Here is a 55,724-nt window from a genome sequence, read left to right as displayed (position 1 = left end):
CTGCTCGAAAAGCACGAAATTCTGGCCGGTCATGGGTTTTTTCTCCTGTTGTCGTGGGGGGCGTGGCACTCGAAAGACCGCCTCCGAAGCCCACTAAGCCCTTGGTTCCCTTGCGGAAAGCGGCAGCGCGGGCGCTTTTCCCTTGCACTCGATCATTACCCTGATATTATGGCGCGCTCTTCGCCTGGCCATTCGGCGGCACGGGCGAAACTCAACCAAAAACAGGAAAAATACATGCCGATTTACCGCCTCGGAGACCACAGCCCGCAACTGCATGAGGGTGTCTGGATTGCAGACAATGCCACGGTGATTGGCGATGTCCATCTCGGACGCAACGTCAATGTGTGGTTCGGGGCCATCCTGCGGGGCGACAACGACCCGATCACCATCGGCGAAAACACCAATGTCCAGGACGCCGCGGTGCTGCACACCGACGACGGCGTGCCCCTCGACATCGGCCGTGACGTCACCATCGGCCACAAGGCCATGCTGCATGGCTGCACGGTGGGTGAAGGCTCGCTGATCGGCATCAATGCCGTGGTGCTCAACCGCGCGGTGATCGGCAAGCACTGCCTGATCGGCGCCAATTCCTTGATTCCCGAAGGGAAGGTCATTCCCGACCGTTCGCTGGTGTGCGGTTCGCCAGGCCGCATCATCCGCGAGCTGACCGACCACGAAATCGCCAAGCTCAAGGCCAGCGCCACCAATTACGTGCACAACGCCCGGCGCTACGAGGACAAGCTGGTCCAGCTCTGATTGCCCCAGGGCCGGCCTTCACCCAGCCCGCTCACCGTCGGGGATCAAGAAAGCCTTGGGGCGACCCTGTGTTGTCCCGGTGGCGTGCCGGGGCATGCCTCGCCGGCCGCTTTCAGCCGATGGTGAGGATGATGGGCTGGTGATCGGAGGCGGCGGTGTTCTGGTCGACGGCCACCGCCTCGACGCGGTCGACGAGGTCGGCGCTCACGAAGAAGTAATCACAGCAGTAGGCTCGATCCGGCCACTCCGCACCGTTCAGACCAACCGTGCACAGGTGTGCGATGTCGCCGTAGCAGGCTCGCCAGGCGTCCTCCCAGCCCGACACATCGGCGCTGATGGGAGCCGTCATGCGGTAGTACTCCGGGCTGCCCGGTTCGCAATTGAAGTCACCGCAGATCACCGCCGAGGCCGGCCTCGGCAGCGTCGCGAAGGGTGAGCCGGCCTTGGCGTCTTCACCCTCGGCAGCGGGGTGCATGGCGGCCAGACGGACCGCGTCGCATTGCAGCGTATGCAGCGCAGCGATCTGGGTCATGCGCTGGATGCGCGAGTAGTACTCCAGGTGGGTGTTCATCACCCGCAGGGGGCCTTGCGGGCCCTCGACGATCACCTCGAGGCACACCCGCGGCATGCTCGGCACGCCCTCTTCGGGCGGGCGCGGCAGGCTGTGCCGGAACACCTGCCCCACCGGCACGCGCGACAGCGTGAGGTTGCCGAACAGGCTGCGCCCACCCTGGCCGTCGGGCATGTCGACGGCCTCGGCGAAATGGGCGCTGTAGCCGGGAAAGGCCGCCGCCAGCACGGCAACCCCATCCACGGGCGAGCCGCCCTGCAGGCCGGCGAATCCGACGGCCACCTCCTGAAGGCAGATCACATCAAAATCGCCCAGCGTACGGATGGCGGACACCGTTCGCCGCAGCGTGGTCTCACCGTCAGCGCCCCGTCCCCACTGGATGTTCCAGCTCAGTAGTTTCATCAAGGACTCTTTTCTCCAGGTTTCACGAGGCCCCTCGGCAAGCCGTCAGGGGATCGTCGCAAAGGAGCATAGCAAGGCCAGCCGGCTTCCTCTTTGGTAAATCGTCAAGTGGCCGTGTCCGATTGCCGAAACCGGCACAGGACTTGCTGAGAACGAGGATTTATGTCACGACGGCTGCCGCCCCGGCCAAGGCTCGCGGCGCCGCCCTAAAGCACTCTGCCCACCTGCCGTAAATGGCCTTGTCGCCCGCTGATTATAGCCATCATGTCCACACCCCAAGAACTCGTTGCCTGTGTCGAAAAACTTGCCAGCCTGCCGGCCGTCTATCACCGAATCCGCGATCTGCTCGACGACCCCGACAGCTCGGTGCTCGAGCTCGCTGAGGCCGTCTCCGGCGATGCGGCGATCACCGCCCGCGTGCTGCGGGTGGTGAACAGTGTGCTGTATGGTTTTCCGGGCAAGGTCGAGACCGTCTCCCGGGCGGTCAACCTGATGGGCATGCAGCAGATCCACGATCTGGTGCTGAGCACCCTGGTGGTGGCAGCCTTCAACGGCATCCGGCCGGCCCGCATGCACATGGGGCGCTTCTGGAGCGATTCGGTGTTCCGCGGCCTCGTCGCGCGGGCCGCGGCGCGCCGGCTGGGCATGGGCGACCCGGAGCGGATGTTCGTCGAGGGGCTGCTGGCCGATATCGGCCATCTGGTGATGTTCCAGGTGGCGCCCGAGCCCAGCGCCGCGGCCCTCGAGAGCGCAGCCCGCGACAAGGAGCCCATCCAGGACGCCGAGGCCCGCATCGTGGGTTGCAACTTTGCCGAGGTGGGTGCGGCGCTGGCGTCGGCCTGGCGGCTGCCGGGGGGCTTTGCGAAGGCGATCGGCGCCCAGCTGATGCCGGCCCTCGCCGGCCCCCACGTCAACGAGGCGGCCTTGCTCCACCTGGCCAACCAGGTCCTCGCCACCCGGGAACACGACACCCCCGACGAGGCAGCCCTGGCCCTGCTCGACCCGCTGAGTGTCGCGATGCTGGAGCTCGAGCCTGCCCAGATCGCCGACATCCGGGCGGAGGCCGAAGAAGGGCTCGGCGCGGTGATCGCGCTGTTCTTTCCCGCCCAGGGCGGCAACTGAAGCCCGCTGCGCTGCGCCCTTTCAGGGAAACGCAGGGCCAACCCAGGTTTGCTTTGCCCCCGGGGGCGGAGCCCTACCCTGGGGGCACTCAGACGCGCTTGATCCGCGTCTCCAGTTCTTCCCCCGGTTCGATGCGGCCGCGCCACGTCACGGTGGTGCTGGGCACGATGCGGTCGTAGCCCCGGGATACCCAGCCAGCCAGGGGCGAGTCGCTGCCGCGGAGCAGGCTGACCTCGCCGTTCGGCGGCAGAACGATCTCGAGGTTCACCGGCCCGTTGGCCACCAGCAGGCCGTCGGGGGTGCAGGTGACGCTGCACTCCTCGCTGAAGTGCCAGTTGAGCGCCACCAGCTGGGCCCGGGAGCCGCTGATCTCGTCCCGCACCACCAGCACGTCGCCCAGCTTGTCGAGCTCCCAGCTGCGCCGGTGGGCCGGCTTGCCCGGCAGGCGCTTGTAGCCGTCGTGTTCGGCGACCAGCTTGTCGAGCACCCGGTTGCCGCCGCGCTCGATCACCGTGCTGCGGTACTTGCGCACCCACATGAACTTGCCGCCGGAGACCGCCTGGTCGTGGCCGTCGATGCACAGCGTGTTGTGCATCGCGGTGCCGCGGAAACCGTCGCGCCAGGCCCGGGGGCCGTGATAGGTGCCGGTGCCCGGATCGACCAGAAACTCCCGCCCCGCCACCGACAGCGTGAACGACAAGGCGTCCGCGTGCCCATGGGCGGCGATGCCGCCAAGGCCCAGGGGGCCGGCGTCGGCCACCACGCGGAACTCGTCGGGGGTGTCGAGGTTGGCGCCCAGCACGAACATCCCGCCTTCCGGGAAGTCCTTGCGTACCGTGGCCGGCGCCGCCCGCAGCAGCAGGTTGTCGAACTGGGCGCAGGCCTCGCCGCCCAGCAGCCAGCGGGTGCGCAGGTCGACCACGCCCGCCTTGCGGGCCAGGGACGGATTGGCGAAGAGCAGCGCCGCGGTGGCGAGCTGGCTCTGGAAGGGACAGCCGCCGGCCCCAAGGGACAGTCCCGAGACCAGCCCGTCGTCGGCATCGCCGAACATGGGCACGTTGCCGCCGCTATCCATGATCGCCGCCACGTATTCGGCCATCGCCTCGAGGCGCTGCCGGTAGCGCTCGGAGAAGGGCTTGCCGGTGGCCCGGGCGGCCAGTTCGGCCATCAGCAGGAAATCCCACACGAACTGCTGGTAGGCGCTGGACTGCTCCAGGTTGACGCCGTCCTCGCTGTTCTGGGTGGCGATCTCGTGCTCGAGGCCGTCCCGGGCGCTGCGCCGCCACAGCTTGGCCTCCTCCCAGAAGGGCCAGGTGGCGCCCGCCACGAACAGCCCGGCCAGTTCGCCGATCAGGTGGTTGTTGGCCGACGAGTGCCCCGAGCGGTGGCCGCGGATGAACTCGGCGTGGCGCCACACCGAATTGAGCCAGTCGGTACGCAGCACCTTGCCCAGCGGGTTGGCGAACAGCGGCGACTGCAGGCCGCCGATCAGCTGCCACACGGTCGCCCAGTTGATCAGGCGGATGCCCGCCTCCAGCGCGCTCGACCAGTTGGCGCCGAGGGGATAGGGGCACTGGACGAACCAGCTGTCGAGGGCCGTGCCGATCGCCTCGAGGTAGCGCGAATCGCCGGTGACCTGCCAGGCCTGGGCCAGGCACACCAGCTCCAGGTGGCGGTTGGGCTCCCACAGGTACTTGATGTCACCGGTCTCGGCGGGGTCGCGGAAGGACATCGCCTTGCCGAAGTGCATGGGCAGAAGCGCGCCCTTGTCGGGGTTGCGGTTCCACTCGGGCGGGAAACCCAGCGGCAGCGCCCCGCGGGCGAAGATCCGCCAGTGGCCCGACAACACCTCGTTGGCGCGGGCGACTGCCTGCCCGGCGCTCTCCGGGATCTCCCGCGGCAGCCAGCGTGCGCCGGCCCGCTCGAAGCGCGGCTGGGGCACGCTCACCGGCCCGCGCCGCCGCGCCATGGCGTGGCTCGCCTGCTTGCCGGCGCGGCCCATGATCTCGGAGACGGACATGCAGCGCAGGCGGTTCCAGTACCACTCCACCTGGTTGAAGGACGGCATTGTTTTCATTGTTCACCACTCAGTCGGCTGACGATCTGCCGGAACTTGCCATTGCGCGTGCGCTCGATCTGCGCGACGCGCTCGATTCGAATCCTTACCCGCGGCCCCAGCCGCTCGAGCGCCCGGGCCAGCAGGGCCTGCTCGTCGGCGAAGCCGAACTCGCTGCCGGCGACGATGCGGATGCGCACCTCGTCCAGCCTCTCCTGCACCACCTGGGCCTCCATCAGCCCGAACAGCCCGGCGAAGATCCAGTCCAGCATCACCACGTGGCGGCCGTCGGGGGTGCGGATCACGTCGTCCACCCGCCCCAGCACCCGCTCCACGACCCGGAAGCTGCGCCCGCAGGGGCAGCGGTAGCCCGGGTCGGCGGGCACCACCACGTCGTCGGCCCGGTAGCGGATGAGCGGCATGCTGCGGTTGCCGAAGCCGGTGCCGATGAGGTTGGCGGTGCCGTCGCCGTTGGGCTCGAACTCCACGCAGCCGTAGTCCTCCAGCACGTGGTAGTTGCCGTGTTCGCAGGTGCCGATGGCGGCCACCCGCTCGAAGGCGCCATACCAGTCGAACACCCGGCAGCCGAAGCGCTCGGTGATCACCTGCCGGTCGGCCGGGCTGAGGGTTTCCGACGAGGTCACGATGCCCCGCAGCGACGGGCCCCGATAGACCCGGTCGTGCTCTTCCAGCCAGCGGGCCAGATAGCTGATCGACGAGGGGTAGGCCTGCAGCAGCACCGGGTCGAAGCGTTCGAGGGCCTCGATGTAGGCGGCGCCGTTGCCGGGCGACAGGTGGTAGGAGGACAGCATCAGCATGTTCTCCGCCCGGTTCAGGCGCCACAGGGGGCCTTCCGACTGGTGCGCCGGCACCACCGGGTCGCCCCGCAGCCAGGCCCGGCGCTCGCCCGGGCGATAGCCCGCCCACGCCGCCTGGCGCTCGACGAAGGCCTGCTCGACGGCGATCGAGGCCCGGTCGCGCCAGCCCAGCATGGCCCGGCCCGTGGTGCCGCTGGTCGAGCCCTTGAAGCGCAGCCACGGGCCGCCCTCGGCCAGCAGGCTGGCGCCCGCCTCGATCACGTCGTCCCTGGACAGCTCCGGCAAGGCGTGCAGGTCATCGAGGCTGCGCCAGGCCAGCGGGTCGACGCCCAGCCGCCCGAACAGCTCGCGGTAATAGGGCACCCGCCGGGCCGCATGCAGGGCCAGGCTGCGCGCCTCCTCCAGCTGCAGGGCCTGCCAGCCCTCGGGCGGCAGCCACTGGCTCTGCTCGAGGGCCCGGCGGGCCCGGCGCAGGCTGGCCTGTTCGGTGAGAAGGGCGCGCAGATGGCTCTGCGCCGCCAGCAGGCGCTCCTGCAGCGCGGGGGCGACGCTTCGGTAGAGGGCAGAATGACTCGAAAACATTTGTCCGGACGCTCGTAAGTTATTTCGTCGCGAGCCGGGCCCAGGCGGCGTCCAGCACCGCGCGCACCCGCGCGACCCCGTAGCCGGCCAGCACCTGCTCACGCCCCCGGGCGCCCATCCGGGCCGCCTCGGCGGGGTTGTCGAGGAGCGGGGCCAGCGCCACCACCAGTGAGGCCACGTTGTCGGGCTCGGCCAGGCGGCCGTTGTCCTCGCGCACCACCTGCGGAATGCCGCCGACCCGCGTTGCCACCACCGGCAGCCCGGCGGCCTGGGCTTCCAGCAGGGCCATCGGCAGGCCCTCGAAGCGTGACGGCAGCACGAAGATGCCGGCCCGGGCCAGCAGGCGGGCCTTGGCCTCGCCGTCGACCCAGCCGGGCAGCTCGACGCGCCCTGCCACACCGGCGTCGACGGCGGCCTTCCGCACGCCGTCCACGTCACCCTCGCCGGCCAGCACGGCGCGCAGCTGCGGGTGGGCGGGCGCCAGCCGCGCTAGGGCCTCGACCAGCACGAAGACGCCCTTCTCGGGCTCCAGCCGGCCCAGGAACAGCAGGGTCTGCGCCTCGCGGGGCACGTCCGTCGGCAGCACCGCCGGCAGCACCGGGTTGGGCAGCACGCGCACGTCCGGGTGGCCGATGGCCTGCCGCAGCCAGTCGGCCCAGCTCTCCGACAGCACGAGGACCACCCTCGCGCCCTGGATGCTGCGCCGCACCCAGGCCCGCTCCAGGCTTGAGAGGCCGGCGTGGTAACGGTCGAAGGCGCCGCCATGCAGGTGGAACACATAGGGCTTGCCGGCGAGCCGGGCCAGCGCCAGGAACAGGCTCTTGCGGCGGAAGCTGGCGTTGGAGGCCGAGTGGGCATGCACCGCCGCCACCCGCCCGGTGAGCAGCAGCCCGCCAAAGCGCAGCAGCGCCAGCGCCAGCGCCGCCAGCTTGGCCAGCGCGCCGCCGTCCACGTAGGTGGCCAGGTGCAGCACCGGCCGCCCGGCGGTGAGGCCGGCCTCCTGCCAGACCCGCAGCACCGAGGCGATGCCGCCCCGGGCCCGCAGGTCGGGGCCGAGCATCACCAGCGCCGGGGCGGCGTCACGCGGCACGCGCGCCCTCCTCGGCCTTGATGTGCTGGATCATCAGCCGGCGCTTGCCCCGGGCGGTGCGCTCGATCTGCGGCACCACGCGGAGCTCCGGCTCCACGCAGCCGAGTAGCTTGGTGCGGAAGTAGCGGTCGAGCACCGCCAGCGCCTCGGGTGACAGCGGTACCGCCGATTGCAGGCGGACGATCAGCTGCCCCGGCTCGAACTGCTCGTACTGGCTCGCCTCCACCTGCAGGAACTCGGGCGGACGTAGCCCGCCGAGGGACGCCACCGGAATCCGCCGCCCGTCGTGGCCGACGAAATAGTCGTTGTTGCGCCCGTCGATGCGCTCCAGCACCGGGTAGCCGGGCAGCGCCGGGTGGGCCGGGCCGGCCGACCACATGGCCAGGTCGCCGGTGCGGTAGCGGATGAAGGGCATCACCTTGTTGTCGAAGGCGGTGGCCACCACCTCGCCCTGCACGCCGGGTTCGGTGATCGGCCGGCCGGCTTCGTCGATCAGCTCCACGTGGCCGTACAGCGGCCACACGAAGTAGCGGTGATCGTCGGGCATCGAGCCGGCCATCACGGCGCGTTCGGAGTGGCCGTAGTGCACCAGCACCGGGCAGCCGAAGACGCGCTCGATGAGCGCCACCATGCCCTCGTCGGCGCTCTCGGAGAACAGCTGCACGCCGCGCACCGCCTCGGTGAAACCCGGCGCCGGGTGGAATTCCAGCCAGCAGGCCAGCTCATATACCGCCGACGAATAGCCCTGGATGAAGCTTACCCGGTGGGTGACGGCGGCCTCCACGTGGAGCGGCATGTAGGCCGCGTCCAGGTGGTTGGGGCTGATCCACAACATCCGCTTGATCGGCTCGTAGCTGTGCAGCGAGCCGCCTTCCGCGCTGGCGCCACGGATGTTGCGGCCGCGCAGGGACAGCACCACGTCTTGGCGCGTCAGGCCGATGCGCTGGCCGAAGGCCTCGATGTAGGCGCTCTCCTTGGCCCGCGAGACGCCCTTGTGCAGAAAGAAGCGGAAGGGCTCGGCCACCGAGCCGCTGGTCTGCATGGGCAGGCGCTCGGCCTCGCTGCAGGCCGTCGACATGTAGCGCTCCGGGTCGCGCTTGTAGTCCAGCTTGGTCATCAGCGGGAACAGCGCCAGCAGCTCTTCGGCCGGTATCTCGAGGGCGAACTGGGCCGCCATTGCGGCGTAGGCCGGTACCGTGGCCACCGCCCACTGCAGCGTCTCGCGCAGGCGGCTGTCGGCCAGCCGGGCGATGTCGTCGGCCGACTGCAGGCCAGCCTCCGCCCGGTAGCGCGGAAAGTCGCGGCCGTGGCGCAGGCGGTCGGGCAGCAGGCTGTAGAGCCGCCCGAGGGGGGCCTTCACCCACTGGGGGGCGTCCATGTAGCGCTTGAGCCAGCGGTAGCCCCAGTCTTCGATGCCCATGCGGTGTCTCCCGTCGGCTAGCGGCGGACCCATTCGCGCGCAAACAGCGCGACGAAGGCCATGTCTTCGATGAAATAGCGGCGGAACATCCGCCGCGGCTCCTGCAGGAAACGGTAGAACCACTCCAGCCCGGCCTTCTGCATCCACACCGGCGCACGCTTCACGTGGCCCACCGCCACGTCGAAGGTGCCGCCGACGCCCATCGCGAAGGGCACCTTCATGGCCGCCTGGTAGCGGGCCAGAAAGGCCTCCTTGGTGGGCGAGCTGATCGCCACGAAGAGGATGTCCGGCCGCGCCGCGCTGATCTGGGCGACCACTTCTTCCTCTTCGGCCTTGCTCCAGTAGCCGTTGCGGTAGCCGGCGATGGTGAGGCCCGGGTAGCGCGCCGGGTACAGCCGCGCCACGCCGCTCACCACCTCCTCGCGGGCGCCGAGCAGGAACACCCGCCAGCCCTTCTGGGCGGCCCGCGCCATAAGTGCCTCGAACAGGTCGACGCCGGTGACGCGCTCCTTGAGCGGCTTGCCGAGCAGGCGTGAGGCCCACACCACCGGCATCCCGTCGGCGTTGATCAGGTCGCAGTCGTTGATGATCCGGCGCAGGCCCGGGTCGCGGCTGGCCTTGACGATCTTGTCCACGTTCACCACCACGTGCTGGTGCGGCCGCCCGGAGCGGATGAAGCCCTCGACCACCGCGAGGCTCTCCTCCATGTCGAGGTTGTCCACGGCGCAACCCATCATCTGGATTCTCATGCTGGCGTGCCCTCGTCGTTGCCGGCCGCGGTGAGCGGCGCGGACTGGGGGAGACGCCAGGGCGCAAAGCGCGGCCGGCGAACCAGGAAATCAAAGGCCGTCAGGCCCGGCTGGTGGCTGAGGGTGTGCACGCAGTCGATACCGGGCCGCCAGCCAGGGGCGATGTGGCCCTCGGTGTGCTCGGCGTATTCGCTGGGCGTCAAGCGATCGATGCACTGCAGGCTCAATGCGTGGCCGTATTCGGGCACGCACACCTGGGCCGGGCGTAGCAACCGGCCCTCGTGCATGAACACCGGCCCCGCCGGCCGGGCAAAGCGCGCGTCGGCCACCACCGGGTTGGCCGCGTGGGGCAGCCATGGGCCCAGCGGCGTTTCGGCGTGGAAGGCGTGCAGCTCGTCGTGCTTGTCGGCGCCGGGCTCGCTCACGTTGCCGAGCAGCCACCAGCGCCCGTCATGGGCAAACAGGGTGGCGTCCACCAGGTCGATGCCGGTGAAGATGTCCTGCACCTTCTCCCAGCGGTCGGGCAGGCCGACGCAGCGGTACAGCTCCACCGTGCGGTTGGCGCCGCTCTCGGGCACCATCCACAGCTCGCCGTTCCATTCAAAGACGAAGGGGTAGGACAAGTGCCACGGCCGCCGCATCACCGGCACCGGCGGCTCCCAGTCACCGTTGGGGTGCACCCGGATGGCCTGCAGCGTGCCCTTGCCTTCGCGGTAGATCACCTCCTCGATGAACACCCACCAGCCCCCGCCTTCGGCCGGCCACACCATCGGGTCGGCCCAGAAGCGGTCGGCGGGCGGGTAGATCAGGCGCGCCCGGGCCGGGTCGAGGCAGATGGCCTCGCCGAGGGCCAGCGCGATGCCCCACTGATCGCGGTGCAGCGCCTTCAGCGCCGAGCGGGACACCCCCCGCTGCAGCAGCGTCGTGAAGCGCGCGGCGGCGGCGGGCGCCTCGGCCGGCACCCAGGCGGCGGCCGGCGTGCCGGCATCCGTGCCCTCGCCGGCGCTGCCCCGGGCCAGGCGCAGCAGCGCCCGGCGCACCATGCCCATGCCCTTGGCGATCGCCCGGCGGCGGTTGCGGCGGATCGAAAAGCTGCACGAGGCGCCCAGCGAGGCGTCCACAGGCGCGCCGTCGGCCACCGCCTCGAGGCGGATCTCGGTGCTGTCCTCGCCGTCCACCACCGGCGCGGCGCCGGCCAGCGGGTCCACCGCCGGCCGGCCGGCCAGCATCAGCGTCCAGTGGTGGGCCGGGCCGGGGGCCAGCGCGAAGGGCGACAGGCGCAGGTCGACCAGCACATCGCAGCCCTGCCCGGCCAGCCAGCCGGCCGCCACGTTGGCGTCGGCGCCGGACCATTCGGCCGCGCCGGCCGGTGCCTCAAGCGGCACCAGGCGCAGGGGCGAGCTGCCCCGGTCGAACACCAGCCCGTCGAGCCGGTCGGCCCAGTCGGCCTCGGGCAGCGCCACACCGTCACGCAGCAGCGCCACCAGCTCGATGTCCGGTAGCCCGGTGCAGTCGCCCACCAGCCGCGCGACCCAGGCTGGCACCGGCCCGCCGGGCACGAAGATGGCGAGCCGAAGGGCGGACGACGGCGTACGGGAAAGAGTGAGGGGGCTCATGCAAAAACCTCCGGGGCACGGCGCAGCACGGCACGGCGCAACAGCAGGTTGCGCGTCAGCGTGGCACCAAGAAGAACGGAAAAAAGGCCGATCACCGCGTCGGCGCCGGGGGGCACGATGGCCATCACGCCCCCGCAGGCCAGCACGAACAGGATCAGCGACAGGACATTCACCCGCAGCGGCAGGCGCGTCTCTTCGACGGTCTGCAGGTAATTGGCTTCGGGCAGCACCAGCTGGCCCACATAAAAACTCGCCAGCTGCAGCAGGAAGATCGCGCTCGCACCGGCCAGCGCAAAGTTGGCCCGCTGCCCCTGCCACACCAGCACGCCCCAGGCTGCTACGGCGAGCAGGCTGAGGCCGCTGTTCACCCGCAGCAGGTTGCGGCGCAGGCTGCCCAGCACGCTGCGCACCTCGTCCACGCCCTGGTGATGCACCACCCGCGCCAGGGCCGGCAGCGCGTTGAAGCTGAGCGCCCGCGGAAACAGCAGCAGCACGCTGGTGAGGCTGCCGATCAGGGCCACCAGGCCGCCATAGGCCGCACCGGCCACCTGCACCGTGCACGGCACCAGCACCATCGACATGCCGCCGCTGACGAAATTGAGGGCCGCCTGTTCGCCAGCGGTGCGCAGGCTGCCCGCCGGCAGGCGTGCGTCGCCGCCCTTGGCACGCAGGGCCAGCAGCGCCAGAGCCACTGCTCCGAAGAGCGCCGTCGGCACTGCCAGGGCCGCGTAGGCCAGCCACGGCCGGCCGTCGCCAAAGAGCCCCAGCCCCGCCACGAGCAGCACGACGAGCAGCGTTTCGAGCGCCAGCAGCCAGCGGTAAGAGCCGAGCGCCAGGCCGTAGTGACGGGCCAGCGTGTAGGCCGTCCAGCCGGCCAGCAGCAGCGCGGTCCAGGCGGGCTCGAAGATCCAGTCGCCCCACGCCAGCAGCGGCAGGCTCAGGCAGGCCAGCAGCGTGAACAGCCCGGCGCCGCGGGCCAGACCCAGCATCACCGGCGCGCTGCGGGCCGCCACCGGTACGCGGGCCAGCACCAGGGCCGACCAGCCTACTGCCGAGAAGAGGCCCAGCATCATCGCGATGGAGAGGTCGTTGGCAAAGCGGCCCAGCGCCTCGGTGCCGCACACCGCCTGCACCAGCGCAAAGTGGAGCAGCCGCTGGCCGCCCGGCGCGGCGGTGACGGCCAGCACCTCGACGCGCTGCAGCAGCTGGGCACGGCGGCTCATTGGCTGGCCCCTCGCGCCGTGCGGTGCTGCCACGCGGCGGTGGCGGCCACCAGCGCCAGGGGCATCACCAGGCTGGCCTGGGGCCGGAACATGATGCCGTTGCTGAAGGCCGTGGACGCAGCCAGCGCGGCCAGCAGCGGCGCCGCCACGCCCGGCGGAAACACGCCGGCCCACGTCACCAGCATCGCCAGCACCAGCCCGAGCCCCACCAGGCCCTGCTGGTTGAGCAGGCGGATGAAGTCGTTGTGCGAATCCTTGGCGCTCCACCACCACACCTCGGAGACGATCCAGTCGGAGCCCTCGCCGTGGCCGAACAGCCATTCGGCCAGGCTGCTGTCGGCCAGGATGGCGGCCTTCTGCAGCCACATCGACACACGCCCGGACGACATCTCCACCATCTCGTCCCAGGTGGGCAGATGGATGATGCCGAAGAGCAGCGGCACCAGCGCCGCCGCCAGCCCGAAGGCCACCACCAGCAGCACCGCCAGCGGCAGCACGCGGCTGCGCTGGCCGAGGTACACCAGCCCGAAGGCCAGCGCCGCCACCATCGAGGTGCGCACGCCCCAGCCGTAGAAGACCAGCACGCACGAAAAGGCCACCAGCCCGATCAGCAGGCGGCGCCCCAGCTGGCCAGCCTCGAAGAGATAGAGCGACAAGGCCGCGCAGACCACCATCAGGTAGGACGCGGTGTGGAGCGACGCAAAATAGACCGGCCAGAATTTCTCGCCGCCCCGGTTGAGGGACGCGGGCAGGAACACCAGCGCGAAGCACGCCAGGCACCACACCAGGGTCAGCGTGATGCGGCACAGCTGCAGCACCAGCGCCGCATCGCGCGCATAAAGGCGCATCAGCACCAGCGACAGCAGCGCCGGGGTGACGATCTTGAGGTACTCGAAGATCGCCGTCTGCAGCCTGAGCCCGGTGAGGGCTTCGGTGATCAGGAAGGACGCCAGCCCCAGGATCACCACCACCACCAGCCGCGGCGAGTGGCGCAGGATGTCGTCGGCGTAGGCCAGCAGCGCGGCAAACAGCCCGCCCAGCAGCAGCAGGTCGGCCGCCCGGTTGTAGACCGAGTCGACCTCGGCATCCAGCGTCGGCTGGCTCAGCAGCACGGCCACCAGCAGCTTGGCCCACAGCCCGCCGAACAGCGCCCAGGCGAAAGCCCGCGTCACGCGCGCTTCGAAGCGCGCCGCGGTGGGCTTGGCCGGGTGCCGGGAGGCGGAGGGCATGGCGATCATCAGAAATCCAGCAGCACGCCGCCGATCACGGTGACGCCGGCGTCGCGCAGGCTCGCGCCCAGCCGGGCCAGGCGCGGGTGGGCGCTGGCGTGGCGCCGCGCCACCACGATGGCGCTGCCGCAGGTGGCCGCCACCAGCTGGGCGTCGGCGCCCACCTCGGCGGCCGGGGTATCGATCAGGGTCATGTCGAAGGTGTCGCGGGCCACCGCCACCTGCGCCCCGAAGGCCCGGCGGGCCAGCAGCTCCTGCGGGTTGGGCGGCACGATGCCGGCCTGCAGCACCGACAGCTGCGCGAAGCGCGGGTGGGGCAGGATCGCGCCCTTCTCGCCGCGCTCGGCCAGGCGCGAGGCCAGCCCGCCGGCCGGCGCCAGTCGGAACAGGCTCTGCTGGCGCGGGAAACGCAGGTCGCAGTCGATCAGCAGGGTCCGCTCGCCCAGTTGGGAGAACAGCACGGCCAGGTTGGCGGCCAGCCAGCTGCGGCCCTCGCCCCGCCCCGCGCCGACCACCGCGACGGTGTTGAGCTGCGGGTTGGCCGCCCGCCGCAGCACCAGCTGGCTACGCAGCTGGCGCAGGGCTTCGACGCGCCCGGAGTTGGGTTCGAAGGCCGCCACCAGCTCGGGCGAGACGCCCTGGTCGCCCACCGGCAGCACCGGGTAGTCGAACTGGTGGGCCAGGGCCACCTGCACGTCGGCCTGGCTCACCAGGCCGAGGTCCACCGCGGCCTCGCCGAAGGGCACGCCGAGCTCGCGCTGGCGCGCCATCACCCGGCCGACCGCCTCGGCCGGCAGCACGCCGCCCGAAACCAGGAGCTCGCCCAGGTGCGGAAAGGCCATCCGCCCTGCCGCGTGACTCGCAGCGGCACCGTGGCCGTGAAAATGTTTCATGTCCATCCCCCTCATCTCGTCAGGCCCGACGCAGGGCGGCCGGCAAGAGGCCGCCGAGCAGCCCCGGTGATGCATCAGCCCCGCTGCCGATCTCGGCCAGCACCGGCGCGCCGAGCGCCTCGGCCAGGTCGTCGGCCCCACGGATGCGCCGGTCGAAGAGCTCCCGCACGATGGCCACCGCCACCCCGAGCAGGCCGCCGATGACGAGGGCCAGCCCCAGGTTGAGGAGCGGCCGCGGGCTGGCCGCCTCGGTGGGCGCCACCGCCGACGACAGCAGGGCCACGTTGCCCTGGCGCGACTTGCTCTCCAGGCTGGTCTGGGTGAGGCGGGCCAGCACCAGGTCATAGGCTTTCTGGGCGCTGTCGACCTCGCGCAGCAGCACGCCCATCTCGTCGCGCTGGCGCTTGAGCTCGAGCACGCGCTGCTTCTGGGCGTCGAGCCGGGCGCGGATGTCGCCCTCGCGGGCCTGGTTGATGCGGCTGTTGGTGCCCACCACCGCCGCCACCTGGCCGGATTCGGCCCGCAGTCGGGCGCGCAGGGAGTCCACCTCGCCCTTCACGCGCTGGTACTGGGGGTGGTTTTCGCCGAGGTAGCCGGCGAGTTCGATGAGCTTGGCCTCCTGGCGGGCGAGGTCCACCTTGAGGGCCTGGATCAGCGGGCTGGCGGTCACGTCGTTCATGCCGCCGCCCTGGCGCTGGCGCGAGCTGGCTTCGCTGGTCTGGGCCTGGGCGGCGGTGAGCTGGGTCGACAGCTCGGCGAGGCGGGCGCTCTCGAGGTCGAGCTTGTCGTCGCCCACCAGGCCGTTGGCGCGCTGGAACTCGGCCAGCCGGGCCTGGGCGCCTTCGAGTTCGCCGCGCAGCTGGCGGGTGTGCTCGTCGAACCACACGGCCGACTGGCGGGCCGGCTCGACGCGCAGTTCGAGGTCGGTCTCGAGGTAGGCGCGGGCCAGCGCGTTGGCGTAATCGGCGGCAAAGCGCGGGTCGTCGGCGGTCACGGTGAGGGTCAGCACGTTGCTCTCATGGGACGGGCTGACCTTGACGTTCTTCTTGAGGCGCCCGGCGATCCAGCGGTTCGCATCGCCCTGCCCGCCCGAGGCCTTCTGCCAGCGCCCGGCCCAGCGGGGATCGGCGGCCAGCTTGAGGGCGGCCACCGCGCGGGCGCCCACCCGCTCGCTGGCGATGATGTCGGCCTGGGTGGCCAGAAAGCCCGGCGTGGTGCCGCTGCTGCCCGGCTGGCTGGCCAGCTGGTCGCCGCCGCGGGGCTCCACCACCACTTCGGCGGAGGCCAGGTACTGGCGCGGCAGCACCAGGCTGACCACGAGCGCCAGCACCACCACGCCGCCCCAGACGGCAAACAGCGCCCGGCGGCGGGACTTGAGGACGGCGAGAACTTGCGTGAATCCCATGGGGGTGTCCGGGTCAGAACAGCGCCTCGCGGACGACGATCACGTCGTCCGGCTGCACCGGGTCGTTGAGTTGCGGGTTGGTCACGCGCACGGCGCCGTCCTCGCCGCGGCGATGGATGCGGATGCCGCGCTCGGTGCCGCGGGGGCTGAGGCCGCCGCCCAGGGCGAGGGCCTGCAGCACCGTCATCTGGCGCTCGACCCGGTAGGCGCCGGCGCGCTGGACTTCGCCGTACACATAGAACTGGGGCGCGCGGTGCACATAGAGGGTGTCGCCGGCCATCACCGCCACGTCCTTCTCGGGCGTCCAGGCGACGAAGAGGTCGGCCACGTCGATCTCGGCCCTTACCCGGCGGCCATTGCGCACGCCGGTCAGGATCACCCGGTCGGCCCCCTGGGGCGCGGTGCCGCCGGCCAGCGCCAGCACGTCGGTGACCTTCATCGCGGTGCTCTCGAGCGGGTAGCGCCCGGGCCGGGCCACCTGGCCGAGCACCGCCACCTGGGCGCCGCGCACCTGCTGGATCACCAGCGTCACCTGGGGCTGCAGCACGAAGCCGCCCTTTTTCAGGCCGTCGGCGATCGCCCGCTCGGCGGCCGCCACGGTGAGCCCGCCGATCTGCACGCTGCCGACCAGCGGATAGCTGATCGCCCCGGTGTCGGAAACCCGGGTCTCGAGGCCGAGGTCGGGGTTCTGGAAGACGCTGATCTTCACCCCGTCGCCGGGCCCGAGGCGGTATTCCAGGGCCGGGCCCTCGTCGGCCCGGGCCGCCGGAACCAGCGCGACGAGCGTCAGGCCGAAGAGCACCAGGCCGGCCCAGAAACGTGTGCGCAAGCGCGCCGTCAAAACACCCACTGCAGACTCCCGCTCAATGTCCAATAGTCAAAATCCAGCCCCGCTGCGCTGGAGCCCCGGTGCTCGCGCATCAGCGTGGCGACGCCGCGCGTGCGCGGCCCGATCTGCCAGTTGCCGGCCAGTGCGGCCAGCACGCCCTTGTCTTCGCGCCGGGCCGCTGCCCGTGCCCCGAAGCCCGGGTCGCCCCGGTATTCCGCGTCGCGCCATTCCAGGCGGCCCTCGACGCGCAGCTTCGGCGAGTACTCCCACAGGCTGCCCAGCCGCAGCCCGCGCACCGCCACGTAGCTGGATACAAAGTCCTGGGCCGGCTCGGTGTCGTAGCGCAGCGCTGCGCTCACCCGCGTCCGCGGGGTGAGCTGCCAGTCCAGCCCGGCCAGCCCGTTGCGGCCCGAAAAATCGCTCTGGGCGTAGCGCCCGTAGCTGCGGCTTACGTTGCCGAGCCGCAGCTGCAGGCGGGTGCCGCTCTTCAGCGGCAGCGTCGCCTCGGCGAACAGTTCGTCCTGGTCGAAGCTCGTCTCGGCCAGCGCACCGCTGCCGGTGGGCACGTTCGGGTAACTGCCGCTGGCCCGCCGACGGGTCACCGCCACCACCGCGCCGGACTCGGGCGCGTAGCGCAGCACCGTGTCCAGCCCGGCAAAATCGATTTCGTTGCCCGGCCGCGCGCCGTCCGGGTAGCGCCGGCTCCCCTGCCCCGCCTGCACGCCCAGATGCCAGCCGGCGCCCAGGTGGTAGAAGGCGCTTCCCGTTGCCTGCTGGGTCAGTGCGACGCTGCGCCGCTGGTTGCGGTAGTAGGCGAAGTCGTCCAGCGCCTCCCGGCGCTCGGCCGACAGCTCGCCCTTCCAGTCCGGCCCCGCCGTCCAGCGCCAGCGGCCGATGGCCGTCTGCGTGGTGTGGTCGAGAAACCCGAAGCTGCCGAAGCGGTGCACCCCCAGCTCGTAGTCGAGCACCCACTGCTGCCCGGCCCGGGACTTCTCCAGCCCCAGCCCGAGCCGGGTCTGGCTCGCCCAGCTGCCCATCCCCGCGAGGCCCGCGGCCCGCGCCGCCGCAGGGCCGCTCAGGCGAAACAGGTTGCTGTCGTAGGCCAGGGTCTCGCTGGCGCTGATCCGCGTGCCGATCCCCTTGCCCAGCGGCACGTCGCTCGCCTCGCTGCCCTGCTCCACGGCCGCCATCTGCTGCATTTGCTGCGACGCTTCGCCGAGGCTGCGGCTCATGCCCAGTTCGGGCGGATCGAGCTCATCGCTTTCGAACAAGGTCACCGGACGCCGGGCTTCGCCCAGCAGGGTGCTCACCCGCAAGGGCGGCACATCGCTCGCCAGGGCCGGCAAGCCCGTCCCGAGCAACAGCAATAAACCTCCGACACGAACGTCAAAATCACCCAAATCCGCCAACCAAAATTGCGAGTTTGTGCATCTTGAGGGACGCACACCCGAAATCAAGCGAAATTTTACGCAATCTGCAAAAGAGGCTTCCCGGAAGACACACTTTTGCAAATATTTTCACGACGATGAGAAATTTGACGTTTTTGTTGTCTAGAGTGCAGTAAATTCCTCGACACTCCGGCGGAACTCTAAATAAAGAAAAAATCACCATGCAGGTCGCCATCGACAGGCAGGCGTCGGGCCTGAAGCCCCACCTGTCCCTCGTCTCCCTCTTCGAGGCCCTCCTCGACCCGATCGCCTTCAGCGGCAGCCTGCTCGCCGTTGCGGCCTTGCACGGGGTGGCCGGCGATCCGGCCTATGTGGTGCTGGCGGTGACGGTGTTCCTGCTCGCCCAGCCGTCTCCGATGCGCATCGACAGCGGCCTGCGGGCGCTTTACCGGGGGAGCTGGGTGAAGGCGCTGATGGTGTTTTCGGGCCTCGCCCTGGCCGGCCTCGCGACGGGCTACGGCAAGGCCTACGACTCGCGGGTGCTGCTCGGCTGGTTCATCCTGGGGCCGCTGGCCTCGGCGCTGCTGCGCCACGCGGCCCACGCCCTGACCCCGCTGGTGATGGCGCGGGCAGGCTATTTCCGCCATGCGGTGATCGTCGGGGCGAGCCCGGCGGGCCTGGCGGTGGCCGACCGGATCGAGCGTTCCCGCAGCACCGGCAAGCGCCTGCTGGGGTTCTTCGACGACCGCCAGCCCGAGCGCCACGCCCGCGGCGGCATCGAATGCCTGGGGCGGATCCGCGAGCTGGCCGACTACGTCCACAGCCACGCGGTGGATGTGATCTACATCGCGCTGCCGATGAGCAACCAGCCGCGCATCCTGCAGCTCCTGGATGAGCTGCGGGACACGACGGTGTCGATCTATTTCGTGCCGGATCTGTTCATGACCGACCTGATCCAGGCGCGCATGGACGATCTGGGCGGCGTGCCGGTGGTGGCGGTGTGCGAGACGCCCTTCACGGGCCTCAATGCGGTGGTGAAGCAGGCCTTCGACTTCGTGGCGGCGGCCATGATCCTGGTGCTGATCTCGCCGCTGATGGTGGCCATCGCGATCGCCGTGAAGGCCACCTCAGCGGGGCCGGTGCTGTTTCGCCAGCACCGCTACGGCCTCGATGGGGAGCGCATCCTGGTTTATAAATTCCGCTCGATGACGGTGTGCGAGAACGGCGACCGGATCACCCAGGCCCAGGCCAACGATCGCCGGGTGACGCCGCTCGGGGCTTTCCTGCGGCGCAGCTCGCTGGACGAGCTGCCCCAGTTCATCAACGTGCTGCAGGGGCGCATGAGCATCGTCGGGCCGCGGCCCCACGCGGTGGCCCACAACGAGACCTACCGCAAGCTCATCAAGGGCTACATGGTGCGCCACAAGGTCCGCCCGGGCATCACCGGCTGGGCCCAGGTTAATGGCTGCCGGGGCGAGACCGAGACGCTCGACAAGATGAAGCGGCGCATCGACTACGACCTCGAATACCTGCGCCACTGGTCCTTCGGGCTGGACCTGCGGATCATCCTGCGCACCGTGGGCTTGATGCACAAGGACCCGAACGCCTACTGAGCGCCCCCAGGGCCGGGCCTGCAGTGGGGGGCGAGAGAGACGTGGGGCGAGAGACGTGGGGCGAGCCCCACGCATCATCAAAGAAAGGGCGGCGAAGGGGCCGCCCTCAATCCATCTGCTTCGTCGTGACCAGCTTCGAGACATCGAAGCCCAGCCCCTCGAGGCGAGCCAGCAGCGCGGTGTAGCGGGCCGCGTCCACCTGGGGCGTGCGGGAGAGCACCCACAGGTATTCACGCTTCGGCTCGCTCACCGCGACGAGGCTGTACTCTGGGTCGAGATCGACCACCCAGTAATCGCCCCACACCGCCGGGATGAACGACAGCCACGCCGGGGCGAAGCTCACCTTCAGCCGGGCAGAGTCTGCGCCGCCCACCTGCCGCCCGACGGCGCTCGCCACGTTGGTCTCGCCGTTCTCGAGCCGGCAGCGGTTCACCACCTGCACCTCTCCGTTGTCCTTCAGCGCGTATTCGGCCCGGGACGCGCCCTGGCATTTCTTCTGGAACCAGTTGGGGTAATGGGAGATTTCATACCACTTGCCCATGTAACGCTGCACGTCGAGGGACGCGACGCTGGCGAGGGGCGGCGGGGTTGATGGCGTTTCGGCCAGGGCCTGGGTGGCGCCGAGGCACAGGAGAACCGAAACGGCGGCTTTACGCAAAGGGTGCATGGCTGGATTCACAGTGATCAACGTGAAAAGGTGAAGGGATGGGCGCGGCTGCGCTGTGCCGTGCCGTGCGTCAGGCCCGCGCGGGAAGATGGGCGCTGCGCCATTCGGCCAGGGCTTGCCGGGTGTCGTCCAGGTCGGCGACCACTCGCACGCCGGGCAGGCGTTTCTGTTTGCCGCGCACCGCGGCGCCGCCAGCCCACAGGGCTATCTGCGGCGGCAGCATGGCGCGCAGCTCGAGCAGCCGGTCGATGGCCTGGCGGGCCGGGAAGGCTCCGCTGAAGGACACTCCGACCACGTCGATGGCGTTCTCCACCGCGGCGCGGCCCAGGTCGGCCATCGGCGTGCGCGCGCCCAGCGACAGGCAGGCGGTGCCCTCGGACACCAGGGTCGCCTCCACCATCAGCAGGCCGAGCACGTGGTCCTCGCCGGGCAAGGTGCTCAGCAGCACCCGCGGCCGCTCCCCGGCCGGGCCGAAGCTGCCGATGGCGCCCCGCAGCACGTTCTGCATCTGCTCAGTGTAGGCGTGCTCGTCGGAGATCTGGATCTCGCCGCGCATCCACGCCGCGCCGACCTCCTCGCTGAGCGGCGCCACGGTCTCGGCCACAAAGCGCTGCAGCCCCTGCCGCAGCAAGGCCTTGCGCAGGCTCACCGCCAGCTCGACGGTGCGCCCCAGCCGCACGTACTGCAGCAGATCGCTTCCGCCGACGGGCGCGTCGGCGGCCCTGGGCTCGTCCGGCACCTCCAGCATGGCGCGCAGCTCTTCGGTCGAGGCTCCCACCACCTTTGACGGGCGCTGCCCCCGGTCGAGCAGGCAGCGGATGATGTGCAGCTTCTCAACCTGGTCGGCCGGGTAAAGGCGTTCGCCCTTGGCGTCACGGTCGGGCTTGGGAAAGCCGTAGCGACGCTCCCAGACCCGCAGCGTGTCCTTGCCGAGGCCGGTATCACGCTCCACTGCCGCAATACACAGGGCGGCCGCGTTGTTCAGTGCGTTGTTCATTGTTGTCCTGGACAAATAATCTGCATTGGCTTGACATCGGAACGACACGGCTCTATGGTAGAACTGCAATCACGCATTGTCCAGGACAAAGACGATGAAATCAAAAGCCATCCGCAACCACGCAAAGCCCGCCGCCACCGCCGGACTGGTCTTGCTCGCCCTCGTTTCCAGCGTCGTGATCGCCCGCTCTGCCGAGACGCAGGGGCTCAGCGCACGCCCTCACCCGGACAACGCCGTTGTCCAGGACACTTATGTCGACGAGAGCCTCGATTACAAACTCTTCCTGCATCGCCAGGCCAGCCTCGCCCCTCCGCCTGAAGGAGCCGCCCGATGAAACGCCTGAGCCTCGTCATCGGCGCATTGATTGCGGCCGTGGTGATGCTGAAGACGGCGCTGGCGCCCGCCGCCGCGACGCCCTCGGCCGAGGGCTCCGCGGCCTGCCCCGCCCTCCTCAATCACACCTTCCCCGGGCTGCAGGACGAAAAGCCCCGCTCCATGTGCCAGTACGTCGGTAAGGTGGTGCTAGTTGTGAACACCGCCAGCTTCTGCGGCTACACCGGCCAGTACGAGGGCCTCGAGCACCTCTACGACAAATACAAGGCGCGCGGGCTGATGGTGGTGGGCTTCCCGTCCAACGACTTCGGCAACCAGGAGCCCGGCTCCAACAAGGAGATCGCCGATTTCTGCCGGCTCACCTATGGCGTGCGCTTTCCGATGTTTGCGCGCTCCACCGTTGTGGGGCGCAGCGCCAACCCGCTGTATCGCCAGCTGGGCGACCTGACGGGCGAGCGCCCGCGCTGGAACTTCCACAAATATCTCATCGACCGCAGCGGCAACACGGTGAAGAGCTTCCCCAGCGAGGTGTCCCCCGACAACGCGCTGCTGGTGACCACCATCGAGCGTCTGCTCGTCGCAAAACCCTGACACGGCCGGAGCCACAGACATGAACATGAGTGAATTCGACCGGGCAGGCGTTGTGCCCAAACGCATCGCAGTGATCGGTGGCGGCATCGCAGGCCTCGCTTCGGCCTGGCTGCTGTCGCGGCGGCACCGGGTGACGCTGTTCGAGGCGGGCGACTACGTGGGTGGCCACACCAACACCATCGACATCGCGGTGGAGGGCCACCGCCACCCGATCGACACCGGCTTTCTGGTCTTCAACGACCGCACCTACCCCAACCTGTGCGCGCTGTTTGCGTGCCTCGGCGTGGCCTCGGTGGAGAGCGAGATGAGCTTTGGCGTGAGCCTCGCCGAGCCAGAGATCGAATGGGCCGGCTCCGACCTGGGCACCGTGTTCGCCCAACGCAGCAACCTGTTGCGGCCGGCGTTTCTGGGCATGTTGTCCGACATCCTGCGCTTCAACCGGGAGACCACCCGGATGGCCGCCGAAGGCGACGCGCCGCCGGTGAGCCTGGGTGATTACCTCGCTGCCGGCCGCTACGGCAGCGCCTTCCGCGACTGGTACCTGCTGCCCATGGCGTCGGCGATCTGGTCGTGCCCGACGCGCACCATGCTCGACTACCCGCTGGCCACCTTCGCGCGTTTCTGCCACAACCACGGGCTGCTGCAGATCTTCGACCGGCCCCGCTGGCGCACCGTCGCCGGCGGCGGGCGCGAGTACGTGCGGCGTATCCTCGACGAGCTCGACGATGTGCAGGTGGCCACCCCGGTGCTGGGCGTCGATCGGCGGCCCGACGGCGTGTGGCTGCGCTGCCGCGACGGCGCCGAGCGCTTCGACGAAGTGGTGTTCGCCTGCCACAGCGACCAGACCCTGGCCATCCTGGGCGCGGGCGCCAGCCTTGATGAGCGGCGCATCCTGGGCGCGGTCAAATACCAGCCCAATCTCGCGCTGGTGCACACCGACACCGCGCTCTTGCCGCGCCGCCGCAAAGTGTGGTCGGCCTGGAACTACCTGGCAGGCGCCGGCCGGCCCGACGAACGCCCGGTGTCGGTGAGCTACCTCATCAACCGCCTGCAGCCGCTGCCCTTCGAGACGCCGGTGGTGGTGTCGCTCAACCCCTTCACCGAGCCGGCGCGGGACAAGCTGATCCGCCGCATCGAATACGCCCACCCGGTGTTCGACCAGGCTGCCGTTGACGCCCAGGCCGCGCTGCCGACCATCCAGGGCCGCCAGCGCAGCTGGTTTGCCGGCGCCTGGACCGGCTACGGCTTCCACGAGGACGGGCTCAAGTCGGCGCTGGTGGTGGCACGGGCGCTGGGGGCCGAGATCCCCTGGCAGCCGTCCGCCGAAGCCGCGCCCGCCAGCCTGCTGCGCGAGGCCGCGTGATGCCCTCCCCCCGCCCTGCCGCCCCCGACGCCCTGGCGCCCGCCGTATGCTTCGGCGCCGTCATGCACGAGCGGCTGGTGCAGGCCCACAATCGCTTCACCTACCCGACCGCCTTCGTGCGGCTGCCCCTGTCGCGCCTGGGCGAGATCCACGCGCCGCTGCTGGGCATCGACCGCTTCAACGTGTTCTCGGTGCGCACCCGCGACCACGGCCGGCGCGACGGCTCGCCGCTCTTGCCGTGGCTGCGCGGCATCCTCGCCGAGCGCGGGCTGGCCGCGGTGTGCGATGGCGAGGTGATGCTGCAGACCATGCCGCGGGTGATGGGCTTCGTGTTCAACCCGGTGAGCTTCTGGTTCTGCCACGACCGGGATGGCGCGCTGCGCGTGGTGCTGGCCGAAGTCAGCAACACCTTCGGCGAGCGGCACAACTACCTGGTGCACCACCCGGACCTCGCGCCCATCCAGCCCCGCGACGAACTCACGGCCCGCAAGCTGTTCCACGTGTCGCCCTTCTTCCCGCTGCGGGGCGAATATCGCTTCCGCTTCGACACCCGCGGCCCGGCCCACGTGGTGCACATCGACCTGTGGGACGATGGCCAGCGCCAGCTCGGCACCTGCCTCGCCGGCCGCGCCCAGGCCCTCGACGGGCGGGCGATGGGCAAGTGGCTGCTGCGTCACCCCTTTCTTACGCTGGGCGTCATCGCCCGCATCCACTGGCAGGCCCTGCGCCTGGCCGCCAAGCGCGTCAGCTTCCACCGCAAACCCGCGCCCCCGCTCGAGGAGACGACCTGATGAACTCCCTGGAAAATAGCCTCGCCCCGATCCTGCTGCCCCTCTCCAGCCTGCGCCTGTTCCAGCTGCCGAGGGCCACCCGGCTAGCGCTAGAGATGCTCGACCGCCTGGAGGGCGGCGCCCTCGCCGTCGAGCTGCCCCACGGCGTGCGCGTGCGCACCGGCCACGGCCCGCTGGTGGCCCACCTGCGGGTGCGCGACCACGCCGTCTTCGACGAGGTGCTGGCCCGCGGCGACATCGGCTTCGCCGAGAGCTGGATGGACGACAAGTGGTGTACCGACGACCTGGCCGCCCTGCTCACCCTGCTGTCGAAGAACCGCGCGGTGCTGGCCGACGCCATCCACGGGCGGGTGCTGCGCCTCATCGGCCACCGCATCACGCACATGCTGCGGGCCAACACCCGCAGCGGCGCCCGGCGCAACATCGAGGCCCACTACGACCTGGGCAACGACTTCTACCGCCTGTGGCTCGACCCGACGATGACCTACTCGTCCGCTGTCTTCGCCCACCCCGACGAGAGCCTGGAGGCCGCCCAGCTGCGCAAGTACCGGCGCATCCTTACCCAGCTCGATACCCAGCCGGGCCAGACCATCCTCGAGATCGGCTGCGGCTGGGGCGGCTTCGCCGAGGTCGCCGCCACCGAGTTCGGCTGCCGGGTGCTCGGCCTCACCCTGTCGCCGGCCCAGCTGGCCTTCGCCCGCGAGCGCGCAGAGCGCGGCGGCTACGCCGACCGGGTCGACCTGGAGCTGTGCGACTACCGCGACGTGCGCGGCAGCTACGACCACATCGTGTCCATCGAGATGATCGAGGCCGTCGGCGAGCGCTTCTGGCCCACCTACTTCGCCCAACTGTCGGCCCGCCTCAAGCCCGGCGGGCGCTGCGTGGTGCAGGCCATCACCATCGACGACGACCTGTTTGCCCGCTACCGCCGCGGCACCGACTTCATCCAGCGCCACATCTTCCCGGGTGGCATGCTGCCCTGCCCGAAGAGCGTCGGCCAGCAGGCCCGCAAAGCCGGTTTGGCGATCGTCGGAGACTTTGCCTTCGGGCCCGACTACGCCCGCAGCCTGGCCCACTGGCACCGCAGCTTCGAGGCCCAGCTCGGCGCCGTGCGGGCCCAGGGCTTCGACGAGCGCTTCATCCGCATGTGGCGTTTCTACCTGGCCTACTGCGAGGCCGGCTTCAACTCGGGCGACGTGGACGTACATCACTACGTGTTCGCCCACGCCGACGAAGGCGGCCGCGGATGACCTGCCCGCGCGTCCTGCACGCCCTGCTGCTGGCCAGTGCCCTGGCGCTGGCCCAGCCGGCCGCGGCGGTTTCCCTGCCCCGGCCGGTGCTGGCCACGGCGGGGGCGCTGCAGATGGCCGGCACGGGCGAGATGCGCTGGTTCGGCCTCAAGCTCTACGACGCCGCGCTGTGGGTGGACAGCGCCCAGCCGGCCGGCGCCGGGCCGGCGCTGCAGAAGCCCTACGCCCTCGCGCTGCGCTATACCCGCGCCATCTCCGGCGAAGCCTTGGTGACGGCCAGCATCGAGGAGATCCGCCGGCTCGGCGAGACCAACGAGGGCCGCCTGGCCCGCTGGAAACCCCTCCTCGAAAAGGCCCTGCCCTCGGTGGCCCCCGGCGACACCCTGGTTGGCCTCCACGAGCCCGGCCGCGGCGCCAGCTTCTGGCACCAGGGCCAGCTCACCGCCCGCATCGACGACGCCGAGCTGGCCGGCGCCTTCTTCGGCATCTGGCTCGACGCCCGCACCCGCGAGCCCAGGCTCCGCGCGCGACTGCTTGGGCTGGCCCAGCCATGACGGCCGCCGGCCTGCCCCGGCGCGCGGTGCTGGCCTACGGCGCGCTGGGCCTGCCCCTTGCCTTCGCGGCGCTGCCGCTGTATGTGCATGTGCCGCGGCTGTACACCGAGGCCCTGGGCCTGCCGCTGGCCGGCGTGGGTGCGGTGCTGCTCGCCGCGCGGGCGGTGGATGCGGTGTCCGACCCCCTGATCGGCTGGGCCAACGACCGCTTTGGGGCCCGGGGCAGTGGGCGCGGCATTCTGCTGGGCGGGCTGGTGATTCTCGCGGTCAGCCTGCCGCTGCTGCTGGCCCCGCCGGCCGCGGCCGGCCTCGGGTGGCTGTTCGCGCTGCTGGTGCTGGTGTCGCTGGGCTATTCGATGGCCAGCATCGCCTACGCCGTGTGGGGTGCCGAGGTGGCGCCCACACCCGCGCTGCGCACCCGGGTGGTGGCGAGCCGCGAGGGCTTCGCGCTGGTCGGCGTGCTGCTGGCCGCGGTGCTGCCGGGCGTGCTGGCCGGCGATGCGGGCGAGGCGGCCGGGCTGGCAGCGTTGCCGTGGGTGTTCATCCCACTGCTGATCGGTGGCGCGGCGTGGACCCTGGGGTTCGCGCCGCGGGCACCGGCCTGCCCGTCGGCGGCCACCACGTCGCTGGCCAGCCTGCCGGCGGCGCTGCGGGACGGCGACTTCGCACGCCTGCTCGGTGTGTTTGCACTCAACGGCATCGCCGCCGCGGTGCCCTCGGCGACCGTGTTGTTCTTCGTGGCCGACGTGCTTCGGGCTGCCGAGCTGGCCGGGCTCTTCCTCGCGCTGTACTTCCTCGCCGCCGCCTGCAGCCTGCCCCTGTGGGTGGCCGCCGCTGCGCGCCTCGGCAAACTGCGCGCCTGGCTGGCCGGCATGGCCCTGGCGCTGCTGGTGTTCGCCTGGGCTGGCCTGCTGGGGCCCGGCGACACCTGGGCTTACGGGCTGATCTGCGTGCTGTCGGGTTTCGCGCTGGGAGCCGACCTGGCGCTGCCGCCATCGCTGCTGGCCGATCTGCTGGCCCGGCCCGGCGCACCGCAGGCGCCGCGAGCCGCGTCGGGCGCCGCTTTCGGCTGGTGGAACTTTGTGACCAAGGCCAACCTGGCGCTGGCCGCCGGGCTGGCCCTGCCCCTGCTGGCGCTGCTCGGCTACAGCCCGGGCAGCCGCGAGGCCGGCGGCGTCTCGGCGCTGGCCGCGGTGTATGCCCTCGTGCCCCTCGTGCTGAAGCTGGGGGCGATGGCGCTGCTGTGGGCCTGGCGCCGGCGGCTCGAACCTTCACCTTCGTTTGACGATGCGGCCACCGCCGCGCTACCTGGAGCCAGACCATGACGAGCATGAAACGCATTGCCGCCTTCCTCACCGCCCTTGTGGGCCTGTTCGGGCTGGGGGGCTGCTCCACCGTCGAGGTCGACAAATACCGCGGCCAGACGCCCACCCTCGACCTGCGCGAATACTTCAACGGCACGCTGGACGCCCACGGCGTCTTCCAGGACCGCTCCGGCGAAGTCGTCAAGCGCTTCAAGGTGGTGATCGACGCCAGCTGGAAGGGCGACACCGGCACCCTCGACGAGCGCTTCACCTACTCCGACGGCAGCACCCAGCGCCGCGTCTGGACCATCACCCACCTGGGCGACGGCCGCTACACCGGCCGCGCCGACGACGTGGTGGGCGAGGCCCGCGGCGAGGCGGCCGGCAACGCGCTGCGCTGGCGCTACGTGATGGCCCTGCCGGTGGACGGCAAGGTGTACCACGTGGACTTCGACGACTGGATGTTCCTGATGGACGACAAGGTGATGCTCAACCGCTCGGCGATGAGCAAGTGGGGCTTCCACCTGGGCGACGTCACCCTGTCGTTCCACAAGCGGTGATGGGCTTCCTGCGTCCCCTCAACCCGCCGATCCGCCGCTGGGACGGCCAGCGGGTGTGGATCGTCGGTGCCTCCAGCGGCATCGGCGCGGCGCTGGCCCGGGCGCTGGCCGCGCGCGGCGCCTGGGTGGCCCTGTCGGCGCGGCGCCGCGAGGCCCTCGAAGACATCGCCGCCGCCTGCGGCGGTGAGGCCCTGGTCGAGCCCATGGACGTGACCTGCCCCGAAGATTTCGAGCGCGTGCGCGAGCGCCTGCTGGCGGCCTGGGGCCGGCTCGACCTGGTGGTTTTCAATGCTGGCACCTACCGCCCCCTGCGCGCAGGCGAGCTCACCCCGCAGGCGATCCGCGACACCCTTCACACCAACCTGCTCGGCATAATGGACGGCGTGGCCGCGGTCGTGCCACTGTTCACCCGGCAAGGGCGCGGTGGGGTGGCGCTGGTGGGCAGCGTGGCCGGCTACGGCGGCTTGCCGAAGGCCACCGTGTATGGGCCGGGCAAGGCGGCGCTGATCAACTTTGCCGAAACCCTGTACCTCGACCTGGCGCCGGCGGGCGTGTCGGTGTTTCTGGTGAACCCGGGCTTCGTGGCCACCCCGCTGACCGCCCAGAACGACTTTACGATGCCGGCCCTGATGACGCCCGAAGCCGCCGCCGAGGCCATGCTGGCCGGCTTCGCCCGGGGGGATTTCGAGATCCACTTCCCCCGCCGTTTCACCATGGTGCTGAAGCTGCTGCGCCTCTTGCCCAGGCGGCTTTACTTTGCCCTGATCCACCGGCTCACCGGCCTGTAAGCGGTTTGCGAGGGGTGTGGGGGCGCGTGTCGGGGGCCGGAGGGCCTCCGGGGGAACTCGATGGAACTCATGAAACTGCAGTCAGACCACAAGCCCGGCAACTGCCGGGCGGCCCTTGCCGGCATCGTGCGCTTCTACGAAACCCTGGCCCCGGACACCCTCGACCAGCTGGCCGGGCTGTACGCCGCCGACGCCCGCTTCAAGGACCCGTTCAACGACGTGGTGGGCATCGCCGCCATCACGGGCATCTTCCGGCACATGTTCACAACCGTCGAGGCGCCCCGCTTCGAGGTCACCACCCGCCTCCTCACCGGCCGCGAGGCCATGCTCGGCTGGGATTTCCACCTCCGCCTGCGCGGCCGCCCGGTGGTGATCCACGGCGTCACCCACCTCAGCTTCGACACTGACGGCCTGGTATGCCTGCACCGCGACTACTGGGACCCGGCCGAAGAGCTCTACGAACGTCTGCCCCTCATCGGCGCGCTGATGCGCTGGCTGAAAAAGCGACTGGCGAGCCCGGGGGTGGGGTGATGGCGGCGTGGGGCAAACCGTCGATCAGTAGTGAACGGCCCCTGCCTGCTGCCCAATCACCGTCACCGCCATGATGTCGAAAATGGCGCCGTCGTCAGTGTATTTCTCGTCAGTGAGTTCTTCGTAGCGCCCCAGTTCGACATAGCGAGTCTGGATCATCGCTTTGACCTGCTTGCGGAACACCTCGCCCAGAAAGATGGGGTCGCCGTGATGGCTCAGCACGGTAGCCCGAATGTCGGTATCGCGGGCTTTCTCTTCGGTAACCTGGCGAATGAACAACGCCTCGTCCTCCGAAATGGGAAACTGCTGGCGGAATTTTTCGAGCATGTCATCGATGGATACCCGCTCAGGAGGTGAGCCGCCGCCACCTCCGCCGCCTCGAGGCTTGGCTCGCGGCCCGGCCGCAGCCCGCGTAAGCGTCCCGGCCTCCTGGACGCTCGCCCGTACGACCGTGGTTGCCCGCACCTGCTTCATCAATTCCGACTCGGTGCCCGCCTTGATGAGTTGGGGCCCAACCATCTCGGCGAAATCCACGAACTCCCGCAGTGGGTAATCGTAAGAAAAGAAACAGTTCAAGAAGCGGAAGCTGCCGACAAACCTTCCCAGCAGATGGACAAAGGCTTTGCGCTCCTCCGGCTCCACCACGACAGCCTGAAAGTGCAAGCGCAGCAACTGCACCTCGGCCTGGATCGCCGCATCGTTTCCTTCGGCCACCAGCACGGCAAACGATCGGGCGTTGTCCTGCGTGAAAACCTCCGCGTCCAGGATCTCCCGGTACAGCCGCACGCACTGCGTCTGATCGGGCTCGGTCGGCGCGTAAGGCGTGCCCTCGCGATATTTCGCAAAGGCCTGGATGATCCTGGCGGCGTTGTTGGTGAAGTCCACCACCACCACATTGCGCTTTTCCTCATGGCAGCGGTTCAGGCGTGAAACCGTCTGCACCGCGTTGCGGTCCGTCACCACCTTGTCGAGGAACATGCCTGCCAACAAGGGCTGGTCGAACCCGGTCTGAAACTTGTTGGCCACCACCATCAGGCGATAGTCGTCGCCCTCAAAGCGGTCTTCGATCAGCTCCCCGGCCCCGAGCCCGTTCAACGCATACTCGGTCACCGTCGTCCCGGTCACGGGATGGACGAAGTCGGAAAAGGCATACAGCACCTTGAACCCGGCGCCGCGCTCCCGGAGCTTCTCCTGGAGGATCTCGAAGTAGCGCAGCCCGGCCAGCCGCGAGGTCGCCACGATCATCGCCTTGGCCCGGCCGCCGATCAGCGGCTTCACCTGCTCTTCAAAGATGCGCAGCATCACCTCGGCCTTGTACTGGATCAGCTCTTCATCCTGGAACGCCACGTTCAACAAGGCCTTGGCGAGCACCCCTTGCGGAAATGTCTGATCAGGCCTGGCGATCGGGCAATGCAGGTGGAACAAGGTCTTGTACGCAATGATGCGTTCGGCCACATCCACGATGTAGCCCTCCTCGATGGCCTCGGCTTCGGTGTAGTTGTCGAAGGCAGCCCCGAACAACTGCACCGTTGCCGCGGAGGGCGTGGCGGTGAAGGCCACGAAAAGCTGATTGCGGTCATGCTCCCGGATGATGCGCGCCAGCTTGTCCTCTTCGTCCTCTTCGGTAGCGTCATCATTGACGGCGTCGTCTCCATCGGGGGTCTGCGGGTCGCGGAAGGGCAAGCGGATCGCCACGCCCATCTGCCCCTCCTGGGAGCGATGCGCCTCGTCGATCAGAAAGGCCACCCGCAGCGCCTTGAGCTGCGGGTCGTCTTCGATCCGCTCCAGCAGCCAGGCAAACTTCTGCTGGGTGGTGACGATGATGGAGGTCTGTTGCTTGAGAAAACGTTCCAGCTCAGCCGACGTCCTGGCAAGGCCCACCACATCCTTGAGGTGTGAAAAGTTGGCCAGCTCGTCGCGGATGTTCTTGTCCAGCGCCTTGCGGTCGCTGAGCACGATCACCCTATCCACCAGCTTCTCGTCGCTACCCGGCTTGAACAAGCCATGCAGGCGGTCCGCCAGCCAGCAGATCGATAGCGTCTTGCCGCTGCCGGCCGAATGGTTGATGAGGAATTTGCAGCCGATGTCCCCATGTTCCACGAAGCGCGCCAGCGCCGCCTCTGCCACCCGCCGCACCATGCGGCCCTGGTGGTAACGGGGGAAGATCGAAAACGCCGGCCGCGCCGGCTTGCCCTCCTCCACCTCTCGCGCCGGCACATGCACCAGAAAGAAAGCCAGGGCCTCCAGCAGCCTGTCCTTGCCCAGCACCTCCCGGTAAAGAAACTCCACCGGGTACTCCCCCGGCGTCATCGGCTGGTTGGCCAGCCCGGTGTTGAACCAGCGGAAGTTCTCCTCCCGCCGCGGATCGGTCGCCACCTTCACCTCCGAGGTATCGGCGGCGATATAGAGGAAGGGCAGCTGAAAGATGCGCTGGGCGTGGTCGCGCCGGGCGTACTGGGACACCGCGGTGTGCACGTTCCAGCCCTGGGCGCCAGCCTCGTGCTTCAGCTCCAGCAACACGATGGGCAGCCCGTTGAGGAACAGCACCAGGTCGATCTCCTCGTGCCGGGCGCCGAAGCGGAAGTTGGGGCGGAAGGCCAGCCGGTTACGTCCGTAGTGGGCTGCGGCGGCGCTCTGTGCCGAGCGTGGCCTGGGGTAATACAGCCGAAAACTTATGCCCCGCACCATCAGCCCATTGCGCAGGAGCATCCACAGCGGCATCTGCCGCGATGCCTCCCGAAGGGCGCGGAAGAACTCATCCCGCGCCGCCGAACCATACTGCCCGCTCAAGGTGGCCAGCGCCTGCGGCTGGGTATCGGCGACGAAGGACCACAGCACATCGGCCATCCAGCCCTCCGCCGGGTCGATGGCCGCGCTCGTGCCGAGCCGCTCGTAACCATGCTCCCGTTCGAGAAAGTCGGCGATGTGCTGCTGGAATTCGAGTTCTGGCGTCAAGACGGCTCACCCCTCCCTGCGTTCAGCGCCTCCGGCCCGGGCCGTGTCGTCCGGGATCTGGCTTTCCACCTTGCCATTGCGATAAACCACCACCGGCGTGTGGGTCTGGCGGGCCAGCTCCCGCGCGCGCAGCGCCGCCCGCCGCAGGGCCTCGGCCACGCCAGGCAGGGCATGCCCCTGCAGTTTGTCTGCATCACTCATCATCGTTCTCCCTCTTCCAGCAGCATGGCGAGCTCACCCGAGTTGTCGAACACCTGCCAGGTATCGACCAGCCCCCGGTAGAGCTGTTCAAAGTTTTGCCAACCCTTCACGAAGCGGCGGGCGATCACCTGCGGGGGGATGTCGTGCCCCCCTTGTGCCACCCGGGCCGCCACGCGCTCCACGGCCACATCCACGGAGGGCAGCCGCAGAAAGACCAGGTGCACCCGGTATCCCGCGGCCTGCCAGCGCTGGATCAGCGGCGCATAGCCCCGGCCCGACAAGGTGGTCTCGAACGCAAAGTTCGCACCGCCCGCCGCGTGGCGCTGCAGCTCTTCAAGCATCAGCCGGCCGGCGCGGATGGCCGCCTTCTCGGGGGCGAAGGGCGACAGCCCCGCGGCGATCAGGTCGGCATTGACGAACACCGGGCAGGCCGCCTCGTTGGGCAGGAACTCCCGCGCGAAGGTGGATTTGCCGGCGCCGTTCGGCCCCGCGATCACGATGACGCACTTCGCCTCGCTCACGGCGCCAACCCTGCGGCGGCCAGCTCGGCCTCGCCGATGCGCCGCTGGCCGGTCACGCATTCGTGGATCAGGGACTTGCGGTAGGCGGTGAGGGTGTCGATCTGCTTTCTCAGTACTGACTGCGTCGCGTGGACTTCAAGGGACATCGCATTCAGCGAATTCACGATGCAATGCTGCTCCTCCAGTGGCGGCAACGGAATCCACAGACGCCCATAGCGGGTTGAATTTAGGTTTGACTGCTGTACTGATGGAATTGCCATGCGGCGGGCAAACCCAAGAAAAGCAACGCTGTTCGCCACGTAATTGAAAAACTCGGGCAAGACGCGGTGATTGAGCCTCAAGCGGACCAGGTAGGATGCGAAGGTGATTGCTTCGCCCTTGGTCTTTCTGAAGATGGCCGCCTTGCCAACTTGATCAGGGCTGTTCGTGCGGTTGTACAACACGTCGTTCTCCTCGAGCAGCAGGGTCTCAGGTACGTCGTCCACATAGTCCAGCTTGGCATACTCAATTTCGCCATTCTGGATGTGCCCCATCTTGAGAACCGGAAATCGCCCCTCATCGTTGGTGCTGACGGATATTCCGTAATCCATGGCTGCCAGCACCCGCTTCACCCGAACAGCCTTCCAGTGAATCGGCAGAGACTCGATCCAATCCAGCCCAACGGGCTGCATGGATGATTCTTGCAGGCCATGTGTAATCGCTCGCTCAATGCGGCTCTCTCGGAGGGCATCGAGTGTTCCGATCTGCCGGCGTTTGGCCGCGACGGCGGCATCGATGGCGGCGCAGCTGGCGTCGAGGTAGGCGGCGATGCGGCGTTGGTCCTCTATTGGAGGGAAAAGCAGCGGTAGAGAATATGCAAGCTCCCGATTCAATCCAGGGACTGCGCTATCAAAGTTAATCTTATCCAGATCGAGACTGCTCAGCGCATAGAAAAGCCACCGGATGTCCTCGTGTGTCTGTGTCTCATCGACAAAATAGGTCGTATCAATGGGAAAGCATGGAATGTCGCTCCATGTGAGCTTTCCAGACGAACCCTTGCGTCCAATCACAATAGTGGGGGCTCCAGTGATCGAACGATCGTGTAAACCGACGACACCATTCGAGCCATACACGGGCACCTTACCGTCGTTGCGGTCATCGGCAGCCAGCGAGTCCCCATACGCAAAGCGCACCCGACGTTTGAGAAGCGCTTTAGACCAATCTTCCGGAATCCTTATCATCTGAGCCCCTCCAGCATCCCCTCCGCCTCCTTCTCCAGCGCCCAGAACTCAGCCAGCAGTTCGCTGGCCGGTTTCGGCGGCTGGTAGCGGTAGAAGTACTTGTTGGGCAGGATCTCGTAGCCGAGCTGGGGGCTGTCCTGCCAGCGGATGATGGGCTTGGCGATCTCCCGCGCCAGGAAGGCGGGGATGTAGTCGGCGGGCTCGCCGGCCGGGTCGAAGGGGATGTACTCGTCGTCGGCGATGTAGTGGCGGTGGGTCCAGACGACCGCAAGCTGCAGCCCGTCGATGAAGGCCTTGACGGCCTTGTTGCGCTCGCGGGTGTCGGTGATGGGCCGGGTGAGCTCGGCCAGCTCGGCGGCGAAGGCCTCGCGCACGGCCTGGCCCCAGACGGCGTTGAAGCTGCTGTCGGGCTGCAGCGTGAAGGCGATGTCGGCGGCAATGTCGGCGGCGGTGTCGCCGTGGCGGGCGCGCACGGCAAAGCTCAGCTCGCTGGCGTGGAAGGCCTGCTCTTTGGCGATGTTGGCGGCGGTGAAGGCCTTCTCGTAGGGCTCGGTGATGATGGCCGGCTGCTCGTCGGCGCCGGTCTGCCAGAAGACAACGCCGACCTTGTGGTAGGCGAAGTCGGTGGTGCGGAACAGCTTGACGTCGGCGTCCTCGAAGCCCTCCGCCCAGCCGGCCCGGTAGCGGGCTTCGATCCACTCGCGGTGGGCGTCGGCGATGCGGTTGCGCTTGTTGCCGAAGGCCTTGGGCTCTTTCTCGAACTGGCGGCGGGCGTCGATCAGCATGACCTGCCCCGCGTGGCTGGCGGGCTTCTCGTTGCGCAGCAGCCAGATGTAGGTGTAGATGCCGGTGTTGTAGAAGAGCTGGTCGGGCAGCATCACGATGGCGTCGAGCCAGTCGTTTTCGAGTATCCAGCGGCGGATCTCGCTCTCGCCCTGCCCGCAGTCGCCGTTGGACAGCGGTGAGCCGTTGAAGATGACGGCGATGCGACTGCCGCCCTGGCCGCTGGCGGCGTCCACCGGCTTCATCTTGGCGAGCATGGTCTGCAGGAACAGCAGCGCGCCGTCGTTGGTGCGCGGCATGCCGGCCCGGTAGCGGGTGGCGGCATAGCGGCGCGCTTCGTCCTCGTAGCCGTCCTTGCCGCCCCAGGTGACACCGAAGGGCGGGTTGCTGAGCATGAAGTCGAAGCGGTCGTTGGCCCCGGCCAGCTGGTCGCCGGGCTCCTTGCTGCTCTTGTCGTGGGGGATCAGGGAGTTGCCCAGAAAGACCCGGGCTTCCTGGTCTTGCTTGATCAGCAGGTCGGCGCGGCAGATGGCGTAGTTGCTGGGCGAGAGCTCCTGCCCGTGCAGGGTGACGTAGCTTTCGACCTGTCTTTTCTCGGCGTCGGTCTGGGCGCGGTCGAGCAGATGCTCCTTGGCCACCGAGAGCATGCCGCCGGTGCCGCAGGCGGGGTCGTAGATCGAGGTGTGATGGGTCGGGGTGGGGATGTCGAGCAGCTCCACCATCAGCCGGATGACCTCGCGCGGGGTGAAGTGCTCCCCGGCCTCCTCGCCGCTTTGTTCCGAGAAGCGCCGCAGCAGCTCTTCGTAGACATAGCCCATCTCGAGGTTGGAGAGCTGCGCGGGGCCCAGCGCCAGGCGCTTGTATTGGTTGAGGATGGGGGCGAGCCGGTTGTTCTTGACCAGCTGGGTGACGGTGGCGTGGTAGTTGAAGTGGTCGAGGATGTCGCGGACGTTCTTGGAGAAGCCGTTGAGGTAGGCGCGGAAGTTGTCTTCCAGCAGGGTCGGGTCTTCAGCGGCGAGGCTCTCGAGGGTGTGGGCGGTGGCGTTGGAGAAGTGCGACTGGCTGACTTCGAGTTTCTTCACCAGCTTGGCCAGCTCGGCGGGCTTGAGTGCTGCACGCTTGCCGCTGACCTCTTCACGCATCTTCTCGCGCCACTGGATGAGCACACATTCCAGCCGGCGGATGACGATGATCGGCAGGATGACGTTCTGGTACTCGTAGGCCTTGAACTTGCCGCGCAGGCGCTCGGCCGACTTCCAGATTTCGTTGGTGAGGTTGTCGAGCTTGGGTTTGTTGAGGGAGAGCAACGGAGGGTTCCTTAAACTGACGGCGTGGTGCAGCCTGGCTGCACGCGAATCGGGTGCGCTAGTTTAAGGCATCGCACCAAGCCCCGGCCGCCGGCCACATGACCCTCGTGCCCCAGGACAAGGCCTGCGACACGACGCCGGGACGCAGATAACGGGAGGTTGCCCGATCGATGTCGGGTTACGCTGCGCTAACCCGACCTACCTCGGGCCTTCCCAGCTGCCCCTGCGTAGGTCCGTGGTTAGCGCAGCGTAACCCGACACCACCCCCGCAACGCCGTCGACGATAGTTTTTTCCTTGCCTGCAAGCGTGCACCACCCCCGCAACGCCGTCGACGATAGTTTTTTTCTTGCATGCACGCGTGCAGATTCGATTGCAAGCTATAACAATCGTGTTGTGATGCGTGACAACACGATTGTTATAGCTGTTTACCTTATCTGCATGCCTGACAACACGGTTGCAAACTATCACAACGGCGTTGTGATGCCCGACAACACTGTTGTGATAGCTGTTTACCTTATCTGCACGGCTGACAACACGATTGCAAACTATCGCAATCGTGTTGTGTGCCGTCACAACAGCCTTGCGACGCCTGCATGAAGGAAGTGCACGCCTCACAACAGCATTGGTGCGCCTCACGGAAGGATGTGCGGCCGTCACAGAAGGATGTGCACGCGTCACGGGGACTCGTGCAGCCATCACCAAGGCTTTGCGTGCGCGGCACCAAGGCCCGCTCCGGCCGGAGATCGCTGCGAACACTCCACCGGGTGCGCAAAAGAGCAGGCTACAGGCTGTCGAGCCGTTCGCGCAGGCTGGCGGCCTGGGTGCGCAGGGCGTCGAGGGTGTTGCCTTCCATCTTGTCGAGTTGCCGGTACACCATGCCGAGGCGGTGGTTGTTGCCCAGGCGTTCGCGCTGGCGGTCGAAGAAGTCCCAGTAGAGGGCGTTGAAGGGGCAGGCGTGGCTGCCGCTGCGGGCTTTCTTGTCGTAGTGGCAGCCCTTGCAGTAGTCGCCCATGCGGTCGAGGTAGGCGGCGCTCGACACGTAGGGCTTGGTGGCGAGCAGGCCGCCGTCGGCAAACTGGCTCATGCCCACGGTGTTGGGCAGCTCGACCCACTCGAAGGCGTCGATGTAGATGCCCAGATACCAGCGGTGCACTTCGGCCGGATCAAGGCCGGCGAGCAGCGCGAAGTTGCCGATCACCATGAGGCGCTGGATGTGGTGGGCGTAGGCGTGCTCGAGGGATTGGCCCACCGACTCGGCGAGGCAGCGCATCTTGGTCTTGCCGGTCCAGAACCAGGCGGGCAGTGGGCGGTCGTGGCCGAGGGCGTTGGCCTCGGCGTAGGCGGGCATGCGGGCCCAGTAGACGCCGCGCACGTATTCGCGCCAGCCTAGGATCTGGCGGATGAAGCCTTCCGCCGCGGCCAGCGGCACCTGGCCGGCCTGCCAGGCGGCCTCGGCGCGGGCCACCACCTCGCGCGGGCTGAGCATCTTGGTGTTGAGGGCGAAGGACAGCAGCGAGTGGAACAGCCGCCAGCCGCGGGTGCTCATAGCGTCCTGAAAGTCGCCGAAGCGGGGCAAGGCATCTGTGATGAAGGCGTCGAGCTGGGCCAGCGCCTCGGCCCGGTCGAGGGGCCACGGCAGGTTGCCGGCCTGGGGGTTGCCGAAGCTGGCCACGCCGGCCGCCTCGATTGTCTGCCACAGGGCGCTGTGGTCGTGGCGGGGGCGCGGGTCGCGGGGCTCGGCAGGCGTGCCGGGCCAGGGCTTGCGGTTGTCGTGGTCGAAGTTCCATTGGCCGCCCACCGGCTTGTCGCCCTCCAGCAGCACCTGGTGGCGGCGGCGCATGGCGCGGTAGAAGTGCTCCATCAGCCACTGCTTGCGGCCCTCGAAGAGCTCGGCGGCCTCGCTGCGGGTGGTGTAGAAGTGCTCGCTATCCACCATCCGGGCTGGGATGCTGAGGCCGCGGGCGTAGTCGGCGAGCTGGGCGTCGAGGCGCCATTCGTCGGGCTGCTGGTACTCAAAAGCGCCGGCGCCGTGGGCGACGATGAGGGCGTCGAGGTTGGCGGGTAGCGTCTGGCGGTTGGAGGGGTTGTCGATGGCCACGTAATGCACCCGGTGGCCGGCCTCGCGGAGCTGGCCCGCGAAGGCGCGCATGGCGGCGAAGATGGCCAGGATCTTCTGGGCGTGATGGAGCACATAGTCGGTCTCCTGGCGCATCTCGATGAGCACGTGGATGACGTCGTCGCTGGGCGCCGCGAACCAGCTGTGCAGGGGGTTCAGCTGGTCGCCGAGGATGAGGCGGAGGGTGGGCGCGTTCATGGCTGGCTCCACAGCTTGCGGAAGCTGCCGTCGGGGTCGTGCTCGCGGGCCTGCTTGATGGGGTCGAAGCGGCGCCCGCCGCGGGGGTCGGTGCCGCGCCCGGCGATGTAGAGCCAGTTACCCTGGTTGCTGTACACGTCGTAGTCGATGAGCTGGGCCTCGAACCACGCGGCGCCGGCCCGCCAGTCGCCGCCGAGGTCGTTGATGAGGTAGCTGGCGACCAGCTGGCGCAGGCGGTTCGACATGAAGCCGGTGGCGGCGAGCTCGCGCATGGCGGCGTCCACCAGCGGCTCGCCGGTCTCGCCGCGGCACCAGCGGGCGAAGGCGGCGGGGTCGTGCCCTGGCACGGGCTGCTTGCCGAGCCCGGCGGCGCGGTACAGCTGCCGGCCGTACTTGAGGTGAAGGAAGCGGAAGTAGTCGCGCCACAGCAGCTCGAACCATAGCCAGTAGCTGCCGTCGCTGGCGCCCCGCTCCGCCTCGAAGGCCTTGAGGTGGGCGTAGGCGGTGCGCGCCGACAGGGCACCGCTGGCGAGCCAGGGCGAGAACTTGCTGGAGAAGCCGACCCCCGTGAGCCCGTTGCGGGTGGCCTTGTAGCGGTGGGGCCGGTCGCTGCCGAAGTAGGCGCGCAGATGGGCCAGCGCCGCGGCCTCGCCACCGTGGAAGGCGGGCTGGGTGTAGGGGAAGGAGGAGCGGGCATCCACCTCGAAGGCGGCGGTGGGTTCGGTGGTTTTGGGGGGCAGCGTGATGCCCGCCGGCCAGCCGGGCAGGCGCGGCACGGGCAGCGGAGGCGGCGGCGTCTGGCCGGCCCGCTCCACCGCCTGGCGGAAGGCGGTGAACACGTCGGGTAGGCGGCTGGCAGCAAAGGGCAGCGCGGCCGGGTCGAGCAGGCTGGATTGCCAGACGCTCTCCACCGGGATGTCGCCACCGCGCAGCGCGGCGAGCTCGGCTTCTTCCTCGGGCGCCGCGATGGCCTCGCAGCTGATGCCGGCGGCGCCGACCTGCACGGCCAGGGCCGGCAGGCAGTCGGATGGGCGGCCGTGGATTTCGAGCAGGCCGCTACCCTCCTCCACTAGGCGGGCGTGGAGGGCATCCAGCGCGGCCCGCAGAAAGCGCCGCCGGTGGGCGCCGCGGCGGGGAAAGCCCCAGGGCGTCAGGGCATCGTCGGCAGGGGAATGCACATACACCGGCAACACCCGCTCCGCCTGCCGGGCGGCGTGGCTGAGGGCGGGGTTGTCGGCGAGGCGCAGGTCGTTGCGGAACCAGTGGATCAGGGTGGTCATGGGGTGAACAGGGTGATGAGTGGGAGCGCCGCGTTTTGGCGGTGCTCATGTAGGTCGGGTCAGCGTAGCGTGACCCGACATCGTCTCGAGGCCGTTGCCGCATGGGCGCGTCGGGTTACGCTGCGCTAACCCGACCTACCTCGCTACCGTGCCGCGCGGCGGCAGCGTTCGGAGCAGTATCTGACTTCGTCCCAGCAGCGTTCCCACTTCTTGCGCCAGGCGAAGGGGCGGCCGCAGGCTGGGCAGGTTTTGGTGGGCAGGTCGGATTTGCGGCGCATGGGCTTCAGATGTCGAGGGTGAGCTGGGCGGCGGGTGGGCGCTTGCCGCGCCGGGGGGCCTCCGGGCGGCGGCGGGAGCCGTGCTTGGCGACGATGGCGGCCTTGGCGGCGCGCACTTCGGGCTGGGCGCGCAGGGCATGCACGCGGGCCTTGGCTTCGCGGGTGGCGGTTTCGAGCTCGACCAGCGGCAGGGGGATGTCGACGCCCACCCGCACGCCGCAGCGAGCCTGGATGTCGGGCGGCATGCGCCAGGGCTCGAACAGCCAGGCGTCGGGCACCCGGGCCAGGGCCGGCAGCCAGTGGCGCACGAAGCGGCCCTTGGGGTCGTGGTCGCGGGCCTGCTTGATGGGGTTGTACACCCGGGTGGTGTTGATGCCGGTGGTGCCGGCCTGCATCTGCATCTGGCTCCAGTGGATGCCGGGCTCGTAGTCGATGAAGGCGCGGGCCAGCCATTCGCCCACCGGGCGCCAGTGCAGCCACAGGGGGTAGCTGGCCACCGAGACCAGCATGGCGCGCATCCGGAAGTTGAGCCAGCCGGTGTCGTGGAGCATCGCCACGCAGGCGTCCACCAGCGGCCAGCCGGTGCGGCCGCTGACGAGGGCTTCAAAGTGGGCCGGGTTCCAGCCGTCGCCCTCGCCCGGCACAGGCCTCAGGCCGTCGTAGCCGCGGTGGAGGTTGCGGAACTCCAGCTCGGGCTCGCTCTCGAGCTTCTGGATGAAATGGCAGTGCCAGTGCAGGCGGCTGATGAAGGCGGTCAGGCCCGCCCGCCGGCGGTCGGCTTCGGGGGGGAGGTCGGCCAGCTGCCGACGGGTGGCCTGAACCACTTCGCGCAGGCCAAGGCAGCCCGCTGCGAGATAGGGGGAGAGCCGCGAGCAGGCGCTGGGCGCCGACAGGGGCGACGAGATGCCGCCCCGGTACTGGCCGCTGCGCTCGTGCAGGAAGGCGTGGAGCACCGCCAGCCCAGCGCTGCGCCCACCCTCCTGGCGGTGGGGTGGCTCGGCGGGGGGCAGCCCGAGGGCGTCGGCGCAGGGGGGAGGCGCGTCGGGCCAGGGCAGCGGGGCGAAGCTGATGGCTTGCGGCGGCGGCAGGCAGGGCTGGGTGACGAAGGCCTCCCAGTGCTTGTGCCAGATGTTGCGGTCGGCCAGCCGGCGGACCACCCCGAACTGGGGGAACTCCTGCCACTCCACGCCCCGGCTGCGGCACCAGCGACCCACCGCGATGTCACGCTGGAAGCTCGGCCAGTTGCCGGTCTCCTCGTGGGAATACAGCGTGTCGAAGGGCTGGGCCCGGTGGAGACGTTCGAACACGTCGACCGCCTCGCCGGTGATCACATGCAGCCGCCCGCCCAGCTCGCGCAGGGCCCGGTACAGTTCACGCAGGCTCTCGAGCAAAAAACCGTAGTGCTGCCGCGCGGCGTCGGGGGCGGCCCACAGGCTGGGTTCGACGATGTAGACGCACAGCAGCGGCCCGCGCAGGGCCGCGCTGACGAGGGGGGCGTGGTCGAAGAGGCGCAGGTCGCGCTTCAACCAGACGACGCCGAGGCTCATGGCCGGGCGGCGATCACCGGGGCCGCGGCGCCGATCCGGCGGGCCAACCCGCGGCCGCTGAGCCAGGCGCCTTCAACCTTTCCGCCGTTGAGCCAGTCACCGCACAGGCCGATGCGCGCCTCTTCGTCCCAGCAACAGTTGCGGTCGAGGCTGGCTTCGGTGTCGGCATAGCGCCAGCGGTGGGCGCTCCAGGCGGCCGGGGCGGCCTCGGCGCCGAGCCGGGCGAAGGCGGCCAGCAGCGTTTCGGCCACCGCCTCGGGCGTGTCTTCGAGGTGGGCCTCGCTCCACTGGGGCGTGGCGTGGAGCAGCCAGGTTTCCTGGGGGCCGCGGCCGGGCTTGTGGCTGTCCCGCGCCACCCAGCGCAGCGGGCCGTGGTTGACGAAGGCCGCGTCGAAGTGAAGATCGATGGGCGCGTCGTAGCGCAGCATCAGCGCCCAAGCGGCGCGCATTCGGGCCAACGCGGCGAGGCTGGCCAGCACCGGGCTGTGGGGCGCCAGCAGGGGCACCGCCTGGGGGGACGGCACGGCCAGGACGAGGGCGTCGTAGTGTTCGTCGAGCACGCCGTGCTCCAGGGTGCTCAGGCGCCAGCCGGCCGGGCTGCGCTCGACGCGTGAGATGGTGCTCTGCGGGCGTACGTCCAGGGTGAGGGCCAGGGAGCGGGCCGGGGCCGTCATGCGCGGCGTGCCCACGAAGCGCTCGAGCGTCTCGTCGGGGGTGTGGAGATCGGCGCTACCGAAGACCTCCAGCCGCGGTTGCCAGACGGCGGCCACACCGAGGGCCTGCCAGCGCGCCACCTCGGCGCGGAAATCCGGGTCGCGGGCGGTGAAATACTGGGCGCCGTGGTCGCACTGCCAGTCGTCACCGCGCCGGGTGCTCATGCGGCCCGCGGCGCCGCGGCTCTTCTCGAAGAGCCGCACCTCGAGGCCCTGCTGCTGCAGATGACGGGCACAGGACAAGCCTGCAAGGCCGGCCCCGATGACTGCGACGCTCTCGATTTCCTTCATGATGGCCTGGACAATTAGGTTGATTGACCTAATCTTAGGAGCGTAAGATTGTTTTGTCCAAGACAAATTACATTCAGGAGAAAACATGAACAGCGTTGCCTTGATTACCGGCGCCGCGGGCGGGGTGGGCCAGGCGCTCGCCAAGCGGCTCGCCGCCGACGGCTGGCAGCTGGTGGTGGTGAGCCGCGACGCCGCCCGCCTCGAGGCCGCCTTCGGCAACGCCCACCTGCAGGTGGTGGCCGATTGTTCGACGCCGGCCGGGGTGGCGCAGATCTTCGCTGAAGCCGCCGCGGCGGGCCTCACGCCCAATGCCCTCGCCCACTGTGTCGGCAACATCCGGCTGGGTGCGCTGCACCGCACGAAAGAGCAGGATTTTCGGGACTGCCTGGAGGCCAACCTGATCAGCGCCTTCCACACCCTGGCCGGCTTCGTCGGCGCGCTTGGCAAGGCCGGCCAGCCCGGCGCGGCGGTGCTGGTGTCGTCGGCCGCGGCGCGTATCGGCACGCCCAACCACGAGGCGGTGGCCGCCGCCAAGGCCGGCGTGGAGGGGCTCGTACGCGGCGCTGCGGCCACCTACGCCGGCGCCGGCGTGCGCATCAATGCGGTGGCGCCGGGGATCATGGAGACGCCGGCCTCGGCGCGCATCATCGCCAACGATTCGGCCCGCGAGGCGGCCGCGCGCCAGTATCCGCTGCCCGGCATCGGCGACCCGGCCGAGCTCGCCGGGCTGATGGCCTGGCTGCTGTCGCCCGAGGCGGGCCGGGTGACCGGCCAGGTGTGGTCCATGGACGGGGGCTTTGCAAGCATCCGTCCGCTCGTCAAATGAGGTGCATCCATGAACACGCCGCATAACCCCGCCCTCCCCCGCTCCGCCGCCTGGCTCGGCTTCGGCGGCCTGCTGCCCTTCATCGGGCTGGCACTGACGGCCTTTGTCGACCGCCACCACGGCATCGTGTGGGCCGACGCGCTGGTGGCCTACGGCGCGGTGATCCTGAGCTTCGTCGGGGCCCTGCACTGGGGCTTCGCGATGGCGCTGCCGTCGATGCCCCAGGCCCTGCGCCGCAACTGCTTCGTGTGGAGCGTGGTGCCGGCGCTGATCGCCTGGCCGGCGCTGATCGCCTGGCCGGCGATGATGCTGGAGCCCGTGCTCGGCGCGCCGCTGCTGATGGCGGGCTTTGTGGCCCACATCTGGCAGGACCACCGGCTCGCCGGGCGCGTCGCGCTGCCCGCCTGGTATCTGCCGCTGCGCCGGCAGCTCAGCATCGTGGCCTGCGTGTGCCTTGCGCTGGGCGCGTTTTCCGTCAGCCATTAGTCAATCGCCCGCAGGGAGACCGCCATGAGCCGCCTCTTCAACAGACTCCCGGGCCACCCCAGGACGCCCGCCGGCCGCGAGCGGCAGATCCTGCGCATGTTGCCCAAGGCCCTGCTCATCGGCACCGCGCTGCTGGCCCTGCCCTCGCTGGCGGTGCGCGGGGCGGCGCTGTTCAACCCGCTCCTCGGGGCCGGCAGCCTCGTGATGAGCGTGGATATCTACAGCGTCAGCCTGGTGGTGCTGCACTGGACGGTGGTGTTCACGGTGGGCCTGTCGGCCTTCATCGTGATGGTGATGAAGGGCCCCGGCTACGTGGCCGACGCCTACCCGCTGAGCGACGCCGACACGCCGGCGGGCGATAAACCCTGACCCGGCGCCGGGCGCCGGGGCTGTGCCGCGCACTCGGCGAGGCGCCCCGCCGGTTGCCCAACCCATGCCGGGCAGAACCCCGGATTCACGCTAGGCGGTAGCCTGCAGCGGTGCCGGAACAGGCGCACCGGTACCCCTCCAAACCCTCCTTCCTCCCGCCATTTCCCCGACAAATCAAGGCTCTGGGTGCGTTCGTGCGACTTTTTTCTTGATTTTTAAGGCGCTGGATACATACTAAATGTAGTAGAAAATTTATTTTATTCCCACTATTGATTTTTTTAAGTGTATGTTTTTAAACGAGTAAATATTTTTGATGAATAAGCGGCTTCGCGGTAAGCTACGCACCGCAAAAACTTTTCTACCAATAAGACACCAGAACGGTACGAGAGCCTCCATGACCGCCACCACAAAGAACGCAAAATCCCAGATCGCCACCGCCGCCAACCTCCTCCCGCAGGAGATCTGTGACGAGGTCCTGCTCGAGAAATACGCCAAGGGCAATGAGCAGAGCATCTCCGATGTGCGCCTGCGGGTGGCCCGCGCCCTCGCTGCCATCGAGTCGGAAGACAAGCGGCTGTTCTGGGAGACCAAGTTTCTAGAGGCCCAGGAGCGCGGCTTCGTGCCTGCCGGCCGCATCAACTCCGCCGCCGGCACCAACCTCGCGGCCACCCTCATCAACTGCTTCGTGCAGCCGGTGGGCGACTCGATCACCGAATCCGTCGACGGCCGCTGCGGCATCTACACCGCGCTGGCCCAGTCGGCCGAGACCATGCGCCGCGGCGGCGGCGTGGGCTACGACTTCTCGTCGATCCGCCCGAAGGGCGCGATGGTGCGCGGCACCCAGTCGAATGCCTCCGGCCCGGTGTCCTACATGCGCGTCTTCGACCGCTCCTGCGAGACCGTCGAATCGGCCGGCTCCCGCCGCGGCGCCCAGATGGGCGTGCTGCGTTGCGACCACCCGGACATCGAAGAATTCATCCACGCCAAGGACCACGGCGACCTCTCCAACTTCAACGTCTCCATCGCGGTAACCGACGCCTTCATGCAGGCCGTCGAGGCCGATGGCGACGTCGAGCTCGCCCACAAGGCCGAGCCCTCCAACGACATCAAGGCGGCCGGCGGCTACCAGCGTGACGACAGCCTGTGGGTGTACCGCAAGGTGCGCGCCCGCGAGCTGTGGGACCAGGTCATGCGCTCCACCTACGACCACGCCGAGCCGGGCATCCTGTTCCTCGACCGGATGAACCGCGACAACAACCTGTACTACTGCGAGACCATCGAGGCCACCAACCCCTGTGCCGAACAGCCGCTGCCCTCCTACGGCTGCTGCTGCCTGGGCTCGATCAACCTCACGCTGTACGTCAAGGACGCCTTCACCGACAAGGCCGCCTTCGACTTCACCGGCTTCGGCAAGACCATCGAGACCTCGATCCGGATGCTCGACAACGTGCTCGAAGCCACCCACTGGCCCCTCGAGCAGCAGCACGCCGAAGCCCAGTCCAAGCGCCGCGTCGGCCTCGGCTTTACCGGCCTCGGCAACGCCCTGGCCATGCTGCGCCTGCGCTACGACAGCGAGGCCGCCCTCGAGATGGCCCGCAAGATCAGCGAATACATGCGCGACCAGGCCTACCTGGCCTCCGTCGAGCTCGCCAAGGAGCGCGGCGCCTTCCCGCTGTTCAACGCCGACATGTACCTGTCGGGCGGCAATTTCGCCTCGCGCCTGCCCAACGAGGTGAAGGACAAGATCCGCAAGCACGGCCTGCGCAACTCGCACCTGCTGTCAATCGCCCCCACCGGCACGATCAGCCTGGCCTTTGCCGACAACGCCTCCAACGGCATCGAGCCGCCGTTCTCCTACACCTACACCCGCAAGAAGCGCACCGCCGACGGCACCTTCAAAGAGCACGCCGTCGAGGACTACGCCTGGCGCCTCTACCGCCACCTGGGCGGCGACGTGAGCAAGCTGCCCGACTACTTCGTGACCGCCCTGGAGATCTCCGCCAAGGCCCACAAGGATATGGTCGCGGCCGTCGCCCCCTACGTCGACACCTCCATCTCCAAGACGGTGAACGTCCCCGAGGACTACCCCTACGCCGACTTCGAGAACCTCTACCTCGACGCCTGGAAGGCCGGCCTCAAGGGCCTCGCCACCTATCGCCCCAACAGCATCCTCGGCTCCGTGCTGTCGGTCACCCCGAGCAGCGAGCAGAAGCAGCCGCAGGACGTCGAGATCTCCGACGACACCAACCGCCGCCTGTCCATCAAGAACCTGCCGGCCCCGGTGCTCTCCTCCCTGCGCTGGCCGGGCCGCCCCGACCTGCCGGACGGCAACTCCGCCTGGACCTACATGCTCAACACCCCGCAGGGCAACTTCGCGCTCTTCGTGGGCCACATGGACCCGGCCGAGGACAGCCCCGCCAAGGGCGCCTTCCCCTTCGAAGTGTGGGTGAATGGCGCCGACCAGCCCCGCGGCCTGGGCGCCGTGGCCAAGACCCTGTCGATGGACATGCGCGCCAACGACCGCGGCTGGCTCAAGCTCAAGCTCGAGACCCTCGCCAAGACCGTCGGCGAGAAGCCCTTCGAGCTCCGCTTCCCGCCCCACGGCGAGCAGAAGCTGATGCCCGGCGTGGTGTCCGCCTTCGCCCAGGTGGTGCGCTACCGCTGTGAAAAGCTCAACGCCCTCGAAGGCGACCTGCCGACCCCGGTGCTCGACAGCGTGTTCAGCCTGGCCGAACCCAAAACCGGCACCGACGGCACCCTGTCGTGGACGGTCGACATCCAGAACCCGGCCACCGGCGAAGACTTCGTGCTCGGCCTCAAGGAGATCACTCTCCCCGACGGCGTCACCCGCCCCTACTCCATGTGGCTGTCGGGCAACTACCCGCGCGCCCTGGATGGCCTGTCGCGCATCCTGTCGCTCGACATGCGCGTGATGGACCCGGCCTGGATCGGCATGAAGCTGCGCAAGCTCATCGACTACCCCGAGCCCCTCGGCGACTTCATGGCCTTCGTGCCCGGCACCCGCCGCCAGCAGAACTGGCCCTCCACCGTCGCCTACGTGGCCGCGCTCATCATCCACCGCTACGCCATGCTCGGCGTGCTCGACGAAGCCGGCTACCCCACCCGCGAGATGGGCATCCTCGAAGCCCCCCGCGACACCAACGCCCCCAAGGTGATGCAGGGCGCCCTGTGCAACGAATGCGGCAACCACTCGGTGATCCGCAAGGACGGCTGCGACTTCTGCACCGCCTGCGGCGCGGTGGGCACCTGCGGCTGAGCGGCTGGTAGCTAACGTAAAGCAGTAACCAAAAACGCCCACCTCATGCCGAGGTGGGCGTTTTGTTTAGCTATGTCCGGGTAGATCGGTATCACGGTAATTCGTAAATTTGCAGACTCAACTCCAGCAGAGGTGAGAGATTGTCTTTATGTATCAATGTTGGTACATTTCAGACATGAATACTCCCATCCTGGATGTCCGCTTCTTCGCCTCCGACGGTGGCAATGAACCGGTACGCGAATGGCTCAAGTCCTTGCAGGGCAGCGAGCGGCGCACCATCGGTGAAGACATCAAGACGGTGCAGTTCGGTTGGCCGCTGGGTATGCCCCTGGTACGCAAGCTGGCCAAAGACCTCTGGGAGGTTCGCGTTCACCTTGTCGATCGGATCGCCCGGGTCTTGTTCACCGTGGTCGGCCACACGATGGTGTTGCTGCACGGTTTCATCAAGAAATCACAAGCCACACCACCCGAAGAACTCGACGTCGCCAAACGGCGTCTGCAACAACTGAGGAGCGCATCATGAACCCGCATATCGGCAGCAGCTTTGATGATTTCCTCGCGGAAGAGGCCGTGTTGCAGGAAACCACCGCCGTGGCGATCAAACGCGTGGTGGCCTGGCAGATCGCCCAGGAGATGAAAGCCCAGAACCTGACCAAGACCGCGCTGGCCGAGAAGATGCACACCAGCCGCGCGGCGCTGAACCGCTTGCTGGATGAGACCGACACCAGCCTGACCCTGACCACACTCACCAGCGCGGCCAAAGCCCTCGGCAAGAATCTGCGTATCGAACTGGCGTGATCGCTGGCGCTTCTCCAGCCTGCAAGTAAAAACGCCCACCTCGGCATCAGGTGGGCGTTTTGTTTGTCCAGTAGCGCCAGACATCACTGCGTTAGCCGATCAGCAAGGTCTGCTCTCACCCCCGTTCGTCGTTACGGGTTTGATTAGCGGCCGCGCCTCCGCGAGAACCTGTTCCCAAAACATGAGATCGGGAAAGCCTCCTCAAGGAGAAGGCGCAAGGGCAGCGGGCACGATCTCCCCACCGCCCGCCCCGCCCGCAAACTCTGCGACAATGCCGGCCTCATTTAGTCGCCCTCGCCGCCCGCCCCCATGACCCCCGCCCAGTTCATCGCCAAGTGGCAACACAACCCCCTCTCCGAGCGTGCCGGTGCGCAGCCGTTCTTTCTCGATCTGTGCGCCATGCTCGGCGTGCCCACCCCCACCGACCCCGACAACTACTGCTTCGAGCGTGGCGCCACGCGCACAGGGGCCGGGCATGGCTGGGCGGACGTGTGGATGCGCGGGCACTTCGGCTGGGAGAACAAGGGCCCCGGCGGTGACCTGGCCGGCGCGCTGCGCCAGCTCATGACCTACGCCCTGGCCCTCGACAACCCGCCGCTGCTGGTGGTGAGCAACCGCGCGCTCACCGAGATCCACACCCACTTCACCGGCACCCCGAGCGAGACGCACACCATCCGCCTCGAGGACATCGGCACGCCGGAAAACCAGCAAAAGCTGCGCTGGCTGTTCACCGACCCCGAAAAGTTTCGCCCCGGCCGCACGGTGCTCGACATCACCACCGACGCCGCCGGCCGCTTCGCCGACATCGCCCGGTCGATGACCACGCGCGGCCACGACCCCCAGAAGGTCGCCCACTTCCTCATCCAGTGCCTGTTCTGCATGTTTGCCGAAGACATCGGCCTGCTCCCTCGTAAGCTCTTCGAGCGCGTCATCGACAAGCGCCAGGGCGACGCCGGCAAGCTCGCCGGCTCGGTGGCCGAGCTGTTTGGCGCCATGCGTTCGGGCGGCGACTTTCTGCTCGAAGACATCGCCTACTTCAACGGCGGGCTGTTCGAGCACATCGACGTGGTCGAGATGATCCCCGCCGAGATCGACGCGCTGCTCAAGGCCAGCAAGATGGATTGGTCCTCCATCGAGCCCTCCATCCTCGGCACCCTCTTCGAGCGTGGCCTCGACCCCAAGGTGCGCGCCCCGCTGGGCGCCAACTACACCGACCCCGAGACCATCATGAAGCTCGTCGGCCCGGTGCTCGTCGAGCCCCTGGAGCGCGAGTGGAACGCCGCCAAGGCCCGCCTCGCCCCGCTGATCGACAAATACCAGGCCGGCGGCAAGGGTTCGCAGAAGGCCATGCAGGACGCCCAGGGCATCTTTCTGGGCTATCTCGAGCGGCTCAGGAACTTCCGCGTGCTCGACCCCGCCTGCGGCTCCGGCAACTTTCTGTACCTCAGCCTGCGCGCCCTCAAAGACCTCGAACACCGCGCCAACCTCGACGCCGAAGCCCTCGGCCTGCACCGCCAGCTCACCATCGAGACCAGCCCCGACAACGTGCTGGGCCTCGAGATCAACGCCTACGCCGCCGAGCTGGCGCGGGTCACGGTGTGGATCGGCGAGATCCAGTGGATGCTCAAGCACGGCTACGACTGCCGCCGCAACCCCATCCTGGCCCGCCTCGACCACATCGAGAACCGCGACGCGCTAATCGACTACCAGCAGGGCACCGACTGGGACGGCATCGACCCGATCACCGGTGAGGAGATCCACGGCGAGATGGGCGTCGCCCGCAATGTCCTGTGGCCCACCTGTGACGTCATCGTCGGCAACCCGCCCTTCCTCGGTGACAAGCGGATGCGCGCCGAGCTGGGCAGCGCCTACGTCGATTGCCTGCGCCGCGAATACAAGGGCCGCGTCCCCGGTGGCGCCGACCTCGTGACCTACTGGTTCGAGCGGGCCCGCGAGCAGATCGCGGCCGGCCAGTGCCAGGCCGCCGGCCTCGTCGCCACCAACTCGATCCGCGGCGGCGCCAACCGCAAGGTGCTCGACCGCATCGCCGAGACGACGCGGATCTTCGAGGCGTGGAGCGACGAGCCGTGGGTGAATGAGGGGGCCGCGGTGCGGGTGTCGCTGCTTGCCTTCGGGCACGTATCGGATGCCGTGCTTCCTCCCAAACTGGATGGAGTTGAAGTGGAGCACATCCACACAGACCTCACTGCGGGCGACGGACTCGATCTGACAAGTGCCCTGCGACTAAATGACAACCTGGACGTTTCTTTCATTGGTCCGCAGAAGAACGGACCTTTTGATATTCCTGGCGATCAGGCCCGCATCTGGTTATCACGCCCCAATCCTCACGGTGAATCGAATTCCCTGGTTGTAAGGCCTTGGGCAAATGGCCTCGACATCACGCGTAGACCTGCAGACCGATGGATTGTGGACTTTGGCGGAAGCATGAGAGCAGAGGACGCATCTTTGTTCGAGGAGCCCTACAACTACGTCGTCGAAAACATCAAGCCTGAACGTGTCAAGAACAACCGCCCTGCCCGTGCAAAATACTGGTGGCGTCACGGGGAGATCATGCCTGCAATGCGCTTGAAGCTTGCTGGTCTTCCAAGGTTCATCGGCACGGCTAGGGTTGCAAAGCACAGGCTTCTCGTCTGGTTGAACAAAGCGGTTCTGCCGGACTGTCAGGTCGTCGTCATCGCTCGCTCGGACGACACCACCTTTGGCATTCTGCACTCCCGCCTCCATGAGCTATGGTCCTTGGGGAAGTGCACCTGGATGGGCGTCGGCAACGACCCCCGCTACACCCCCAGCACCACCTTCGAAACCTTCCCCTTCCCCGCCGGCATGACCCCCGCCGACACCGCCGCTGGCGCCCCCGAGGGCGCGGCGGCCGAGGCCATCGCCGCCGCCGCCCGCCGGCTCGACACACTGCGCAGCAACTGGCTCAACCCCGCCGACTGGGTGGATTGGGTCGTGACCCCCGAGGAGGCCGCCGCCGGCTTCCCCGCGCGGCCGGTGGCCCGCCCCGGCCACGAGGCCGAGCTTAAAAAGCGCACCCTCACCAACCTCTACAACCAGCGCCCGGCCTGGCTCGCCAACGCCCACCAGGCCCTCGACCAGGCCGTCGCCGTCGCCTACGGCTGGTCCGACTACAGCCCCGCCATGGCCGACGACGAGATCCTGCGCCGGCTGCTCAAGCTCAACCTCGAGCGGGCCTGAGCGGCCCCCGGCCGAGGGCGGATCTTGCCCCTCCGCCCCCATCACGCGGGCCCGAATCACGATCTCGGGCCCGCGTGATCGTGATGAGTGCCTGCAACATCGTCATTAGCGCGCTCGACATCGTGATTCGATAGCACTTTTCATCAATTCGAGGCCTCTTGATGCGAGCCAGCCCTATCGTTTCACGATCACGATAGCTAAAGCTCGAAAAACGAGGCCGCATGATTCGAGCTTTAGCTATCGTTCTCGAATGATGAGGCGACGAATCAAGGATTAGCGGCCGTCTGGTGCCAACTTGCGGCCTCGTGATCGAAGCACGCCGGCCCGAGATCGCATCTCGCGCCCGCTTGCCCGCATCACGCGGGGGCGTATGTGTAGCGTGCAGCCCCGAATCACAAAAACGCAGCGGCGTGATCGTGATGCGTCGCCGCTTGAACATGGCACAAGGCCGTGCAGCGCGCCCCCGGTGGCGTGCTCCGACACCACGCCCCCACCCGCCCAGGCCATGCCGCGCCGCGGCTGTATCGCCCCGCCGGTCGCCGCGAGCGGGGCGCGGCCCTGCCCCGTGCCAGCCCCGCCGGCCATGATATCGAAGTAATTTGCTTGCACCAAAAACCCCATGGTGCTAATTTTCCAGGCGCAACAAATATATTTGATACCAATATCCCGCACCCGGAGGAAAGCATGAGCAATACGCCCGGCAAACGTCTCCCGGCCCAGGTCGTCGCCGACGATACCAAGGCCTTCCACGCCCTCGCCACCATCGAGGGCTACGCCCCCCACGACCCCGAGCTCAAGCTCGAAGCGATCGCCGCCACCTTCGACGAGCTGGGTGCCGACCAGGCGGGCCTGATCCGCGCCCAGGTCGCCCTCGACGCCGCCCGCGACAAGCTTGCCCACACCGAACACCGCGCCCACCAGAAGATGCTCGGGGCCAAGGATTCGGTGTGCAGCCAGTACGGAGACGACTCCAACGAATATGCCGCCCTGGGCATGAAGAAGAAGTCCGAGCGCAAGAAAGGCGGCAACAAACCCAGGCCGCCCGAAGCGTAAGGCAACGCTGACGCAAGCCAAAAGGCGCTCGGCTTGAGCGCCTTTTTCATGTCCACATCGCTGCCGGGCGTCTGGGAGCGCCCTGAAGAGCCACGCAGGCGCGGGTCTCGGGCCGCTCGGCGCCTGTAGTCAGAGTGCCTGAAAGCCCATGGCGGCAAGCTTGCCAAAGGCACGCCCGGAGTCCGGACACCAGCCCTGTCCGTGACATCAGAGGCATCAAGACCAAAGCGCTTCGACACAGGCCGAACCGCCGCCTTTTGCGGCTATCCGGGCCGATGATCATCAGGGCTTTGCGGGCGCCGGGTTGTCTTGACGGTAACTGCGCCCGGGGTTGATGACCACGCGCTTGACCAGCCTGTCCAGCGCCTTGCTGTGGTAGAGGTCCAGGCATTTCAGGAGGTCGAACCGGACGCCCTTGATCTCGGCTTCGACCAGCGGGTTGTGGTAGTCGCGCGCCAGATAGGCATCGACCAGGGCCTTGACAGCGTCCGGGCTCTTTTCCAGGTCGTAGTATGTCCAGTCCCTCAGCGCGCTGACACTGCTCCCCGCGTCGGTGCCTGCGTTCTTGTCGTTCGTGTAGGCCTGGGCGATGCAGCTGGCCAGAACCATGTCCTTGTAATTCTGGGCATAGCTGCGCGCTCCGGCCTGGGGCGACGCAGGCGGGTCGCCGGCCGCGAAGCCAGGGCCGAGGCCGATGGCGAGAGCGGGGGCCGCCAGAACACCACGCCAGAATTTCTTCACGGCAGGCTCCAGAAGTTGGCGCGTTCGGTTCGGTAAGTGGCGTTGGGTTCGTTGAAGTAGCAGTGGTCGTAGCAGACGCTGCCATTGAACAGGGTCGCATGGCCACGCGCGTCGTCCCACCCCGACACTTCAAACAGAATCAAGCCCTTCTTGCCGGCTAGCGAGCCACCGTCCGACGGTGGAAACTCGACGATTTCGGGCTTGCCCCATTTTGAGGTCAGAAAGCGGATGAGGTCATTGACGCGGAAGAAATACTGCCGCTTGTCGGCGCCGGATACGGTCTGACCGCGGAAGGCAGGAATGATTAAACCAGATTGGTTCAGGATGTAGCTCATGCGGACCGCGCAGGTGTTGTTCCACTTCTGCTCGCTGTTCGAGTTGTTGATGTTCTTCTCGACATAGCCGCCAATCATCTTGGCTACCTTGCTTGCCGGGTCGGCAACATCATAAATCTGCCTGGAGGCTGCCCAGGCTTTATCAAAGGACGGTCGAACCATTTCATCTCCTCGATTTCGTTTTTCATGGAGTCGCCGTGCGGCGATGCCCGCGCGCTATCCCGCAGCGCATCGAGCCTGGCCTGGGCCAGACGTGGGCCCGCGGGCTGTGACCCATACCGGCATGAGCACTTTGGCGGTGCAGCGTTCTTGTTAAAGACAGCGCGGCAAGGCCTGTTGGTACAGGGCACGTAGCCCGGCGCCGGGCTACCGGCGATATGCCCTTATGTTTTCTAGAGTCTGCTCGGAAAATATGCAAGGCGTGATCGATGACGCGCTCGCCCAGGTTCTGCAAGAGGGCGTCGCCTGCCCCCGCCTGCGTGGGCTCGAGGGCGGCGCGGCCCGTGTCGCCTTTCACGGCTACACGGCCTTGTTCGCGCCGGAGTTCGGCTTCACCGGCCGCGGCCGCCCCCCGCCCCGCGACCCCGCCAATGCCTGCCTGTCGCCGGCCTACACCGACACCAGCACGTCGCCCTGGGATTCGGCCAGCACGTGCTTGGTGACGCTGCCCAGGAGCAGCTCTTCAAGCACGCTCTCGCCGTGCTTGCCCACCACGATCAGGTCGCAGTCGCATTCCTGCTCCTGCTCGATGATGCGGAAGGTGGGGTCGCCATGCAGCACCAGCAGGCGGGTGCCCAGCGCCGGCAGGCCGGCCAGGTCGCGCAGGGCCTGGAGCTTCTGGGTGGCCTCCTGTTTGGCGACGATGCGGTAGTGGTGGATCACCTCGTCGTCCACGCTGGCGTAGCGCAGCTTGCCCTCGAAGGGCACGTCGAAGGCGTGCAGCAGCACGACCTCGGCGCCGGGGGCGATGCTGCGGGCGTGGCGGATGGCGCGCAGCGACGAGGGCGAGAAATCAACGGGCACCAGCAGGCGCCGGTAGGGCTCGTGGGGCGGCTGCTTGACCACCAGCACCGGGCAGCGGGTGGTGCTGAGCACCCGCAGCGCGGTGGTGCCCAGCACGAAGTGGCGGATCACGCTCTCGCCCTTGGCGCCGCACACCAGCAGGCCGGCGGCCAGGGCGTCGGACTCCCGCGCCAGCTCGGCCAGCAGCGCGCCGGCCACCACGCGGGGGTTGGCGACGACGCCGAAGCGTTGATGGATCTGGCCGGCGAGGTCGACCAGCTTGCTCCGCGCCGCATCGAGCACGCGGTTTTCGAGCTCGGCCTGGCTGCTGCCCATCAGCTGGCGCAAGCGCTCCAGCGGCGCCAGATTGGCCACGTGCAGCAGGTCGAGCTGGGCGGCGGTCTCCGCGCTGACCAGGGCGGCCCGCTCGGCGGCGTGGCGGGCAGGGGCAGACAGATCGGTGGTGGCCAGGATGCGGCGCAAGGGGTTCATGGAGCCCTCCTTCTTTCCGGGTGGTGGGCCGGCACGGCGCGCCGGCTGTTTCAAGTCGGAACCCCGCCGGTGGGCAAAGTTCCCGCGGCGAGACAAGGCGAGGTACCTCAAGCCAGTGCTCCCTCCCCTGACAAGGGGAGGGCCGGGGAGGGGTTGGACGGGCAGCGAGCGTGGACGCGCGTCATCCCGCCGTAGCCAGACCCCCCTGCCCCCCCCTTGGCAGC

51 protein-coding genes and 1 pseudogene (1 of these 52 running past the window's edge) are annotated in these 55,724 nt (G+C 68.5%); 23 read left to right on the top strand and 29 right to left on the bottom strand.

Going from position 1 to position 55,724, the window contains the following annotated elements:
• Window positions 1–33, bottom strand: the 5' portion of a protein-coding gene (locus tag ZRA01_RS04340) for a crotonase/enoyl-CoA hydratase family protein (RefSeq protein WP_141349656.1). Its footprint begins 759 nt before the window's first position; the window shows 33 of its 792 coding nt (coding positions 1–33); its start codon is at window positions 31–33; its stop codon lies off the left edge, out of view.
• Window positions 34–234: 201 nt separating this feature from the next.
• Between ZRA01_RS04340 and ZRA01_RS04335 the strand changes: the two genes are divergently transcribed.
• Window positions 235–756 carry a gamma carbonic anhydrase family protein gene (locus ZRA01_RS04335; protein WP_141349654.1) on the top strand — a complete coding sequence of 174 codons (522 nt, stop codon included), beginning with the start codon at window positions 235–237 and terminating at the stop codon, window positions 754–756.
• 112 nt (window positions 757–868) lie between these two features.
• On the opposite strand, the gene ZRA01_RS04330 is transcribed toward ZRA01_RS04335, so the two are convergent.
• The gene (locus ZRA01_RS04330; RefSeq protein WP_141349652.1) at window positions 869–1,729 is read right to left on the bottom strand and encodes an endonuclease/exonuclease/phosphatase family protein; all 861 of its coding nucleotides are present in this window, start codon (window positions 1,727–1,729) and stop codon (window positions 869–871) included.
• 264 nt (window positions 1,730–1,993) lie between these two features.
• Here ZRA01_RS04330 and ZRA01_RS04325 point away from each other — a divergent pair, with 264 nt between their 5' ends.
• Window positions 1,994–2,851 (top strand): HDOD domain-containing protein, encoded by an 858-nt coding sequence (locus tag ZRA01_RS04325; RefSeq protein ID WP_141349650.1) that lies wholly within the window; start codon window positions 1,994–1,996, stop codon window positions 2,849–2,851.
• A gap of 88 nt (window positions 2,852–2,939) precedes the next feature.
• Here the strand turns inward: ZRA01_RS04325 and ZRA01_RS04320 are convergent, their stop codons facing one another.
• Genes ZRA01_RS04320 through ZRA01_RS04265 form a run of 12 tightly spaced genes read right to left on the bottom strand, consistent with a single transcriptional unit; the run spans window position 2,940 to window position 18,128 of the window.
• Window positions 2,940–4,928, bottom strand: a complete 1,989-nt coding sequence (locus ZRA01_RS04320; protein ID WP_141349648.1) for a heparinase II/III family protein — start codon at window positions 4,926–4,928, stop codon at window positions 2,940–2,942.
• Complete coding sequence (locus tag ZRA01_RS04315; protein WP_141349646.1) at window positions 4,925–6,307, bottom strand: phenylacetate--CoA ligase family protein; 1,383 nt, start codon at window positions 6,305–6,307, stop codon at window positions 4,925–4,927. The genes ZRA01_RS04320 and ZRA01_RS04315 overlap by 4 nt, the downstream gene beginning before the upstream one ends.
• Window positions 6,308–6,326: 19 nt before the next feature.
• On the bottom strand, window positions 6,327–7,397 hold the full coding sequence (locus tag ZRA01_RS04310; protein ID WP_141349644.1) for a glycosyltransferase family 4 protein: 1,071 nt from the start codon (window positions 7,395–7,397) through the stop codon (window positions 6,327–6,329).
• The gene (locus ZRA01_RS04305; protein ID WP_141349643.1) at window positions 7,387–8,817 is read right to left on the bottom strand and encodes a phenylacetate--CoA ligase family protein; all 1,431 of its coding nucleotides are present in this window, start codon (window positions 8,815–8,817) and stop codon (window positions 7,387–7,389) included. The genes ZRA01_RS04310 and ZRA01_RS04305 overlap by 11 nt, the downstream gene beginning before the upstream one ends.
• A gap of 17 nt (window positions 8,818–8,834) precedes the next feature.
• Window positions 8,835–9,566 (bottom strand): WecB/TagA/CpsF family glycosyltransferase, encoded by a 732-nt coding sequence (locus tag ZRA01_RS04300; protein ID WP_218028646.1) that lies wholly within the window; start codon window positions 9,564–9,566, stop codon window positions 8,835–8,837.
• Window positions 9,563–11,182, bottom strand: coding sequence for a glucosamine inositolphosphorylceramide transferase family protein (locus tag ZRA01_RS04295; protein WP_141349641.1), 1,620 nt, complete (start codon window positions 11,180–11,182; stop codon window positions 9,563–9,565). Before ZRA01_RS04295 ends, ZRA01_RS04300 begins: the two co-directional genes overlap by 4 nt.
• Window positions 11,179–12,405 (bottom strand): hypothetical protein, encoded by a 1,227-nt coding sequence (locus ZRA01_RS04290; RefSeq protein WP_141349639.1) that lies wholly within the window; start codon window positions 12,403–12,405, stop codon window positions 11,179–11,181. The genes ZRA01_RS04295 and ZRA01_RS04290 overlap by 4 nt, the downstream gene beginning before the upstream one ends.
• Window positions 12,402–13,643 (bottom strand): O-antigen ligase family protein, encoded by a 1,242-nt coding sequence (locus ZRA01_RS04285; protein ID WP_141349638.1) that lies wholly within the window; start codon window positions 13,641–13,643, stop codon window positions 12,402–12,404. Before ZRA01_RS04285 ends, ZRA01_RS04290 begins: the two co-directional genes overlap by 4 nt.
• Complete coding sequence (locus ZRA01_RS04280; protein ID WP_246093277.1) at window positions 13,643–14,527, bottom strand: chain length determinant protein tyrosine kinase EpsG; 885 nt, start codon at window positions 14,525–14,527, stop codon at window positions 13,643–13,645. The genes ZRA01_RS04285 and ZRA01_RS04280 overlap by 1 nt, the downstream gene beginning before the upstream one ends.
• A gap of 19 nt (window positions 14,528–14,546) precedes the next feature.
• Window positions 14,547–15,932, bottom strand: coding sequence for a chain length determinant protein EpsF (gene epsF, locus ZRA01_RS04275; RefSeq protein ID WP_141349636.1), 1,386 nt, complete (start codon window positions 15,930–15,932; stop codon window positions 14,547–14,549).
• Between the two features lie 13 nt (window positions 15,933–15,945).
• Window positions 15,946–16,761 carry a polysaccharide export protein EpsE gene (gene epsE / locus ZRA01_RS04270; protein ID WP_218028645.1) on the bottom strand — a complete coding sequence of 272 codons (816 nt, stop codon included), beginning with the start codon at window positions 16,759–16,761 and terminating at the stop codon, window positions 15,946–15,948.
• An 8-nt stretch (window positions 16,762–16,769) separates the two neighbouring features.
• Entirely contained in the window at window positions 16,770–18,128 is a 1,359-nt protein-coding gene (locus tag ZRA01_RS04265; protein WP_141349634.1) for a porin family protein, read from the bottom strand.
• A 242-nt stretch (window positions 18,129–18,370) separates the two neighbouring features.
• On the opposite strand from ZRA01_RS04265, the gene ZRA01_RS04260 reads away from it, so the two are divergent.
• Window positions 18,371–19,762 carry an undecaprenyl-phosphate glucose phosphotransferase gene (locus tag ZRA01_RS04260; RefSeq protein ID WP_141349633.1) on the top strand — a complete coding sequence of 464 codons (1,392 nt, stop codon included), beginning with the start codon at window positions 18,371–18,373 and terminating at the stop codon, window positions 19,760–19,762.
• Between the two features lie 106 nt (window positions 19,763–19,868).
• Here ZRA01_RS04260 and ZRA01_RS04255 read toward each other — a convergent pair whose 3' ends face one another.
• The gene (locus tag ZRA01_RS04255; protein WP_141349631.1) at window positions 19,869–20,429 is read right to left on the bottom strand and encodes a lipocalin family protein; all 561 of its coding nucleotides are present in this window, start codon (window positions 20,427–20,429) and stop codon (window positions 19,869–19,871) included.
• A gap of 70 nt (window positions 20,430–20,499) precedes the next feature.
• Complete coding sequence (locus ZRA01_RS04250) at window positions 20,500–21,426, bottom strand: MerR family transcriptional regulator (RefSeq protein WP_141349630.1); 927 nt, start codon at window positions 21,424–21,426, stop codon at window positions 20,500–20,502.
• Between the two features lie 94 nt (window positions 21,427–21,520).
• On the opposite strand from ZRA01_RS04250, the gene ZRA01_RS04245 reads away from it, so the two are divergent.
• The 10 genes from ZRA01_RS04245 (at window position 21,521) to ZRA01_RS04200 (ending at window position 29,491) form a co-directional block, all read left to right on the top strand.
• Window positions 21,521–21,760 carry a hypothetical protein gene (locus ZRA01_RS04245; RefSeq protein ID WP_141349628.1) on the top strand — a complete coding sequence of 80 codons (240 nt, stop codon included), beginning with the start codon at window positions 21,521–21,523 and terminating at the stop codon, window positions 21,758–21,760.
• On the top strand, window positions 21,757–22,350 hold the full coding sequence (locus tag ZRA01_RS04240) for a glutathione peroxidase (RefSeq protein ID WP_141349626.1): 594 nt from the start codon (window positions 21,757–21,759) through the stop codon (window positions 22,348–22,350). Before ZRA01_RS04245 ends, ZRA01_RS04240 begins: the two co-directional genes overlap by 4 nt.
• Window positions 22,351–22,369: 19 nt before the next feature.
• Entirely contained in the window at window positions 22,370–23,713 is a 1,344-nt protein-coding gene (locus tag ZRA01_RS04235; protein ID WP_141349624.1) for an NAD(P)/FAD-dependent oxidoreductase, read from the top strand.
• Window positions 23,713–24,504: a DUF1365 domain-containing protein gene (locus ZRA01_RS04230; protein WP_174851586.1), complete on the top strand. Its 792-nt coding sequence runs from the start codon at window positions 23,713–23,715 to the stop codon at window positions 24,502–24,504. Before ZRA01_RS04235 ends, ZRA01_RS04230 begins: the two co-directional genes overlap by 1 nt.
• A complete protein-coding gene (locus ZRA01_RS04225; protein WP_141349622.1) occupies window positions 24,504–25,754 on the top strand; it encodes an SAM-dependent methyltransferase in 1,251 nt (416 codons plus the stop codon). The genes ZRA01_RS04230 and ZRA01_RS04225 overlap by 1 nt, the downstream gene beginning before the upstream one ends.
• Window positions 25,751–26,308 carry a chalcone isomerase family protein gene (locus tag ZRA01_RS04220; protein ID WP_141349621.1) on the top strand — a complete coding sequence of 186 codons (558 nt, stop codon included), beginning with the start codon at window positions 25,751–25,753 and terminating at the stop codon, window positions 26,306–26,308. The genes ZRA01_RS04225 and ZRA01_RS04220 overlap by 4 nt, the downstream gene beginning before the upstream one ends.
• Complete coding sequence (locus ZRA01_RS04215; protein WP_141349619.1) at window positions 26,305–27,633, top strand: MFS transporter; 1,329 nt, start codon at window positions 26,305–26,307, stop codon at window positions 27,631–27,633. The genes ZRA01_RS04220 and ZRA01_RS04215 overlap by 4 nt, the downstream gene beginning before the upstream one ends.
• A 5-nt stretch (window positions 27,634–27,638) precedes the next feature.
• The gene (locus ZRA01_RS04210; RefSeq protein WP_141349787.1) at window positions 27,639–28,172 is read left to right on the top strand and encodes a DUF3833 domain-containing protein; all 534 of its coding nucleotides are present in this window, start codon (window positions 27,639–27,641) and stop codon (window positions 28,170–28,172) included.
• On the top strand, window positions 28,172–28,960 hold the full coding sequence (locus tag ZRA01_RS04205; RefSeq protein WP_141349617.1) for an SDR family NAD(P)-dependent oxidoreductase: 789 nt from the start codon (window positions 28,172–28,174) through the stop codon (window positions 28,958–28,960). The genes ZRA01_RS04210 and ZRA01_RS04205 overlap by 1 nt, the downstream gene beginning before the upstream one ends.
• A gap of 69 nt (window positions 28,961–29,029) precedes the next feature.
• Window positions 29,030–29,491, top strand: a complete 462-nt coding sequence (locus ZRA01_RS04200) for a nuclear transport factor 2 family protein (protein WP_141349616.1) — start codon at window positions 29,030–29,032, stop codon at window positions 29,489–29,491.
• Between the two features lie 24 nt (window positions 29,492–29,515).
• Here the strand turns inward: ZRA01_RS04200 and ZRA01_RS04195 are convergent, their stop codons facing one another.
• The 5 genes from ZRA01_RS04195 to ZRA01_RS04175 are packed head-to-tail and all read right to left on the bottom strand — an operon-like array spanning window position 29,516 to window position 36,478.
• Window positions 29,516–32,446 (bottom strand): DEAD/DEAH box helicase family protein, encoded by a 2,931-nt coding sequence (locus ZRA01_RS04195; protein WP_141349614.1) that lies wholly within the window; start codon window positions 32,444–32,446, stop codon window positions 29,516–29,518.
• Window positions 32,447–32,452: 6 nt separating this feature from the next.
• Window positions 32,453–32,647, bottom strand: coding sequence for a hypothetical protein (locus tag ZRA01_RS04190; protein WP_141349613.1), 195 nt, complete (start codon window positions 32,645–32,647; stop codon window positions 32,453–32,455).
• Window positions 32,647–33,168 (bottom strand): ATPase, encoded by a 522-nt coding sequence (locus ZRA01_RS04185; RefSeq protein WP_141349611.1) that lies wholly within the window; start codon window positions 33,166–33,168, stop codon window positions 32,647–32,649. The genes ZRA01_RS04190 and ZRA01_RS04185 overlap by 1 nt, the downstream gene beginning before the upstream one ends.
• Entirely contained in the window at window positions 33,165–34,388 is a 1,224-nt protein-coding gene (locus ZRA01_RS04180) for a restriction endonuclease subunit S (protein WP_141349609.1), read from the bottom strand. Before ZRA01_RS04180 ends, ZRA01_RS04185 begins: the two co-directional genes overlap by 4 nt.
• Window positions 34,385–36,478 carry a type I restriction-modification system subunit M gene (locus ZRA01_RS04175; RefSeq protein WP_141349607.1) on the bottom strand — a complete coding sequence of 698 codons (2,094 nt, stop codon included), beginning with the start codon at window positions 36,476–36,478 and terminating at the stop codon, window positions 34,385–34,387. The genes ZRA01_RS04180 and ZRA01_RS04175 overlap by 4 nt, the downstream gene beginning before the upstream one ends.
• A 307-nt stretch (window positions 36,479–36,785) precedes the next feature.
• Here ZRA01_RS04175 and ZRA01_RS04170 point away from each other — a divergent pair, with 307 nt between their 5' ends.
• Window positions 36,786–37,076: a hypothetical protein gene (locus ZRA01_RS04170; protein WP_170182905.1), complete on the top strand. Its 291-nt coding sequence runs from the start codon at window positions 36,786–36,788 to the stop codon at window positions 37,074–37,076.
• 184 nt (window positions 37,077–37,260) lie between these two features.
• Here the strand turns inward: ZRA01_RS04170 and ZRA01_RS04165 are convergent, their stop codons facing one another.
• The 5 genes from ZRA01_RS04165 to ZRA01_RS04145 all read right to left on the bottom strand — a co-directional run bounded on the left by ZRA01_RS04165 (window position 37,261) and on the right by ZRA01_RS04145 (window position 42,902).
• Window positions 37,261–38,793, bottom strand: a complete 1,533-nt coding sequence (locus ZRA01_RS04165; RefSeq protein WP_141349603.1) for a cryptochrome/photolyase family protein — start codon at window positions 38,791–38,793, stop codon at window positions 37,261–37,263.
• Window positions 38,790–40,073: a DASH family cryptochrome gene (locus tag ZRA01_RS04160; protein ID WP_141349601.1), complete on the bottom strand. Its 1,284-nt coding sequence runs from the start codon at window positions 40,071–40,073 to the stop codon at window positions 38,790–38,792. Before ZRA01_RS04160 ends, ZRA01_RS04165 begins: the two co-directional genes overlap by 4 nt.
• Before the next feature lie 143 nt (window positions 40,074–40,216).
• Window positions 40,217–40,351, bottom strand: a complete 135-nt coding sequence (locus ZRA01_RS04155; RefSeq protein WP_141349599.1) for a DUF2256 domain-containing protein — start codon at window positions 40,349–40,351, stop codon at window positions 40,217–40,219.
• Window positions 40,352–40,356: 5 nt separating this feature from the next.
• Window positions 40,357–41,898 carry an FAD-binding domain-containing protein gene (locus ZRA01_RS04150; RefSeq protein ID WP_141349597.1) on the bottom strand — a complete coding sequence of 514 codons (1,542 nt, stop codon included), beginning with the start codon at window positions 41,896–41,898 and terminating at the stop codon, window positions 40,357–40,359.
• Window positions 41,895–42,902, bottom strand: a complete 1,008-nt coding sequence (locus tag ZRA01_RS04145) for an NAD(P)/FAD-dependent oxidoreductase (protein WP_141349595.1) — start codon at window positions 42,900–42,902, stop codon at window positions 41,895–41,897. Before ZRA01_RS04145 ends, ZRA01_RS04150 begins: the two co-directional genes overlap by 4 nt.
• An 85-nt stretch (window positions 42,903–42,987) precedes the next feature.
• On the opposite strand from ZRA01_RS04145, the gene ZRA01_RS04140 reads away from it, so the two are divergent.
• The 8 genes from ZRA01_RS04140 (at window position 42,988) to ZRA01_RS04105 (ending at window position 52,930) form a co-directional block, all read left to right on the top strand.
• A complete protein-coding gene (locus ZRA01_RS04140) occupies window positions 42,988–43,728 on the top strand; it encodes an SDR family NAD(P)-dependent oxidoreductase (RefSeq protein WP_141349593.1) in 741 nt (246 codons plus the stop codon).
• A gap of 9 nt (window positions 43,729–43,737) precedes the next feature.
• Window positions 43,738–44,214, top strand: coding sequence for a DUF3429 domain-containing protein (locus ZRA01_RS04135; protein ID WP_141349591.1), 477 nt, complete (start codon window positions 43,738–43,740; stop codon window positions 44,212–44,214).
• 24 nt (window positions 44,215–44,238) lie between these two features.
• A complete protein-coding gene (locus tag ZRA01_RS04130; RefSeq protein WP_141349589.1) occupies window positions 44,239–44,583 on the top strand; it encodes a hypothetical protein in 345 nt (114 codons plus the stop codon).
• Between the two features lie 394 nt (window positions 44,584–44,977).
• Window positions 44,978–47,860, top strand: a complete 2,883-nt coding sequence (locus ZRA01_RS04125) for an adenosylcobalamin-dependent ribonucleoside-diphosphate reductase (protein WP_141349587.1) — start codon at window positions 44,978–44,980, stop codon at window positions 47,858–47,860.
• A gap of 175 nt (window positions 47,861–48,035) precedes the next feature.
• On the top strand, window positions 48,036–48,383 hold the full coding sequence (locus tag ZRA01_RS04120) for a type II toxin-antitoxin system RelE/ParE family toxin (RefSeq protein WP_141349585.1): 348 nt from the start codon (window positions 48,036–48,038) through the stop codon (window positions 48,381–48,383).
• Window positions 48,380–48,658: an XRE family transcriptional regulator gene (locus ZRA01_RS04115; protein ID WP_141349583.1), complete on the top strand. Its 279-nt coding sequence runs from the start codon at window positions 48,380–48,382 to the stop codon at window positions 48,656–48,658. The genes ZRA01_RS04120 and ZRA01_RS04115 overlap by 4 nt, the downstream gene beginning before the upstream one ends.
• Window positions 48,659–48,967: 309 nt before the next feature.
• Window positions 48,968–51,877, top strand: coding sequence for a class I SAM-dependent DNA methyltransferase (locus tag ZRA01_RS20820; protein WP_141349581.1), 2,910 nt, complete (start codon window positions 48,968–48,970; stop codon window positions 51,875–51,877).
• 684 nt (window positions 51,878–52,561) lie between these two features.
• Window positions 52,562–52,930, top strand: coding sequence for a hypothetical protein (locus ZRA01_RS04105; protein WP_141349579.1), 369 nt, complete (start codon window positions 52,562–52,564; stop codon window positions 52,928–52,930).
• 282 nt (window positions 52,931–53,212) lie between these two features.
• Here ZRA01_RS04105 and ZRA01_RS04100 read toward each other — a convergent pair whose 3' ends face one another.
• Both ZRA01_RS04100 and ZRA01_RS04095 read right to left on the bottom strand, forming a co-directional pair.
• Window positions 53,213–53,671 carry a type VI secretion system amidase immunity protein Tai4 gene (locus ZRA01_RS04100; protein ID WP_141349577.1) on the bottom strand — a complete coding sequence of 153 codons (459 nt, stop codon included), beginning with the start codon at window positions 53,669–53,671 and terminating at the stop codon, window positions 53,213–53,215.
• The gene (locus ZRA01_RS04095) at window positions 53,668–54,168 is read right to left on the bottom strand and encodes a type VI secretion system amidase effector protein Tae4 (protein ID WP_141349575.1); all 501 of its coding nucleotides are present in this window, start codon (window positions 54,166–54,168) and stop codon (window positions 53,668–53,670) included. Before ZRA01_RS04095 ends, ZRA01_RS04100 begins: the two co-directional genes overlap by 4 nt.
• Before the next feature lie 223 nt (window positions 54,169–54,391).
• Here ZRA01_RS04095 and ZRA01_RS20935 point away from each other — a divergent pair.
• Window positions 54,392–54,562 (top strand): annotated as a pseudogene (locus tag ZRA01_RS20935) (hypothetical protein); the annotation flags it as partial.
• 53 nt (window positions 54,563–54,615) lie between these two features.
• Here the strand turns inward: ZRA01_RS20935 and ZRA01_RS20810 are convergent.
• The gene (locus ZRA01_RS20810; RefSeq protein ID WP_141349571.1) at window positions 54,616–55,500 is read right to left on the bottom strand and encodes a universal stress protein; all 885 of its coding nucleotides are present in this window, start codon (window positions 55,498–55,500) and stop codon (window positions 54,616–54,618) included.
• Window positions 55,501–55,724 lie beyond the last annotated feature (224 nt).

It is taken from the genome of Zoogloea ramigera (assembly GCF_006539865.1).
Classification (GTDB): Bacteria; Pseudomonadota; Gammaproteobacteria; order Burkholderiales; family Rhodocyclaceae; genus Zoogloea; species Zoogloea ramigera.
Note: the sequence above shows the minus strand (reverse complement) of the source record. Positions and strands in the feature narration are given on the sequence as shown.

Bases quoted from the DNA above. Each gene is read 5' to 3' on its own strand.
- ZRA01_RS04290 (WP_141349639.1), bottom strand. From the start codon at position 12,405: ATGAGCCGCCGTGCCCAGCTGCTGCAGCGCGTCGAGGTGCTGGCCGTC.
- ZRA01_RS04130 (WP_141349589.1), top strand. From the start codon at position 44,239: ATGAGCCGCCTCTTCAACAGACTCCCGGGCCACCCCAGGACGCCCGCC.
- ZRA01_RS04255 (WP_141349631.1), bottom strand. From the start codon at position 20,429: ATGCACCCTTTGCGTAAAGCCGCCGTTTCGGTTCTCCTGTGCCTCGGC.
- ZRA01_RS04205 (WP_141349617.1), top strand. From the start codon at position 28,172: ATGGGCTTCCTGCGTCCCCTCAACCCGCCGATCCGCCGCTGGGACGGC.
- ZRA01_RS04285 (WP_141349638.1), bottom strand. From the start codon at position 13,643: ATGATCGCCATGCCCTCCGCCTCCCGGCACCCGGCCAAGCCCACCGCG.
- ZRA01_RS04105 (WP_141349579.1), top strand. From the start codon at position 52,562: ATGAGCAATACGCCCGGCAAACGTCTCCCGGCCCAGGTCGTCGCCGAC.
- ZRA01_RS04180 (WP_141349609.1), bottom strand. From the start codon at position 34,388: ATGATAAGGATTCCGGAAGATTGGTCTAAAGCGCTTCTCAAACGTCGG.
- ZRA01_RS04095 (WP_141349575.1), bottom strand. From the start codon at position 54,168: ATGGTTCGACCGTCCTTTGATAAAGCCTGGGCAGCCTCCAGGCAGATT.
- ZRA01_RS04235 (WP_141349624.1), top strand. From the start codon at position 22,370: ATGAACATGAGTGAATTCGACCGGGCAGGCGTTGTGCCCAAACGCATC.
- ZRA01_RS04165 (WP_141349603.1), bottom strand. From the start codon at position 38,793: ATGAACGCGCCCACCCTCCGCCTCATCCTCGGCGACCAGCTGAACCCC.
- ZRA01_RS04210 (WP_141349787.1), top strand. From the start codon at position 27,639: ATGAAACGCATTGCCGCCTTCCTCACCGCCCTTGTGGGCCTGTTCGGG.
- ZRA01_RS04245 (WP_141349628.1), top strand. From the start codon at position 21,521: ATGAAATCAAAAGCCATCCGCAACCACGCAAAGCCCGCCGCCACCGCC.
- ZRA01_RS04155 (WP_141349599.1), bottom strand. From the start codon at position 40,351: ATGCGCCGCAAATCCGACCTGCCCACCAAAACCTGCCCAGCCTGCGGC.
- ZRA01_RS20820 (WP_141349581.1), top strand. From the start codon at position 48,968: ATGACCCCCGCCCAGTTCATCGCCAAGTGGCAACACAACCCCCTCTCC.
- ZRA01_RS04125 (WP_141349587.1), top strand. From the start codon at position 44,978: ATGACCGCCACCACAAAGAACGCAAAATCCCAGATCGCCACCGCCGCC.
- ZRA01_RS04220 (WP_141349621.1), top strand. From the start codon at position 25,751: ATGACCTGCCCGCGCGTCCTGCACGCCCTGCTGCTGGCCAGTGCCCTG.
- ZRA01_RS04160 (WP_141349601.1), bottom strand. From the start codon at position 40,073: ATGACCACCCTGATCCACTGGTTCCGCAACGACCTGCGCCTCGCCGAC.
- ZRA01_RS04250 (WP_141349630.1), bottom strand. From the start codon at position 21,426: ATGAACAACGCACTGAACAACGCGGCCGCCCTGTGTATTGCGGCAGTG.
- ZRA01_RS04215 (WP_141349619.1), top strand. From the start codon at position 26,305: ATGACGGCCGCCGGCCTGCCCCGGCGCGCGGTGCTGGCCTACGGCGCG.
- ZRA01_RS04325 (WP_141349650.1), top strand. From the start codon at position 1,994: ATGTCCACACCCCAAGAACTCGTTGCCTGTGTCGAAAAACTTGCCAGC.
- ZRA01_RS04140 (WP_141349593.1), top strand. From the start codon at position 42,988: ATGAACAGCGTTGCCTTGATTACCGGCGCCGCGGGCGGGGTGGGCCAG.
- ZRA01_RS04280 (WP_246093277.1), bottom strand. From the start codon at position 14,527: ATGAAACATTTTCACGGCCACGGTGCCGCTGCGAGTCACGCGGCAGGG.
- ZRA01_RS04330 (WP_141349652.1), bottom strand. From the start codon at position 1,729: ATGAAACTACTGAGCTGGAACATCCAGTGGGGACGGGGCGCTGACGGT.
- ZRA01_RS04135 (WP_141349591.1), top strand. From the start codon at position 43,738: ATGAACACGCCGCATAACCCCGCCCTCCCCCGCTCCGCCGCCTGGCTC.
- ZRA01_RS04260 (WP_141349633.1), top strand. From the start codon at position 18,371: ATGCAGGTCGCCATCGACAGGCAGGCGTCGGGCCTGAAGCCCCACCTG.
- ZRA01_RS04190 (WP_141349613.1), bottom strand. From the start codon at position 32,647: ATGAGTGATGCAGACAAACTGCAGGGGCATGCCCTGCCTGGCGTGGCC.
- ZRA01_RS04115 (WP_141349583.1), top strand. From the start codon at position 48,380: ATGAACCCGCATATCGGCAGCAGCTTTGATGATTTCCTCGCGGAAGAG.
- ZRA01_RS04150 (WP_141349597.1), bottom strand. From the start codon at position 41,898: ATGAGCCTCGGCGTCGTCTGGTTGAAGCGCGACCTGCGCCTCTTCGAC.
- ZRA01_RS04225 (WP_141349622.1), top strand. From the start codon at position 24,504: ATGAACTCCCTGGAAAATAGCCTCGCCCCGATCCTGCTGCCCCTCTCC.
- ZRA01_RS04315 (WP_141349646.1), bottom strand. From the start codon at position 6,307: ATGTTTTCGAGTCATTCTGCCCTCTACCGAAGCGTCGCCCCCGCGCTG.
- ZRA01_RS04305 (WP_141349643.1), bottom strand. From the start codon at position 8,817: ATGGGCATCGAAGACTGGGGCTACCGCTGGCTCAAGCGCTACATGGAC.
- ZRA01_RS04120 (WP_141349585.1), top strand. From the start codon at position 48,036: ATGAATACTCCCATCCTGGATGTCCGCTTCTTCGCCTCCGACGGTGGC.
- ZRA01_RS04320 (WP_141349648.1), bottom strand. From the start codon at position 4,928: ATGAAAACAATGCCGTCCTTCAACCAGGTGGAGTGGTACTGGAACCGC.
- ZRA01_RS04335 (WP_141349654.1), top strand. From the start codon at position 235: ATGCCGATTTACCGCCTCGGAGACCACAGCCCGCAACTGCATGAGGGT.
- ZRA01_RS04200 (WP_141349616.1), top strand. From the start codon at position 29,030: ATGAAACTGCAGTCAGACCACAAGCCCGGCAACTGCCGGGCGGCCCTT.
- ZRA01_RS04230 (WP_174851586.1), top strand. From the start codon at position 23,713: ATGCCCTCCCCCCGCCCTGCCGCCCCCGACGCCCTGGCGCCCGCCGTA.
- ZRA01_RS04295 (WP_141349641.1), bottom strand. From the start codon at position 11,182: ATGAGCCCCCTCACTCTTTCCCGTACGCCGTCGTCCGCCCTTCGGCTC.
- ZRA01_RS04300 (WP_218028646.1), bottom strand. From the start codon at position 9,566: ATGAGAATCCAGATGATGGGTTGCGCCGTGGACAACCTCGACATGGAG.
- ZRA01_RS20810 (WP_141349571.1), bottom strand. From the start codon at position 55,500: ATGAACCCCTTGCGCCGCATCCTGGCCACCACCGATCTGTCTGCCCCT.
- ZRA01_RS04240 (WP_141349626.1), top strand. From the start codon at position 21,757: ATGAAACGCCTGAGCCTCGTCATCGGCGCATTGATTGCGGCCGTGGTG.
- epsF (WP_141349636.1), bottom strand. From the start codon at position 15,932: ATGGGATTCACGCAAGTTCTCGCCGTCCTCAAGTCCCGCCGCCGGGCG.
- ZRA01_RS04145 (WP_141349595.1), bottom strand. From the start codon at position 42,902: ATGAAGGAAATCGAGAGCGTCGCAGTCATCGGGGCCGGCCTTGCAGGC.